Annotated in this window: 41 protein-coding genes (1 of these 41 cut by a window edge); 24 read left to right on the forward strand and 17 right to left on the reverse strand. The window is 54.9% G+C overall.

What is annotated here, in order from left to right; all coding sequences use genetic code 11:
• The 11 genes from KK078_RS09885 to uvrB form a co-directional block, all read left to right on the forward strand.
• Nucleotides 1-435 carry the final stretch of a glycosyltransferase family 4 protein gene (locus tag KK078_RS09885; RefSeq protein WP_254090101.1) on the forward strand. Its footprint begins 678 nt before the window's first position, so 435 of the gene's 1,113 nt are visible here — the last part of the coding sequence; its start codon lies beyond the left edge, outside the window; it ends in the stop codon at nt 433-435.
• A gap of 17 nt (nt 436-452) precedes the next feature.
• On the forward strand, nt 453-1,007 hold the full coding sequence (gene rfbC / locus KK078_RS09890; protein WP_254090102.1) for a dTDP-4-dehydrorhamnose 3,5-epimerase: 555 nt from the start codon (nt 453-455) through the stop codon (nt 1,005-1,007).
• Nucleotides 1,008-1,031: 24 nt separating this feature from the next.
• A complete protein-coding gene (locus KK078_RS09895) occupies nt 1,032-1,811 on the forward strand; it encodes a polysaccharide biosynthesis/export family protein (protein WP_254090103.1) in 780 nt (259 codons plus the stop codon).
• Nucleotides 1,812-1,820: 9 nt separating this feature from the next.
• Nucleotides 1,821-4,163 (forward strand): GumC family protein, encoded by a 2,343-nt coding sequence (locus KK078_RS09900; protein WP_254090104.1) that lies wholly within the window; start codon nt 1,821-1,823, stop codon nt 4,161-4,163.
• A gap of 23 nt (nt 4,164-4,186) precedes the next feature.
• Nucleotides 4,187-4,915: a tyrosine-protein phosphatase gene (locus KK078_RS09905; RefSeq protein ID WP_254090105.1), complete on the forward strand. Its 729-nt coding sequence runs from the start codon at nt 4,187-4,189 to the stop codon at nt 4,913-4,915.
• 15 nt (nt 4,916-4,930) lie between these two features.
• Nucleotides 4,931-5,917 (forward strand): NAD-dependent epimerase/dehydratase family protein, encoded by a 987-nt coding sequence (locus KK078_RS09910; protein WP_254090106.1) that lies wholly within the window; start codon nt 4,931-4,933, stop codon nt 5,915-5,917.
• A 58-nt stretch (nt 5,918-5,975) separates the two neighbouring features.
• Entirely contained in the window at nt 5,976-7,385 is a 1,410-nt protein-coding gene (locus tag KK078_RS09915) for a tetratricopeptide repeat protein (RefSeq protein WP_254090107.1), read from the forward strand.
• Complete coding sequence (locus KK078_RS09920; RefSeq protein WP_254090108.1) at nt 7,385-8,188, forward strand: phosphosulfolactate synthase; 804 nt, start codon at nt 7,385-7,387, stop codon at nt 8,186-8,188. Before KK078_RS09915 ends, KK078_RS09920 begins: the two co-directional genes overlap by 1 nt.
• 10 nt (nt 8,189-8,198) lie before the next feature.
• On the forward strand, nt 8,199-9,137 hold the full coding sequence (locus KK078_RS09925) for a DUF368 domain-containing protein (RefSeq protein WP_254090109.1): 939 nt from the start codon (nt 8,199-8,201) through the stop codon (nt 9,135-9,137).
• 2 nt (nt 9,138-9,139) lie between these two features.
• The gene (locus tag KK078_RS09930) at nt 9,140-9,883 is read left to right on the forward strand and encodes a shikimate dehydrogenase family protein (RefSeq protein WP_254090110.1); all 744 of its coding nucleotides are present in this window, start codon (nt 9,140-9,142) and stop codon (nt 9,881-9,883) included.
• Between the two features lie 135 nt (nt 9,884-10,018).
• A complete protein-coding gene (gene uvrB / locus KK078_RS09935; RefSeq protein WP_254090111.1) occupies nt 10,019-12,046 on the forward strand; it encodes an excinuclease ABC subunit UvrB in 2,028 nt (675 codons plus the stop codon).
• A gap of 195 nt (nt 12,047-12,241) precedes the next feature.
• Here uvrB and nadB read toward each other — a convergent pair whose 3' ends face one another.
• From nadB to KK078_RS09950, 3 genes are read right to left on the reverse strand one after another with little or no spacing between them, the layout of a single operon-like run.
• Nucleotides 12,242-13,810 (reverse strand): L-aspartate oxidase, encoded by a 1,569-nt coding sequence (gene nadB / locus KK078_RS09940; RefSeq protein ID WP_254090112.1) that lies wholly within the window; start codon nt 13,808-13,810, stop codon nt 12,242-12,244.
• A gap of 2 nt (nt 13,811-13,812) precedes the next feature.
• Entirely contained in the window at nt 13,813-14,823 is a 1,011-nt protein-coding gene (gene nadA, locus KK078_RS09945; RefSeq protein WP_254090113.1) for a quinolinate synthase NadA, read from the reverse strand.
• Between the two features lie 60 nt (nt 14,824-14,883).
• Nucleotides 14,884-16,023: a CaiB/BaiF CoA transferase family protein gene (locus KK078_RS09950; protein ID WP_254090114.1), complete on the reverse strand. Its 1,140-nt coding sequence runs from the start codon at nt 16,021-16,023 to the stop codon at nt 14,884-14,886.
• Between the two features lie 100 nt (nt 16,024-16,123).
• On the opposite strand from KK078_RS09950, the gene KK078_RS09955 reads away from it, so the two are divergent.
• From KK078_RS09955 to KK078_RS09965, 3 genes are all read left to right on the forward strand, one after another.
• Nucleotides 16,124-17,368, forward strand: coding sequence for a peroxiredoxin family protein (locus KK078_RS09955; protein ID WP_254090115.1), 1,245 nt, complete (start codon nt 16,124-16,126; stop codon nt 17,366-17,368).
• A 29-nt stretch (nt 17,369-17,397) separates the two neighbouring features.
• Nucleotides 17,398-18,582 carry a tRNA 2-thiouridine(34) synthase MnmA gene (gene mnmA, locus KK078_RS09960; RefSeq protein WP_254090141.1) on the forward strand — a complete coding sequence of 395 codons (1,185 nt, stop codon included), beginning with the start codon at nt 17,398-17,400 and terminating at the stop codon, nt 18,580-18,582.
• Nucleotides 18,583-18,803: 221 nt separating this feature from the next.
• Nucleotides 18,804-19,352, forward strand: coding sequence for an outer membrane beta-barrel protein (locus tag KK078_RS09965; protein WP_254090116.1), 549 nt, complete (start codon nt 18,804-18,806; stop codon nt 19,350-19,352).
• 82 nt (nt 19,353-19,434) lie between these two features.
• Here KK078_RS09965 and KK078_RS09970 read toward each other — a convergent pair whose 3' ends face one another.
• From KK078_RS09970 to KK078_RS30430, 3 genes are all read right to left on the reverse strand, one after another.
• The gene (locus KK078_RS09970; RefSeq protein WP_254090117.1) at nt 19,435-19,998 is read right to left on the reverse strand and encodes a DUF502 domain-containing protein; all 564 of its coding nucleotides are present in this window, start codon (nt 19,996-19,998) and stop codon (nt 19,435-19,437) included.
• A gap of 63 nt (nt 19,999-20,061) precedes the next feature.
• A complete protein-coding gene (gene cmk, locus KK078_RS09975; RefSeq protein WP_254090118.1) occupies nt 20,062-20,781 on the reverse strand; it encodes a (d)CMP kinase in 720 nt (239 codons plus the stop codon).
• Entirely contained in the window at nt 20,781-20,915 is a 135-nt protein-coding gene (locus KK078_RS30430; protein ID WP_262898638.1) for a hypothetical protein, read from the reverse strand. Before KK078_RS30430 ends, cmk begins: the two co-directional genes overlap by 1 nt.
• 130 nt (nt 20,916-21,045) lie before the next feature.
• On the opposite strand from KK078_RS30430, the gene KK078_RS09980 reads away from it, so the two are divergent.
• The gene (locus tag KK078_RS09980; RefSeq protein ID WP_254090119.1) at nt 21,046-21,318 is read left to right on the forward strand and encodes a hypothetical protein; all 273 of its coding nucleotides are present in this window, start codon (nt 21,046-21,048) and stop codon (nt 21,316-21,318) included.
• Between the two features lie 45 nt (nt 21,319-21,363).
• Here KK078_RS09980 and KK078_RS09985 read toward each other — a convergent pair whose 3' ends face one another.
• The 3 genes from KK078_RS09985 to KK078_RS09995 form a co-directional block, all read right to left on the reverse strand.
• Nucleotides 21,364-22,770: an MATE family efflux transporter gene (locus tag KK078_RS09985; protein ID WP_254090120.1), complete on the reverse strand. Its 1,407-nt coding sequence runs from the start codon at nt 22,768-22,770 to the stop codon at nt 21,364-21,366.
• Between the two features lie 273 nt (nt 22,771-23,043).
• Entirely contained in the window at nt 23,044-23,760 is a 717-nt protein-coding gene (locus KK078_RS09990; RefSeq protein ID WP_254090121.1) for a head GIN domain-containing protein, read from the reverse strand.
• Between the two features lie 79 nt (nt 23,761-23,839).
• On the reverse strand, nt 23,840-25,192 hold the full coding sequence (locus KK078_RS09995) for an NAD-dependent succinate-semialdehyde dehydrogenase (protein WP_254090122.1): 1,353 nt from the start codon (nt 25,190-25,192) through the stop codon (nt 23,840-23,842).
• A gap of 122 nt (nt 25,193-25,314) precedes the next feature.
• Between KK078_RS09995 and KK078_RS10000 the strand changes: the two genes are divergently transcribed.
• The gene (locus KK078_RS10000) at nt 25,315-26,172 is read left to right on the forward strand and encodes a hypothetical protein (RefSeq protein ID WP_254090123.1); all 858 of its coding nucleotides are present in this window, start codon (nt 25,315-25,317) and stop codon (nt 26,170-26,172) included.
• Between the two features lie 2 nt (nt 26,173-26,174).
• Here the strand turns inward: KK078_RS10000 and KK078_RS10005 are convergent, their stop codons facing one another.
• Entirely contained in the window at nt 26,175-26,684 is a 510-nt protein-coding gene (locus KK078_RS10005; protein ID WP_254090124.1) for a C40 family peptidase, read from the reverse strand.
• Between the two features lie 36 nt (nt 26,685-26,720).
• On the opposite strand from KK078_RS10005, the gene KK078_RS10010 reads away from it, so the two are divergent.
• From KK078_RS10010 to KK078_RS10020, 3 genes are all read left to right on the forward strand, one after another.
• Nucleotides 26,721-28,136 carry an FAD-binding oxidoreductase gene (locus tag KK078_RS10010; RefSeq protein ID WP_254090125.1) on the forward strand — a complete coding sequence of 472 codons (1,416 nt, stop codon included), beginning with the start codon at nt 26,721-26,723 and terminating at the stop codon, nt 28,134-28,136.
• Between the two features lie 88 nt (nt 28,137-28,224).
• Nucleotides 28,225-28,548, forward strand: a complete 324-nt coding sequence (locus tag KK078_RS10015; RefSeq protein ID WP_254090126.1) for a hypothetical protein — start codon at nt 28,225-28,227, stop codon at nt 28,546-28,548.
• 79 nt (nt 28,549-28,627) lie between these two features.
• On the forward strand, nt 28,628-29,404 hold the full coding sequence (locus KK078_RS10020; protein ID WP_254090127.1) for a 3-keto-disaccharide hydrolase: 777 nt from the start codon (nt 28,628-28,630) through the stop codon (nt 29,402-29,404).
• A gap of 38 nt (nt 29,405-29,442) precedes the next feature.
• Here the strand turns inward: KK078_RS10020 and KK078_RS10025 are convergent, their stop codons facing one another.
• Complete coding sequence (locus KK078_RS10025; protein WP_254090128.1) at nt 29,443-30,588, reverse strand: carboxylate-amine ligase; 1,146 nt, start codon at nt 30,586-30,588, stop codon at nt 29,443-29,445.
• A 65-nt stretch (nt 30,589-30,653) separates the two neighbouring features.
• Between KK078_RS10025 and asnB the strand changes: the two genes are divergently transcribed.
• The 5 genes from asnB (at nt 30,654) to KK078_RS10050 (ending at nt 38,597) form a co-directional block, all read left to right on the forward strand.
• Nucleotides 30,654-32,555, forward strand: coding sequence for an asparagine synthase (glutamine-hydrolyzing) (gene asnB, locus KK078_RS10030; RefSeq protein ID WP_254090129.1), 1,902 nt, complete (start codon nt 30,654-30,656; stop codon nt 32,553-32,555).
• A 63-nt stretch (nt 32,556-32,618) separates the two neighbouring features.
• Nucleotides 32,619-34,046, forward strand: coding sequence for a DUF4403 family protein (locus KK078_RS10035; protein ID WP_254090130.1), 1,428 nt, complete (start codon nt 32,619-32,621; stop codon nt 34,044-34,046).
• Nucleotides 34,047-34,635: 589 nt separating this feature from the next.
• Entirely contained in the window at nt 34,636-35,988 is a 1,353-nt protein-coding gene (locus KK078_RS10040; protein ID WP_254090131.1) for an ammonium transporter, read from the forward strand.
• 312 nt (nt 35,989-36,300) lie between these two features.
• Nucleotides 36,301-37,476 (forward strand): outer membrane beta-barrel protein, encoded by a 1,176-nt coding sequence (locus KK078_RS10045; RefSeq protein ID WP_254090132.1) that lies wholly within the window; start codon nt 36,301-36,303, stop codon nt 37,474-37,476.
• Nucleotides 37,477-37,562: 86 nt separating this feature from the next.
• Nucleotides 37,563-38,597, forward strand: coding sequence for a glutamine synthetase beta-grasp domain-containing protein (locus tag KK078_RS10050; protein WP_254090133.1), 1,035 nt, complete (start codon nt 37,563-37,565; stop codon nt 38,595-38,597).
• Nucleotides 38,598-38,658: 61 nt separating this feature from the next.
• Here KK078_RS10050 and KK078_RS10055 read toward each other — a convergent pair whose 3' ends face one another.
• The 6 genes from KK078_RS10055 to KK078_RS10080 all read right to left on the reverse strand — a co-directional run bounded on the left by KK078_RS10055 (nt 38,659) and on the right by KK078_RS10080 (nt 48,793).
• Nucleotides 38,659-39,486, reverse strand: coding sequence for an SDR family oxidoreductase (locus tag KK078_RS10055; protein WP_254090134.1), 828 nt, complete (start codon nt 39,484-39,486; stop codon nt 38,659-38,661).
• Nucleotides 39,487-39,527: 41 nt separating this feature from the next.
• Nucleotides 39,528-40,577 (reverse strand): DUF6807 domain-containing protein, encoded by a 1,050-nt coding sequence (locus KK078_RS10060; protein ID WP_254090135.1) that lies wholly within the window; start codon nt 40,575-40,577, stop codon nt 39,528-39,530.
• A 156-nt stretch (nt 40,578-40,733) separates the two neighbouring features.
• Nucleotides 40,734-42,098, reverse strand: coding sequence for a hypothetical protein (locus KK078_RS10065; RefSeq protein ID WP_254090136.1), 1,365 nt, complete (start codon nt 42,096-42,098; stop codon nt 40,734-40,736).
• Between the two features lie 24 nt (nt 42,099-42,122).
• Nucleotides 42,123-43,718, reverse strand: coding sequence for a RagB/SusD family nutrient uptake outer membrane protein (locus KK078_RS10070; protein ID WP_254090137.1), 1,596 nt, complete (start codon nt 43,716-43,718; stop codon nt 42,123-42,125).
• A 12-nt stretch (nt 43,719-43,730) separates the two neighbouring features.
• Nucleotides 43,731-46,862, reverse strand: a complete 3,132-nt coding sequence (locus KK078_RS10075) for a SusC/RagA family TonB-linked outer membrane protein (protein WP_254090138.1) — start codon at nt 46,860-46,862, stop codon at nt 43,731-43,733.
• Between the two features lie 77 nt (nt 46,863-46,939).
• Nucleotides 46,940-48,793, reverse strand: coding sequence for a glycoside hydrolase family 31 protein (locus KK078_RS10080; RefSeq protein WP_254090139.1), 1,854 nt, complete (start codon nt 48,791-48,793; stop codon nt 46,940-46,942).
• Nucleotides 48,794-48,845 lie beyond the last annotated feature (52 nt).

A 48,845-nucleotide genomic window follows, 5' to 3' on the forward strand; every position in this document is an offset into this window, starting at 1 on the left:
ATGGACCCGCTGCACAAGCGCGGCATCAAGACCGAGGTGATCCAGGAATGGATCGACCAGGGCATAATCGAATACCTGGGCACGACCAACGACGTGCGTCAGTTCATCCAGGCAGCGGATTGCATCGTGCTGCCCTCCTACCGCGAAGGTACGCCGCGCACATTGCTGGAAGCGGCGAGCTCGTCGAAGCCCATCATCGCCACGGATGTACCGGGCTGCAACCATGTTGTGAAAAACAATTTTAATGGCCTTCTTTGCAGGCTGAAAGATGCAGACGACCTGGCAGAAAAGATGAAGGAGATGGCCGGCATGGAAAACGCCACCCTGAAGCTTTTCGGTGAGAACGGTCGGGTGAAGATGGAAACGGAGTACAGCGAGTCCGTTGTCATCAACAAATACCTGCAGACGATCAGCGAGTTCAAAAAGGCATCGTAACAGGCCATTCATTTTTCATGGAAGTAAAGCAAACCGGCATAGAAGGGTTGTTGGAGATTTTTCCTTCTGTTCTAGAAGACAGTCGCGGATGGTTCTACGAGTTCTACCGCGAGGACCTCTTCGCCCAACACGGCATAACCGATAAGTTCGTTCAGGAGAACAAGTCGTTCTCCAGGAAGGGCGTTGTGCGGGGGCTGCACATGCAGCTGGCGCCACACGCCCAGACCAAGCTGGTGTCGGTCTTTCAGGGTACGATCCTGGATGTGGCCGCCGACCTGCGCGCGGGCTCTCCTACCTTTGGCAAGGTATATTATTGCTTGCTGGAGGCCCGCCGGAACAACATGCTGCTGGTGCCCGAAGGTTTCGCCCATGGCTTCTCGGCGCTGGAAGACTCTGTTTTCTTCTACAAATGCACGCATCATTACCATCGGGACGCCGAGGTCGGCGTACGTTGGAACGACCCCCAGCTGAATATCAACTGGCAAATAAACGACCCTATTTTGTCGGAAAAGGACCAGCATCTGCCGACCCTGGAAGAGTTATTAAGAAAATCCGTAATTTCACGATATTAGGCGGAAATTAACGCACTTTTTATCTTGAAACGATCCTCATTTTTTCGTTCAGCGTGCTTCCTGGCGGTCCTGACAATGCTCGCCTCTTCCTGCGCCTCGTACCGGCAGAACATCATGTTCCAGACCGATCAAAAGGACGCTGTGAAGGCGCAAGCCAACGCTGCGGAAAAGAACTACACCATTCAGCGGAACGACCTGCTGGCCATTGAGTTCTACACAAAGAACGGCGAGCGCCTGGTAGATCCCGACCGCTTTCTTTCAAAAGGTCTTCCCGTACAAAATCCTACTTCCATCATCACTACCGGCGAAGAGGTGCGCAGCTATCTCGTCAACCAGGAGGGCCTGGTGAAGTTTCCGATGATCGATACCATCCGGCTGGAGGGGTTGACGCTGCTACAGGCGGAGGGCGTCTTACAGCAGACGTATACTAAATTTTACACGGACATGTTTATCCGGTTGAAGTTCCTGAACAAACGCGTGGTCGTGCTCGGCGCACCGGGAGGGCAGGTTATCCCGCTGGCGAATGAGAACATGCGGTTAACCGAGGTGCTGGCGTTGGCAAAAGGCATCCACAACGACGCCAAGGCGTATAACATTCGCGTGTTGCGCGGCGACACGGTCATGATCGCCGACCTGAGCACCTTTGCGGGCTATCTGGAGAATAATATCGTGATCCATTCCAACGATATTGTGTATGTCGAGCCGATCCGGCGACCTCTGCTGGAAGGCCTTCGCGACTATGGACCTATCCTGACCGTCTTAACAAGCGTTACTACCCTGGTGGTGGTGATCATCGGATTATAACCATCACCTGTGGAACCGGCCAAACCCCATATTGCCACTGCTACCGCCCCTCCGGAAGGTATAGACTTGCACAAGCTGCGTGTTATTATACAGACCAACCTGTGGTGGCTGTTGCTGATCTTTGTCGTCATCAATGCGGCGGCCTATATCGTGATCCGCTATACCAAAGACCTGTACGAGTCGTCGTCGGAGATCAAGCTCGACATCAAGAACGAAGCAAATGCCCTGGGCATCGAAACCTTTGTGGCCGACGATCCGCTGGCCACCGACCCGATCTCGGGCGAGATCGAGCTGATCCGCTCGAAGCTCTTTCTGAGCCAGGTGCTGGATTCCCTCAACCTGGACGTAAGCTACTTCAGCAAGGGTGAAGTCCTCAACCACGAGCTCTTTACCGGCACGCCGGTGAACGTGGACTATACCCCGGAACGTACCACGGCCTATAACCAACCGATCTTCTTCGAAAAGATCAACGACGACGAGTTCTACTTGTATGTAGGCGAAGAAGGCAACAAGGTAAAAGGCACATACAATACGCCGGTAAGGGCGACCAACTTTGAGCTGGTGCTGACAAAAAATGCCAGCTTCAGCACGACGGACGAAATAGACCTGTTCTTTATCATCAACAGCCGCGATGTGTTGTTGAACTATATCTCCGGCAACCTGGTCGTCGAGCCTTTGAACTATTCGGCCAAAACGATCCGCGTCGCCTTTAAGGATAATCAGCCGAACAAGGCCCAGGCGATCGTGCACACCATCGACGCCCTGTATCTGCGCTACAGCTACGATCAAAAGAACCTGACCAACACGCAGAAGATCGACTGGCTGAACAAGGAGCTGCAACAGATCGAGCTGAAAATGGAAGGCTTTGAAGATTACTTCAAGAAGTTCACGTTACAGAACAAGACCAACAACCTGGACCAGGACCTGGCCAAAACGATACAGGCCATCAACAAAGTGGACTCTCAACGCTACGACCTGACCACCCGCATTCGCGACGTAAGCCGGCTGTTGGACGGCATTCCGGCGCAGGAGGTATTTTTATCGCCCACGCTCAAACAGGCGCTGCCCGACTATCTGTATCGGGATCTCGACCGCATCCAGGAGCTTACGCAGGAGATGGAGCGCATGAAGCTGTCGTACAACGAAAAGACATTCGCCTACCGCGAGCAGCAGCAAGAGGTCGACACACGCAGCCGCAAGGCGTCACAACAGCTGCAGGAGCTGAAGAACCACTGGGTAACACGGCTGCAAGAGCTCAACCGGCGCAAGAACACGCTGGAGGATGACTTTGCCAACCTGCCTGACAAGAGTACGCAGTTCTCGAAGAACCAACGTTTCTACAAACTATACGAAGAGTTCTACTTGTCGCTGATGCAGTCGAAGGCTGGCTTTGAAATCGCCCAGGCCGGCACGACACCTGACTTTAAGATCCTTTCGCCCGCGTCGCTTCCCTCCACGCCCATCTCTCCCAACCGCGGCATGATTGCCGGCGTGGGCCTGGTGGCCAGTTTGATGCTGATCTTTTTTTCAGTAGGTGTATTATACCTGGTCAACAACAAGATCACGGCGGTGCACGAGCTGGAAAAAATGTCGGGCTTGCCGGTGCTGGGGGTGATCCCCGCGTCGCGCCATACGGGCATTCAAAACCTGCACGTGGTGAATAACCCGAGGTCGGTGGTAAGCGAAGCGATCCGTACGCTGCGCACCAACCTGGATTTCTTCCGGGCCGATTCGCCGCAGCGTGTCGTGGCATTGTCGTCTACGATCTCGGGCGAGGGCAAGTCGTTTGTGGCGTTGAACCTGGGCGCCGCGATCGCCGTCTCACGCAAGAAGGTTGTGCTGATCGACCTCGATATGCGCAAGACGAAGGCAAATCTGCCGATCGATATACCGGACCCCTCGAAAGGTATGAGCACGGTGCTGATCCGCAAGGACCGGTGGCAGGACTGTGTGTTGCGCACGAACCTGGAGTACTTCGACTATCTGCCTTCCGGGCCGATCCCGCCGAACCCGTCGGAGCTGTTGCTGAACGGCGAGTTTGCATCCGTGCTGGAAGACCTCCGGAAGCACTACGACATCGTTCTGCTCGACACCCCCCCGGTGGGGCTGGTAACAGACGGCATTCAGGCGATGAAGCGGGCGGACCTGTCGATCTATATCTTCCGGGCGGATTATTCGAAGCGCGATTTCATCAAGAACCTGCAACGCATCGTTACCATCAACCGTATTACCAACGTCACGACCCTGCTCAACGCGTTGCCGACGCTCAGCGGGAAGACGTACGGTTATGGCTACTACGAAGAAGAACGTGACAGCAAGGTGGAGATGCTCCGTGCATTCTTCAAACGCTAACTCATTTATTTTCCCCTACTACTGTGCTTCGCTGGTTTAAAAAAAAGGACTCTCCCACCGCAACGCCGCTCACGACCGACTTGCATTCGCACTTGCTGCCGGCATTGGACGACGGGGTGCAAACCTTTGAGCAAGCCGAGGAGATCATCCGCGAGTTTCAACGCCTGGGGTATACCCGGTTGATCACCTCGCCACACGTCATGAGCGACAGCTACCGCAACACCACCGAGGGCATCCTGGCCCGGCTGGGCGAGCTGCGCCACTACCTGCAGGAGCGCGGCATTGCCATGGAGCTGCACAGCGCGGCGGAGTACTACCTCGACGAGAACCTGATGCACATGCTGGAGAACAACATGCCGCTGCTGACGCTGGGGAAAAATTACCTGCTTTTCGAAACCAATTTCCTGACCGAGCCCTTCAACATGAAGGAGTTTATCTTCCTGGCTGCGGTAAAGGGCTACCGACCGGTGCTGGCGCACCCCGAAAGGTACATGTACCTGCTGCGCGACGAGGCCAAATTACAGGATTACCTGGACCGGGGCATTTTGTTCCAGGTCAACATCGGATCGATCGTGGGCCATTACTCCCGCGACGTGCAACAGGCGGCCCACCGCCTGATCGACAAGGGGTGGGTACACTTTCTGGGCAGCGATTGTCACCATCTGCAGCACGCCCAATTGATTGCGCGCGCGCAGGGCATGAAGTACTTTCAAAAAGCTTTATCTTTGCCACTGCTCAATCATACACTTTAGCCAATTCGAAAAATCATGATCGCTGTTACCGGGGCAAACGGACTGCTGGGTAGTTTCCTTGTGCGGAAGCTCCTGGCCCAACAGGAACCATTTGTAGCCATCGCCCGCCAGGATAGCGACAGGTCGCTGCTCGCCGACGTGGCCGACAGGATCACCTGGCGCGAAGCCGATGTGCGCGACGAGGTGGCCCTGGCCGAAGCCCTGCAGGGTGTAACACACGTGATCCACGCCGCCGCGATCGTGTCGTTCAGCCCACGCTTTGCCAGGGACATGATGGACATCAACATCGAAGGCACGCGCAACGTAGTGAATACATGCCTCGACCAGGGCATCCGCCGCCTGGTACACATCAGCTCGGTGGCGGCACTGGGCCGGCAGAAGGGCCAGGCCCTCATCGACGAAACAAACAAGTGGGTAAGCGATACGACCTCTTCCCGTTATGCAGCATCAAAGTACTATGCCGAGCTGGAAATTTTTCGCGGCCAGGAAGAAGGCCTCAGCACGGTGATCGTCAACCCTTCGGTCATACTCGCGCCGGCCGACTGGCGCAAAAGCAGCGCGAAGGTGTTTAAGTATATTTGGGATCAAAAGCCATTCTATACCGACGGGTATATAAATTATGTCGACGTACGCGATGTCGCAGACATCGCCGTACAACTGTTGCATCAGCCCGTCGAGGGCGAGCGGTTTATCGCCAGCGCGGGGAACATTTCTTTTGAAGACCTGTTTCAAAAAATTGCGGCTAATTTTAACAAAAAGGCACCCTCTGTCAAACTGAACAAAACCTTGTTAAACGTTGTTGCGTTAGTGGAAGGTTTCCGGTCGTCGCTGACGGGCTCCGAGCCCCTCATCACCCGTGAAACGGCCCGTAAAGCAGGCACAAAATTTTTATTTGAGAACCACAAGATCCGCAAGACTTTGTCGTTCGAATTTCAACCGATTGATGCCAGTCTGCAATGGTGCTGCCAATATTACATGGCCAAAACGGCGGGCAAAAAATAGGTCGAAAGGTCGTAGCTTTACCGCATAAATTATCTACTTTAGGACAAACCTTTAGTCCATGCCGAGAGAATACCGCAAACGAGAAGAAGAAGGAAATGAGCTCATCAGGCGATTTGAAGAACACCTCCGGAAGAAAAAGGCAGCATTTTTCGATTTGGACGCCTATGAACAGATCATTGATTTCTACATGTTCAGAGGCAAGCATAACAAGGCACTGCAGGCTGTAAACCAGGCCATTAGTCAATATCCGTTTTCCACCGAGCTGATCACGATCAAAGCACAGATCCTCTCGAATTTAGAAGAGTACGACGCGGCGCTTGAGCTGCTGGAAGAAGCACGCTCACTGCAGCCCAACGACGCCGAAATATTTCTGACGATCGGCTCTGTACTTTCGCTGCAAGGAAAACACAACGAGGCGATCGAGCACTACGAGCAGGCGCTGTTGTTTGCCGACGACAAAGACGAAGTATACTATAACATCGGTCTTGCCTACCAGAGTATGGAAAATTATACCCTGGCGATCGAAGTCTATAAAAAAGCCATCGAGATCAACATCAACCACGATGGCGCGTTATATGAGCTGGCCTTCTGCCTGGATGTAACCGGACAGCTGGAGAGCAGCATTGAATACTACCAGAAGTTTATCGACGAAGACCCGTACTCGGCACCTGCCTGGTATAACCTGGGGATCGTATATAACAAGCTGGAAAAATACCAGGAGGCGATGCATGCGTACGACTACGCCATCACCATAGACGACTCCTTTGCCTCGGCCTATTTCAACATGGGTAACACCCATATGAATCTGGGCGAGTACACCAAGGCCCTCGATGCCTTTCGCAAGACTATCGAGCTGGAAGGCCCGAGCCCGGAAGTATATTGCTGCCTGGCGGCCGCGTATGAAAGCCTGGAGCAATACGACCTGGGCCTGAAGTACTTCCAGAAAGCTGCCAAGCTGGACCCGTTGTACGACGAGGCCTGGTTCGGTGCCGGTGCCTGCCTGGAAAAACAGGAGAAGTGGTACCAGGCCCTGCATTTCTACAACAAAGCACTCAAGATCCACCCGGAAAATCCCGAATACTGGAAATCTGTTGCCCATGCCGAATTTAAGATCGGCAATACCGTTTCGAGCATCGACGCTTACGAAGAAGCGGCCAAGCTCGATCCGCAGGACAAGGAGATCTGGCTGAACTGGTCATTTATTTACTTTGAGCAGGGCGACCTGAACAAGGCAATAGACACGTTATTGGTCGGTTTTAGCGACATTCCGGACGATGCCGAACTTTTCTACCGCATGACGGTGTACCTCATCGAAGCAGGCCGTTTTAAGGAAGCCTTTAATTATTTGGAAAATGCCTTAATTTTGGACTTCGATGGTCACACTGCGCTGTTTGACTTCTTCCCTAAGCTGGAGACTCAAAAGGCGCTGTACAAGATCGTCGAGCAGTTTAGAAAAGATAATAATTAATGAATTACGACCTTAAAAACCTGCCTGAGCGTACTACAAAGCCCAGGCAATACGGCTTTACTATGGCCATGGACAAGGGCCTGAGTATCCGTGAAGCCGAAGATTTTGTCAGTATGTGTGCCGACCACGTAGATATCGTGAAACTCGGTTGGGCTACTTCCTTCGTCACACCTCGCCTGAAAGACAAACTTAAAGTTTTTAAGGAAGCCGGTCTCCCCACCTATTTCGGTGGCACTCTGTTTGAAGCCTTTGTGATCCGCGACCAGTTTGACGACTATCGCCGCCTGCTGGATAAATTTGACATGTCATTTGCCGAGGTTTCCGACGGTTCTATCGACCTGGACCACGACAAAAAATGCGACTACATTGCCAAGCTGTCCGAGCAAGTGACGGTCTTGTCTGAAGTAGGTTCGAAAGACGCCGACAAGATCATTCCGCCGTATATGTGGATCGACCTCATGCAGAAAGAGCTCGATGCCGGCGCCTGGAAGGTGATCGGCGAAGCCCGCGAGGGTGGTAACGTAGGCCTTTTCCGTTCTACAGGCGAAGTTCGCTCGGGCCTTGTACAAGAGATCCTCACCAAGATCCCCTTTGAAAAGATCATCTGGGAAGCCCCCCAGAAAGCGCAGCAGGTCTGGTTCATCAAGTTGCTGGGTGCCAATGTAAACCTGGGCAACATCGCGCCAGAAGAGGTAATACCGCTGGAAACCATTCGCCTCGGTCTGCGCGGAGACACCTTCCTCCATTTCCTCGGCATCGAGAAAAAGAATACCAACACGGCGCCGCCGTTCGAAATCGACTAAGCGGAGAGTATTGAAGAAACCCCTGGATTATATTATCCTGTTTGGTAAGGGATTAATCATGGCGGCTGTCGACATTCTTCCGGGAGTATCCGGGGGGACGGTGGCGTTCATGAGCGGCATACACGAGCGTCTTGTGCGCGCGCTGCGGGCCATTGACCGCGAAGCGTTCGAGCTGCTCGGCCATAAACGCTTTGCCGACTGTTGGGCCAAGATCGACGGTAATTTCCTGGCTACGTGGGCTGCCGCGGTGTTCCTGGGCCTGTTGATCCTGTCGCGCGGCATGATCCACTTGCTGGGCCACTACCCTATCCCTCTATTTTCGTTCTTTTTTGGCGTTATGCTGGTGGCCGCCCCGCTGGCCCTGCGCCGCATCCGGAAGTGGAGCCTCGCCACGGTGCTTTTCTTTCTGCTGGGTGTGGCCACGACGTACGGCCTCACGCTGTTGCCGCCTCTTCACACCTCCAATACGTTCTTGTGGGCCTTTGCGGCCGGCCTGGCCGGTGCGCTGGGCATGCTTCTGCCCGGACTCTCGGGTGGCTTCTTTCTGGTGCTGATCGGCAAATACCAGCTTATGGTGTGGGCTTTCGGCCAGATGAGCCTGCCTGTATTGGGTCTTTTTGCCGCGGGCAGCGCCATCAGCCTGGTGGCCGTGGCAAGATTTTTAAGCTGGATAATAGACAATTATCACAGCACTACCGTAGCTTTACTTGCCGGCTTCATGCTGGGATCGCTCATGAAAGTGTGGCCCTGGCGCGATGTGCAGGAATACGTTATCACTGGTAAAGGTGAACAAATACCCGTTGCAGACGAAAGTATCTTACCATGGAATTATCTGGTAACAACCGGTAAAGACCCTCAGGTGTTCCAGGCTATGCTCATGATGGCCCTGGGAGTGTTTATCATGGTTTTAATTGAAAGAATTGCAGCAGGACTAAAAACAACAATCTGAACATGGAAAAAGTATTCGGACTAATCGGAGCCACCGTTAGCCACTCATTCTCAAAGTCTTATTTTGACGAGAAATTCTTTCGCGAAGGTCTCCGCGATTACCACTATGAACTGTTTCCGCTCGAAAACATCAACGCCCTCGAAGCGCTTTTAAAAGATACCCGCGGCCTGACCGGCCTGAACGTAACCATTCCGTACAAAGAGCAAGTCATGAAATTCCTCGACGAGGTAGACGGCTTTGCTAAACAGATCGGCGCCGTAAACGTGATCAAGATCCAGGACGGCAAGCTGAAAGGCTTCAACACCGACTCAGACGCGTTCTTTGAAACCATTGAAAAATGGCTGCCCGCCGACAAACAATTTAAAGCGGTGATCCTCGGCACCGGTGGCTCTTCCAAAGCTGTGCAAGAGGCCCTGAAGAAACTGAAGATCGCCTTCCAGGTCGTCTCGCGCGAGCCGCGGAAGGGTGTCATCACGTATGAAGACCTGCAAAAAGATCCGTCGATCCTGCACGACTCCAAGCTGCTCATCAACACCACGCCGCTGGGCATGAGCCCGAAGACGGAGGCTGTACCCGGCGTTGATTTTGAACAGATCGGTGCCGACCACTATGTGTACGACCTGATCTACAACCCGGCGCGCACACTCTTTTTACAGAAGGCCGAGATGCGCGGCGCGACCATTAAGAACGGTTTGGAAATGCTGCACGTGCAGGCCGAGAAGTCCTGGACGATCTGGAATAACTAATTCAGTGTTTTGCTGAATGGGAAAGCCCTTGCCTTACCGGCAGGGGCTTTTCTTTTATGCCCCCGTGCCGTGAAACTATTTTGATGCCGTTGCGATTAACAACAAAGGGATTTTCAGAAAACATTAACTTCCGGCATGGATTTCAAACTCACCAGTCAATACGTGCCTACCGGCGACCAGCCGGGGGCTATCAAGCAGTTGGTTAAAGGCGTGAACGAAGGCGAGGCTCACCAGACCCTGTTGGGTGTGACGGGGTCTGGTAAGACGTTTACGATGGCGAACGTTATCGCGCAGACGAACCGGCCCACGCTGGTGCTCAGCCACAACAAAACACTGGCGGCACAGTTGTACGGCGAGTTCAAGCAGTTCTTCCCCGAAAACGCCGTGGAGTACTTCATCTCCTACTATGATTATTACCAGCCGGAGGCGTTCATTCCTTCGTCCAACCTCTATATCGAAAAAGATCTTTCCATCAACGAAGAGATCGAGAAGCTGCGCCTGAGCGCAACCTCCGCGCTCCTCACCGGGCGGCGCGACGTGATCGTGGTCGCCTCGGTGTCGTGCATCTACGGTATCGGCAACCCCGAGGAGTTTGGCAAGAACGTGATCAAGCTGAAAGCGGGCGAAGTGATTGCGCGCAATAAGCTGCTGTTCGGCCTGGTGGACATTTTATACCACCGCACCGAGGCCGAGTTTAAACGCGGCACCTTCCGCGTGAAAGGCGACACCGTGGATGTGTTCCTGGCATACGCCGATTACGCGATCCGCATTTATTTCTGGGGCGACGAGATCGAATCGATCCAACGCATCGACCCGCATACCGGCAAAAAGATCTCGGACGAGTCTGTCATCACCATCTTTCCCGCCAACCTGTTCGTTACCGGCAAGTCGGTTCTGCACCAGGCCATGCGCGAGATACAGGACGATATGGTGGCACAGGTAAAGATGTTTGAAACCGACCTGCGCTTCCTGGAGTCCAAGCGATTAAAAGAGCGCACCGAATTCGACCTGGAAATGATGCGTGAGTTGGGCTACTGCTCGGGCATCGAGAACTATTCGCGTTATTTCGACCGCCGTGCGGCCGGGGCACGCCCCTTCTGTCTCATCGACTACTTCCCCGATGATTTCCTGCTCGTGATCGACGAAAGCCACGTAACGGTGCCGCAGGTCCGCGCCATGTGGGGCGGCGACCGCTCGCGCAAGGTGAACCTCGTGGACTACGGCTTCCGGTTGCCTTCGGCGCTCGACAACCGGCCGCTGACCTTTAACGAGTTCGAGGCGTTGCCCAACCAGGTGGTATATGTCAGCGCGACGCCGGCCGAATACGAGCTGCGCAAGTCCGAAGGCGTGGTGGTGGAACAGATCATTCGCCCAACGGGCCTGCTCGACCCGGAGATCGACGTGCGCCCGAGCAAGAACCAGATCGACGACCTCCTCGAAGAGATCGACGAGCGCGTTAAGAAACACGAGCGCGTGCTGGTCACGACGCTGACCAAACGCATGGCGGAAGAGCTGACGAAGTATATGGACCGCGTCGGCATCAAATGCCGGTATATACACTCCGAGGTACATACGCTCGAGCGCGTGGAGCTGCTGCGCGAATTGCGCTTAGGGGTATACGATGTGCTGGTCGGTGTCAACCTGCTGCGGGAGGGTCTCGACCTGCCGGAGGTATCGCTGGTCGCGATCCTGGATGCCGACAAGGAAGGCTTCCTGCGCAACCAGCGCTCGCTGGTACAGACCATCGGCCGCGCCGCGCGGAATGCGGGCGGCCGCGTGATCATGTATGCGGATAGCGTTACCGAGTCGATGCAACTGGCGATCGACGAGACTAATCGCCGGCGCTTGAAGCAGATGGAGTATAATAAGGCCAACGGCATCGTGCCGAAGACGGTACTGAAGTCGAAAGAGGCTATCCTTGGGCAAACCAAGGTGGCGGATTCGAAGAAGTCTACCCGGAATTATTATGTGGAGGAAGAAGAGGCTACGCTGGCAGCGGATCCTGTCGTGGCCTATCTCAGCAAGGAGGAGCTGACAAAGATGGCCGACCGTACCAGAAAGGCCATGGAGAAGGCGGCGAAGGAGCTGGAGTTTATCGAGGCTGCGAAGCTGCGTGACGAGTATATGGCCATTCAGAAGATGTTGGAAGAGAAGCATGCCTGACGGCACACGTACACCGGGCCAAAGCCAGGGTTAAAGCATAAATAAAGCATACTTAGAGCACAGTTAAAGCATCGATAAAGCACTATATAGGGAGTTGCTTTATCTATGCTTTAACTATGTTACGGGAGTGGCCGAAGGGTTCCATCACTGTGCCTGGTCCTGCTTTTACGTTACGCCGCGGGCGGTGGGAAATGGTTACGCCTCCAAATCCATATTATAAAATCCGCCCCGGTTCTCCTTACGCTCCTGCGACTGCTTCGTAATCAAAAAGCCAATCGTGATCAGGTTCCGCAACTCGCACAACTGCGGTGACAGCACGGCCTTCTCATACAGCAGCTCCGTTTCGTGATAGAGTATATCGAGGCGCTTGCGCGCACGCTCCAGGCGCTCGTTAGAGCGTACTATGGCCACGTAATCACTCATCAAATCACGAAGCTCTTTGCGCGTGTGCGTAATCAATATTTGCTCGCGGGGGACGATCGTGCCTTCCGCATTCCACTCGGGAATGCTTTCGTTCACGGGTATGTCGTTCAGCTTCTCCGACACATCCAGAAAACAACGATGTGCATACACCAGTGCCTCCAGCAGCGAGTTGGAAGCCAGGCGGTTGGCGCCGTGCAGGCCGGTGCACGAGCACTCGCCGCAGGCGTACAGGTTGGTGATCGACGTACGGCCGAAGAGATCTACTTCTATGCCTCCACACAGGTAGTGCGCCGCGGGTACGACCGGTATCATTTGTCGCGTGATGTCGATGCCCTTTGCCAGGCACTTTTCGTAAATGTTCGGAAAGTGTGTGATAAAGTCTTCCTTGGGAAAATGGGTGCAGTCGAGGTATACACATTCGTCGCCGCGGGTGATGAGCTCATGGTCGATGGCTTTGGCGACAATATCGCGTGAGGCCATTTCGCCCCGGTCGTCGTATTTGAACATAAACCGCTCGCCGTCTTTGGTGCGCAGGTATGCGCCGTGCCCGCGCGTTGCTTCCGTGATGAGGAAGGAAGGGTTTTCGTCCTGTGCGTAAAACGCCGTGGGGTGGAACTGTACAAACTCCATGTCTTTTACGCGGGCCATGGACCGATAGGCCATCGCGATGCCATCGCCGGTGGCGATGATCGGGTTGGTGGTCGTGCGGTATATCTGGCCGGCGCCGCCCGTGGCCAGCAGCGTGACCTTTGATACATATTTCTCAATGCGGCCGGTGCGCTGGTCCATGACGTACGCTCCGTAACAAGAGATGCCCGGCTCGGGCTCTGAGATCTTGTGGCTGAAATGGTGTTCGGTGATCAGGTCGATCGAAAAATGGTGCGGCAGTAGTGTGATGTTGGGTTGCTTCGCCACCGCGCGTAAAAGTCCTTGTTCGATCTGCCAGCCGGTGATGTCCTTGAAATGGATGATGCGGTTGACGGTGTGCCCGCCTTCGCGGCCCAGGGCCAGGTTGCCCGAGGCATCCTGGTCGAACTCGATGCCCCACTGCATGATCTCTTCCAGGCGGTCGGGGCCTTCTTTGACCACCATCTCTACCACTTCGCGGTTGCTGAGGCCGTCGCCGGCACGCATGGTATCTTCAATGTGTTTTTCGAACGAGTCTGTGAGCTCGTCGAGCACCACGGCGATGCCGCCCTGGGCGTACTTGGTGTTCGACTCGCTGTCGTCGGCTTTGGTAATGACGGTGATGGTTTGCCGGGGGAAACGCTTGGCGGTTTTGATAGCAAACGACAGTCCGGCAATGCCGGAGCCGATAATGAGTACGTCCGTTTTAGGCATGGTTAGCTTTTAGAGATTTCGAGCATGCGCTGGATGGGCACCAGCGCCTTGCGCCGGATATCTTCCGGCACCTGTATTTCGGGCAGCTCGTATTTCAGGCAGAGGTAAAGTTTCTCCAGGGTATTCATGCGCATAAACGCGCACTCGCTGCAGGCGCAGGTGTTATCCTCATGGCTAGGCGCAGGGATCAGGTCCTTGCCCGGCACTTCCTTCGCCATCTGGTGCAGGATGCCCGCTTCAGTGGCGATAATAAATTCCTGCGCGGGGTCGTTCTTCACGAAGTTGATCATGCCCGTGGTGGAACCGATGTAGTGGGCCACTTTCAGGATATGATCTTCCGACTCGGGGTGCGCCACGATGCGCGCGTGGGGATGTTGCTTGGCAAGGTCCAGCAGCTTGTCGATGGCGAACGCTTCGTGCACGATGCAGGCTCCTTCCCACAACAGCATATCGCGGCCCGTCTTCTTGATCAGGTAGCGGCCCAGGTTCTTATCGGGGGCGAAGATGATGGGTTTATCTTTCGGTATGGAGTTGACGATCTTCTCGGCGTTGGCCGAGGTACAGATAATATCGCTCATGGCCTTGATCTCGGCCGAGCAGTTGATATACGTTACCACGATGTGGTCGGGGTGTTGCTCTTTGAAGGCGCGAAAGGCATTGGGTTCCGCGGATTCGGCAAGCGAGCAGCCGGCCTTCAGGTCGGGTAACACCACTTTCTTGTCGGGGTTCAGGATCTTGGCGGTCTCGCCCATAAAATGCACACCGGCAAAGACGATCAGGTCGGCCTGTGTGGCCGCCGCCTGTTGCGAGAGGCCGAGGCTGTCGCCTACATAGTCGGCGATATCCTGGATAGCGCCCTCCTGGTAGTAGTGGGCCAGGATCACGGCGTTCTTTTCCTTGCGCAGGCGGTTGATCTCCGCTACGACGTCCACATCCTTTCCTACGGGAATATTCAGGAATCCCTTCTTCGGAAGCGCCTCAACCACGGCCGCGGGTAGTGTCTCTGTTACCATTTCGATTGTGTGAATTGTACGCGAAATTAATGTTTAAAGAATAATTGCGGGAATAATCCGTCACGAGCGGTTTGAATTTAATCGTTCCAACACCTCTTGGGTGTGCTCGCCCAGCGCCGGAGGAGCCGTTATGCGGATGGCGCTGCGGTCTACAAACGATAGCGTGGCGGCTACATTCCGCACACCGGCCAGCGTTCCCTCCCGCAGGAGCAATTCCTGTGCCGCCGGCACTTCAAAGACCTGCCGCAGGGTATGAATAAAGCCGGCAGGGATCTTCCATTGGTTTATCTGCATCATCAGTGTCTGCGCTGTACGCAGGCCTATCTGTGCCTGCAAAACAGAATTTAGCGTTAAACGGTTCTGCACGCGCGCGGTATTGTCGCGGTAGCGCGGGTCGTCTGCCAGCGCGGCAATGTCCAGCACCTGGCAGAGGTCGCGAAACTGCCGGTCGCTGCCCACGGCTACCAGGATCTCTTCGCCGTCGGCCGTCTTATACACATCGCCGTAGGGCGCAATGTTGGGATGTGCCGAGCCTTGCTTCTGCGGCAGCTTGCCGGCCACCAGCCAGTTGGTGGCCTGATTGACGAGCGACGATACGGCCGCGTGCCACAACGATACTTCCACGCGCGCGCCCTGCCCGGTGCGGTACCGGTTCAACAATGCCAGCAGCAATCCTTCCTTCAGGTGGTGCGCGGCCAGCACGTCGACGAGCGCCACGGGCATTTTGAGCGACGGCCCGCCGGGCTCGCCATTCATATACATAAAGCCTGCTTCGGCCTGCAGCACGGCATCGTAGCCCACGCGCGGGTCGGTGGGACCATAGCCGGTGATCTGGCCATAGATCAGGCGCGGATAACGTTGCGACAAGGTCCCGTAGTCCATGCCGAACTTTTCGGCGTCGCCGGGTTTGTAGCTGGCGATGACCATGTCGGCTTCGCGCAGCAGCGTGTCTGCCGCCTGGCGGTCGTGGGCTTGTGTCAGGTCGAGCGCAATGGATTGTTTGCCCCAGTTGGCCGAGCAGAAGTATGCCGAGCGGTCGTCGGTCTGTTCGCCCGCGGCCTTCCAGGTGCGGGTCACGTCGCCGCCCTGGCGGGGATTTTCGACTTTCACGACGGCGGCGCCCAGCTCGGCAAAGAACTGACCCACGCTGGGGCCTGCCAGCACAGAGGCCAGCTCAACGATCTTCAGATCTGAAAACATACGTTTGAGTGCTGCATTTTGAATCCAAAAGTCCCACTTCTTGGCGAATTCTAAATCATTTGTAGCATTTTTGTGTTTTCCCCAGCATGACCACACGTCCATGAAAAAGCTCTTTGCCGTCGCTCCCTTGCTCGTTGCCCTGGCCGCCTGCTCGCCGTCACACCCGCCCGCTACGCTCAAGACCGGCGCCTGGCGCGCTGCCCTTGCCCTGCAGGGCCAACAGCTCCCCTTCAACTTCGAGGTGGTCAACGATCCGAACGGTGGTTTCGATGCCTACCTGCGCAACGCCGGCGAACGCCTGCTCCTGGACGAGGTCACCGTCGCAAACGACTCCGTCAACATCGCCCTCCACATCTTCGACGCGAACATCCAGGCGCACATCGAGGGCGATACCCTGCGCGGCGAATTCGTCAAGAACTATGACAAGGATTTTCACGTGCCATTCGTCGCCGTGTACGGCCAGACGCACCGTTTCGAAAAAGGCAAAGATCCCAACAACGTACCGGACTTCAACGGCAAGTATCGTGTCACCTTCATACACGATGCAGACACGACATCCGCGGTCGGTATATTTCACCAGCAGGGTGACAGCGCCACGGGCACGTTCCTGACGCCCACCGGCGACTACCGATACCTGGAAGGCAACGTAGCCGACGGCCAGCTCCAGCTCAGCACCTTTGACGGGAACCATGCCTATATCTTCCGTGCCACGAAGAACGAAGACGGTACGCTGGCCGGCGAGCACATTTCCGGCAAGACCTGGAAGGAGTCCTGGATCGCCCGGAAGGACGATCAGGCCGCACTGCCCGACCCCGAGTCGCTCACATTCCTGAAGCCCGGCTACGAAAAAATCGAGTTCAGCTTCCCCGACGTGAATGGCAAAAAGATCAGTCTTACCGACGAGAAGTATAAGAACAAGGTGGTGATCCTCCAGATGTTCGGCACGTGGTGTCCCAACTGTATGGACGAGACGAAATTCCTGGTGCCGTGGTATAACGAAAACCACGCGCGCGGCGTGGAGATCATCGGCCTGGCCTACGAGCGCAAGCCTGAATTTGAGTATGCCAGTGAACGCGTGAAAAAGATGATCAAAAAGTACGACGTGCAGTACGACTTTGTCATTGCGGGTACGAACGACAAGGCCAAGGCGGCGGAAACACTGCCGATGCTGAACAAAGTCGTGGCGTTTCCGACGACGATCTTCATCGGCCGCGACGGCAAGGTAAAGAAGATCCACACCGGCTACGCGGGCCCCGGCACGGGCGTTTATTACGAGCAGGGCATTCAGAAGTTTAATGAAACGGTGAATGAACTTTTGCGTGAAAATTTGACTTCTTCCAGGTAACAGTCCGTCGGAGAGGGACGTATCTCTTTATTTCCATGAAAAAGCGTGTTGTTGTCGGTTTGTCAGGTGGTGTCGATTCCAGTGTTGCGGCGTATTTGCTCAAGCAGCAGGGATACGAGGTGATCGGCATGTTTATGAAGAACTGGCACGACGACTCCGTCACCATCAGTGACGAGTGCCCCTGGATCGACGACAGCAACGACGCCATGATCGTGGCACAGCACCTCGGCATTCCGTTCCAGGCCATCGACCTGAGCGAACAATACAAGGCCCGCATCGTGGACTACATGTTCAACGAATACCAGCGTGGCCGCACACCCAACCCGGATGTTCTCTGCAACCGCGAGATCAAGTTCGACGTGTTCCTGCACGCGGCCCTCAAGCTGGGTGCGGACTTTGTTGCGACCGGCCACTATTGCCGCCGGGCGGTGACCGAAGTGAATGGCCGCACAACGTACCAATTACTGGCCGGCAAAGATCCGAACAAAGACCAGAGCTATTTCCTGTGTCAGCTGACCCAGGAGCAGCTGTCGCGTTCGCTCTTCCCGATCGGTGAGCTGCTGAAGCCTGAAGTACGGGCTCTGGCAAAAGAAGCCGGCCTGGTAACGGCCGATAAGAAAGACTCGCAAGGTCTGTGTTTTGTCGGCAAGGTACATCTGCCCGAGTTTTTGCAACAACGCCTGGGCCCCAAGAAGGGCAAGGTAGTGAATATACCGGCAGAGGCTGTGTCTTTCGGGAACGGCTATGCGCACGACGATCTCGCGGCGCTGACGATGCCGTACACCCTGGCACCCGAGGCCGGCAAGGTCGTGGGCGATCACAACGGTGCGCATTATTATACCATCGGTCAGCGCAAGGGCCTTAACATCGGCGGTTTTCCCGAGCCGTTGTTTGTGATCGGCACCGATACCGACCGGAATATTATTTATACCGGCATGGGTGAAGAGCACCCCGGCCTATACCGCAGAGGCCTCTTTGTGCCCAACGCAGACGAGCACTGGATCCGTCCCGACCTGCAACTGGCCGTGGGCGAATCGCGTGACTATATGGCGCGGATCCGCTACCGCCAGCCCCTGGCGAAGTGTACCCTGCACAAGCGTCCGGAAGGATTGTATGTTATTTTCGAAAAACCTACAAAAAGCATTACACCCGGTCAGTTTGTAGCCTGGTATGAAGACGAAGAGCTTATCGGCTCGGGTGTTATCAATGCATGATCACTCGTGCGTTTAGTAGAAAGAGTATCGATTAGGCAACAAAAAACGCCTAAACGCAAAGGTGCTATAGAGGGTTTCAACATTGACCGATCTACTGGAAAACCGTGAGAGCGGCCTCCCCCATTCAGGTAATATTTCAACAGAATTGCTACATTTTCGTGTAGCGGGCAGCTCTTTATTGGCACCTTTTTCTAATTTCGCGAAGAAACAAAACTCACTTTATGAAAAAAGAAACTCGTTTACTGGCACTACTGGCCATATTGGTGGCTTCCTTCTCATACCAGGGAGCCAGCGCGCAAGCAGAACTTGACAAAGGCAATCTCCTCCTCAACGCGGGCGTTGGGTTCGGCTACTACTATGCCGGTGGTGTATCAATAAATCTGAATGCTGAGTACTCTATTACACCTGAGGTCGGCGTGGGCGGTTACTTCGCTTATACGCACTGGGAGAACGACTGGCGCTATGGTGTGAACCGCTACGAAATTTCTTATAATTTTATTGATATCGGCGTACGGGGCTCGTATCACTTCGCGAAGCTCTTTGGCGTGAACAATCCCAATTTCGACCCTTATGCCGGCGCATTTCTGGGTATTGTAACGTCCAGCAACGACTACGATGGCGATGGCTATGACGATGACGACTACGATGGCGGTCTCCGCACCGGTATCCACGCGGGTGCCCGTTACTACTTTGCCCCCAACTTCGCCGGTTACGGCGAGCTCGGCATCGGTCTGTCGCCCCTCGTACTGGGCGTAACGCTGAAGCTGTAATACAACGGCTGAAGTACACGACACAAAAAAGGCCATCCCGGAAAGGGCGGCCTTTTTTGTTTTATGCTTGCCGACGCGGAATCTAATTTTCCTTAAACCCGCTCACCCCGCCCGACACAATGAACTTCATCGCTACCGGCCCGGGTATATTCAAAGGTTTGATGTTACTCTTCGGCACAAAATAATGAAATCCCGAGAACGCATAGGAATGTGGAAAATAGACCACTACCATATCATCCAACCCCAGCTCGCTCAAATCATTCTGTGTGATAAATCCGATCTGGTATAAACTGTTATCCTGGTTGATCCGTACGAGCACGGGTTTATTAAATTTCTTCTTATCTCCCACGAACGCGCCCAGCAGGTCTTTCACCGCCGAATAGATCAGCTTCACCAGCGGGATCTTGTTCATGCCGTGGTCCAGCCAGTCCGTCAGGGTCTTAAAGGCAAAGTTGGTCGTGAGATAACCAAAGCCGGTAATGGCAACGAGAATGATGGCAAAGCCCAGACCGGGGTACGGCAGCATGAGCAGGCTGTCGAGCCAACTAAAGGAAATAAAAATAAAATAAGCCGTGGCTACTAGCGGGACAATAAAGACCGTCCCACTGAAAAAGTAGCGGATGATGCGTCGAAAAGTATTATCCATGGATACAGTATTACGAGGCCATTGAGCCCCGGGGGGTCTATTTATGAAGGCGCGCGCGGCAGGCTACACTAGTTGCTTCGCATGCACGGCGGTGGGTACCGGCGTCAGGATCTTGGTAACCGCCAGTCGCACCGCTTCGTCTACCTGCTCGTCGATGCTGACGAACGTGGTGTCGATCACGGTAGCGTCGTCTGCTTTTCGCAACGGGCTTTCGGCGCGGGTGGTATCCAACAGGTCGCGTTGCTCGATGTTCTCGATCACTTTGTCCAGCTCCACCAATTGTCCTTTCTCCATCAGCTCCTGCTGGCGGCGTGTGGCGCGCACCATCATGTCGGCCGTCATGAACAATTTGAGCTCGGCGTTCGGAAACACCACGGTGCCGATATCGCGTCCGTCCATCACGACGCCCCGTTCCTTGCCCATGCGGCGTTGCTGCTCCACCATGGCCGTGCGTACTTCCTTGAGGGCGCTGACCTGGCTCACATGGTTGGAAATCTTCATCTTACGGATCTCTTTCTCAACGTTCAGTCCGTTGAGGTAGGTCTCCGACACGTTGTGCGTGTTGACCTTGAACGATACGTGTATCTGCTCCAGCGCCCGGGCGATCTCCTTCGGGTTGGTGAGCGAAATATGGTGCTCGAGAAAATAGAGCGTTACGGCCCGGTACATGGCGCCGGTATCGATGTACTTATAGCCCAGGATCGAAGCCACCAGCTTGGCCGTAGTGCTTTTACCACAGGCAGAATATCCGTCTATAGCAATGACTATTTTTCGTAAGTTCATCAGCAGTCTTTGTGAGGACAAGGAATGGGTTTACCAGGCTTCAATTTCTTGTTCTTATGCGACGAGGCGCAGCCGTCGGCCAGCAAAACCACGGCCGATACGAGGAACGCTACTTTCAATAGTCTGATGCTCAAAATGAATCCTTTTGATTGACATGTAAAAATAGAAAATTCGTCGGGTTATTCCGAAAATCAACCGCAATCTCCGTCCAAACGCCCCTCGTTTTCGTTAATGTTTAGTAAGTTGGACAAAATTGCTACCTGTATGACGGAAAATAAGGACGAAGGCCAAAACGAAAAGGCGTTCAAGAATTTTGGCAAGCGTGTGGATGAATTCCTGGTCGAATTTGAAGAGGCCGGCGAACGACTCAAAAAAGAATTCGAAGGCAAGTTTGAAGAGCTGCGGGTGTCGGCCGAAAAGCTCAAGAAAGAAGCCGAGAACAAAGACCGCTGGAAGGACGTGGAGCAAAGCCTGAAGCGCGCCGGCGACGAGCTGGGCAACGCCTTTAAGGCCGCTTTCAACAACAAGAAGAATTAAAAAGGCCGCCCCGGCGTATCGGGGCGGCCTCGTTATGTAACAGCATTATATCTGTACCGTCTTCCATTTGCCGCGCCGGAAAATGATGATCGCCGCAATGGCCATCAGCGACTCTGCCACGGAAATCGCGGAATATACCCCTACGGGCCCCACCTTCAGCACGTTGGCCATCAGGTAGGCAAACGGTATCTGAAACAACCAGAATCCTACCAGGTTGATGAACGTCGGCGTACGGGTGTCGCCCGCCCCGTTGAAGGACTGTGCGATGACCATCCCGTATGCATAGAAGATATACCCGAGCGATACGACCTTCAGACATACTATACCGTTCTCCAGCGCGACCGGATCGGTCGTGAAGATGCTGACAATTTTGTCGGCCAGGCCGAAGAAGACGATGGTTACAAACGCCAGAAAGACCATGTTTAGAAACGCCGCCCGCCAGGCGGATTGTTCCGCACGGTCCGGATGGCCCGCCCCCAGGTTCTGACCGACCAGCGTCGCTGCCGCATTGGCCATGCCCCACGCAGGCAGAATGGCGAAGATGATGACACGCATGGCAACGGTATAACCTGCCACGGTTGCACTGCCGAACGATGCAACGATGCGCGACAGGAACATCCAGCTGGCGGAAGCGATCAGGAATTGCCCGACACTGCCAGCCGATACTTTCAGCAGCCGTCCGATGATGTCCGTACGCACGGCCATGTTGGCCCGGTGTAACGTCAGCGTACGTTTACCGCTCGTCAGATGGTACACCTGAAACAGTACACCGCAGCCGCGGCCGAGGGTCGTCGCGATGGCCGCGCCCGTGACACCCATGGCCGGAATCGGCCCGAGTCCGAAGATAAACAGGGGGGCCAGGATGATGTTCAACCCGATGGCCAGCCACAACGACCGCATCGCCAGCGAGGCGCTGCCCGCACCGCGAAAGACACCGTTGATGAGGAACAGCATGACGATCGTGAGGTTACCGCACAGCATCCACCGTGTGTAGCCTACGTTGCGCCGGATCAGTTCTTCCGATCCGCCCATCATGCGGAGAACATCGTCGGCAAAGAAGGCGCCGATGATCGTGACCAGTACGGAAAAACCGAGACCGATATAGATCGCCTGCGCACCGGCGACTTCCGCGGCCGGAATGTCTTTCTCTCCCACCCGGCGGGCAACCATCGCGGTCGCGCCCATGCTCAGTCCCATGGCCATCGAATAGATGACGGCCAATACGGATTCTGTCAGGCCGATGGTGGCCAGCGCGTCGTTGTCGCCCAGACGGCTGACGAAATAAATATCGACTACCGCAAAGAGTGATTCCATCCCCATCTCGACGATCATCGGGATCGACAGCAGGAAAATGGCGCGGTTGATATTGAGCGATGTATAGTCCTGGTCTTCGCCATGCAAAGCCTGGCCCAAAAGTTTGAAAAAGGATTTTATCCTTGTTGTTAATGACATTGTGAAGGTGTTAAACGATTAAACGTATGGTATAGCAGATCAAGCGCCTCAGACAGGAAGCGTTGCTACGAGGAAGGCTGTCTCTTGGACAGTGTTACGCGAGGATGTACATCGGCGGTTACGTTTAAAGTTTTAGCCCTGATGAGAGCCAAAGTACACGAAAAAGAATGAGAATAGGTTGCCCTGGACTTGAATTTTCCATCGTGTATAAAAAAATAAAACTACCCCGGGGTTGAGGTAGTCTTTTTTATAAGCCTGATGTTGCAACAACTATCAATCCTTTTCAACCGAGCTGTTGCCCGAGGTATCGGCATTCACTTCCGGTTCACCCCGGTATAATATCGAGCTGGAACCACTGGCGACGGCATTTAATTCTTCTGATACACGCACCTGGCCCGAGCTTGCACCCGTTACGTTCACGTTCGCCGTACGGACGGGAAAATTAAAGGCCTTGAGGATAGAGGCACCGGAAAGCTCCGTGTCCAGGGCGTCGCCGTCGCCGGTCATGATCAGCTCCGACGCGCCCGAAAGTACAGCCTTTACGCTGTTATAGGTGGCGTCGAGCTGGGCCCTGGTAGCGCCCGACAGAAAGAGGTCTAAAGCATCTTCGGGTTCGTTAAATCCTTTGATGATCGGCACGGAAGCGCCCGAGAAATTAGCAGCCCGCAGCTTCGGCATGGTGATATCTATATAGGTGTCGTGCTTCCGGTTGCCGTCTTTGTCAAAGCGAATGACCAGTGTCGAGCCGCTCTTGTGTACATCGAGGTCGTCCAGGTTGCGGCGGTCGCCGCGCACGTGGATGCTATAGATGCTGGATTCTTCTACCGTCACCCGAAATGCGTTACCCATTTCCAAACGGTCAAAGTCAGTTTCGTTATAATCGCGGTCGGTCTCTTGCAGCGGTCCCGGGTCTTCGCGTTCACAGGAACTGATGATACCGGCCAGCGCCAGGATAAGAGCCGGCACGCATAGGTGTGCATATTTCGACATGGTCCTCTTTGTTTGATGCCAGGACAACTATCTCACGGGCATCCCCTATGCGTGCCTTTAAAAATAATCGTGCCCCCTATCAGGCGATCGATATACTCTTGGCGTTGACAAATTCGTGTATGCCGAGCTCCGACAGCTCACGGCCGTAGCCGGATTTCTTCACGCCGCCGAACGGCAGGCGCGGGTCGGACTTCATCAGGGCGTTGATGAACACCGATCCGGACTCCACTTCGCGTGCCAGGCGTTCGCCTTTTTCGAGGTCGCGCGTCCAAATGGAGGCGCCCAGTCCATAGCGGCTGCTGTTCGCCAGGGTGATGGCCTCCTCTTCGGTCCTGGCGGTAATGACCGCGGCCAGCGGCCCGAAGGTCTCCTCGTCAAAGGCCGGCATCCCGGGTTTTACATTATCGAGCAAGGCCGGCTGGAAGCTGGCGCCGGAATGGGTGCCGCCGGTCAGCAGGCGTGCCCCTTTCTTCACAGAGCCCTCCAGCTGCCGGGCCAGCTCTTCGGCCAGGTCTACGCGCGCGAGCGGCCCGGTCGTCATGTGCGCATGGAACGGGTTGCCTTGTTTCAAGGCGGCGATGCTCTTTTGAAAGCGGTCTAAAAATTCATCCTTGATCGATTCCAGCACGATAAAGCGTTTGGCCGAAATGCACGACTGGCCGGCATTTTGCATCCGCGATTGGGTCGCGATCCTGACCGTCAGGTCGAGATCGGCATCGGGCAATACAATAAAGGGGTCGCTGCCGCCCAGCTCCAACACCGACTTTTTGATGTTCGCTCCGGCAATGGCGGCCACTTTCGCGCCGGCCTTTTCACTGCCCGTCAGGGCCACGCCCTGCACGATGTCTGATTCCAGCACGGTGCGCACCATGTCGCTATCGATCAACAGCGACTGGAATACTCCTTCGGGAAAGCCCGCTTCCCGGAAGATGCCTTCGATAATGATGGCGCACTTGGTGACGTTGGAAGCGTGTTTCAGCACCCCCACATTGCCGGCCAGCAGGGCTGGAATGGCGAACCGGAACACCTGCCAGAACGGGAAGTTCCACGGCATCACGGCCAGCACGGTGCCGATGGGCTGGTAGGCTACCAGCGCACGGCGCGACTCGGTTTGTATGATCTCGTCGGCCAGGAATTTGCCTGCGTTGGCGGCGTAATATTCACATCCCTTGGCGGACTTTTCAACTTCGATCAGCGACTCGGACAGGATCTTACCCATCTCCCAGGTAATGGCACTGGCATATTCTTCCTTGTTCTGGCGCAACAGGGCCGCCACCTTCAACATTAATTCGCACCGGTACTCGACAGACGTTTTTTTCCAATGCCTAAAAGCCTGGGAAGAACGGTCGAGCTTCTCTTGCAATGCGGCAGCCGATAGTAGCGGAAATTCCCCAATAACGGCTTGATCGTAAGGATGAATGGATTTTAACATAGCGTTAGGTCAATAAAACAAATGCGAACATACTCCATTTGAAGCATACGAATAGCACGGTGCCGGGTTTTCAAAATGTGACGGCGCGGTTTTTGAACTTTCCCTCGCAAACACAGGCGGTTATGAAAGCGACTTTGAAAATATCGATCCTGTTGCTGACGTCTATACAAGCGGCCTATAGCCAGCAGCAACCCGGCCGGTCTGCATCGGCCGCTTCGGAGAAACTAAAAATTGCCAGCATATCCAACCGGGAGAACTTCCTGGAAAATCGCATTGCCTCACTGGAGTATGACACCAGCCGCACGACCGACCTGTGGGTGAGCCTCTATACCCTGACGCAGGAAGGCACGCTCCATGATACCGTCCGCATGACGCTCGCCGGCCGAACGGTAGCGGTACCCGCCCGCGTGGTGACCGAGCAGCGCTCGCTTCGGGTAGAGAACGACCCCGATCCGTCGTCACTGGATTATGCCACGGCACAACGCGCCCACAGCGCTACCAGCACATCGTCGCCCGCCCTGCAGGTAAATCCCGACGGCACATACTCGACTATACATTATCAGGGCGATAAGAAGCTGGTGGTAAATCCCAACGGCTCGCAGACGGTTTTGCCGAACAACGAGGCTTCTTCCGTGGTCAGCCCCGATGGCAAGAAGCAGATGCGAAACATGAATACCACCACGACCTGGGTCATGAACCCCGATGGATCGCACTCCACGATCTATCACAGCGCACCCCTTACGACCACAGCCGGCACAGCGGATGGGAAGAAAGAGAACGCCGTGCGCCTGGTGCCGGTGAACTATAGCCGCCTGCATCTGCAGGTAACGCCCGCGTTATTGAAACAACTGAAGGAGACGACGACGCTGGCGCTGGAAGTACAGCTCTCCAGCCAGACGATCGGGCTCGAAATGTATACCCGCCCGCTGCAGCGCTACCAGCAGAAGCTGGCTGCGGTGCATGCCGGCACGAAAAAGTAAGTCTACTGGCTGATGACGCGACGGCCTCCGCGAAAACGTTTCTGGTAATACTCCGCAAAGAGGTTGGTCTCTACCACGCCCAGGGTGCTGGAGGCGTGAATGAACTTGATGTTGTCCTTGCCCTTGCGCTCTGTCACCAGGCCCACGTGTGTCACTTTGCGTTTCCGATTGCCGGTAGCGAAGAACACGAGGTCGCCGGGTTGCAGGTCTTTCATGTCCACTTCCTCGCCGATCTTGCTTTGCCCCTCGGAGCTGCGCGGCAGGCTGATGTCGATCACACGAAAAGAGTTGATCAGCAAGCCTGAGCAGTCCATACCGGCGCGCGTCGTGCCGCCATACTTGTACGGTGTGCCGATAAAGCTGCGTGCTGCACCGATCACCTGGTCGGCCCGCTCATCCCTAACGCGCGATTGTTTGTGCGCGCTGCAGGAGAATAGTAGAAAAAGTGTTGCCGTCAGGACGACCGGAAGCAGATGCTTTTGATTAATTTTGAGTTCAAAAAATTGCTTCATACCGAGTTTAAAAAGTACAACAAATATACCTAATTCATGCCATTTGCAGAAGTATCTACCGACATCATCGGCCTGTTTGAAGAGATTGTAGGCGCAGAACATGTGATCGTGGACCCTGAGAAGCGCTATAACTACTCCCACGACGAGACAGAGGACTATTCGTTCCTGCCCGACGTGGTGCTGCGGCCCGCCACGACCGATGAGGTAAGCCGCATCATGCGTCTCTGCAACGAGCATTCGCTGCCCGTCACCCCGCGCGGCGGTGGTACCGGCCTGGCGGGTGCGGCCCTGCCCATCGAAAAGGGCGTCGTGCTGTCTATGGAGCGCTTTAACAAGATCCTCGAGATCGACGAGCTCAACCTGCAAGCCACCGTAGAGCCCGGCGTGATCACCGAAGTATTTCAAAATGCCGTCAAGGCCAAGGGCCTCTTCTACCCGCCCGATCCCGCCAGCCGCGGCACCTGCTTCATTGGCGGCAACGTGTCGCAGAACAGCGGCGGCCCCAAGGCCGTGAAATACGGCGTGACACGCGACTACGTCCTCAACCTGGAGGTGGTCCTGCCAAACGGCGAGGTCATCTGGACCGGCGCCAACGTGCTGAAGAACTCCACCGGCTATAACCTCACGCAGCTCATGTGCGGCAGCGAGGGTACGCTCGGCATCATCACCAAGATCGTATTCAAGCTCCGCGGCTTTCCGCAAAAGTCCGTATTGTTGCTTCTGCCCTTCATTACCAACGCCGAAGCCTGCCGCGCCATCGCCGAAATATTCCGCGCCGGCGTACAACCGTCGGGCATGGAGTTCTTCGAACGCGAAGCGGCCATGAAGACCATCGACTACTGTGAAAAAATCTATGCCGCCAAGGTCACGACGTCGTTCCCCGAGAACATGGACGCTTACCTGCTGTGCGAGCTGGACGGCAACGACGACGAAGTGTTGATGCGCGATGCCGAACGTGTCATGAACGTAGCCGAGCAATTCCAGGTAGGCGAAATCCTCTTTGCCGACACTGCCGCGCAGAAGGAAGAGCTGTGGAAGATCCGGAAGAACATCTCGCCCGCGGTGAACGCATACTCGCTCACCAAGTCGGAAGACGTGGTGGTGCCCCGCGCCAACCTGCCCAAGCTGATCGTCGGCATCAAAGAGATCGGCAAGCAGTATGGCTTCAACTCGGTGTGCTTCGGCCACCTCGGCGACGGCAACCTGCACGTGAACGTATTGAAAGAAAACATCTCCGACGAAGACTGGAACACCAAGATCGTCGACGGCATCGGCGAGATCTTCAAGCTCACGGTAAGCCTGGGCGGCACCCTGTCAGGCGAGCACGGCATCGGCATCGCCAAAAAACCCTATATGTCCATCGCCATGCGCGAAGCCAACCTGGCGGTCATGCGCGGCATCAAGCAGGCGTTCGATCCGAAGGGCATACTCAATCCGGGCAAGATTTTCTAGAAACAGTGGAGTGTGAGCGCGAAGAAAAAAAGAGGACACCTCTATTCGCGCTCACACTCACTCTCACACTGTTTTCGTACCTTTCCTCATGGAATTCATCGTCACCATCCTCGCCATCGCGGCGCTCGCCATTGTCTTTTACCTCCTCTTCAAGGTATTTAAGTTCATTACCCGCCTCATCCTCGTCATCATCTTCCTGGCCATTGCCTACTTCACCAACCCCTCCCTCGTGCGCCACGAAGCCGCCGTGCGAACAAAGTCAGAAGAGAACGGTACCTCGCTGGAAGGTTGGACCGTAACGGTCATGGACCTGAAGGTAGCCTCTATCACACGTCTTACCCAGGAGGGCAGCACCAAAGCCGTTGGCGTGGGTGCTTTCACCAACGTATGGATCTTCCGCGCCGTGCCGTAGCCGCGGCCTGCCACTGGCGGAAAAAAGAACGTGCGTCTGGTCATTCCTTGCTATATTTCATAAAATCAATTCCACAACCATGATCCAGAGAATGACCTATGCCTGTCTGTTCGCCTCGTTGCTGGCTTGCAGTACCAAAAAAACCGAAACCCCCGCGGCCGACACAGACACTACCGCTGCCCAACCGGAAGCAGTGGCGCCGGCACCTTCGCCTGCAGCACAACTGTCGGAAGCTGACGCCGCGGCCGGCTATAAGCTTTTGTTCGATGGCCAGACGCTGAACGGCTGGAAATATTTCAAGGGCCAACCCAGCGACAGCTGGGACGTAGTGGACGGTACACTGCACTGCAAACCGTTTGCCGACGGGCGCGAGAATCAGCGCGCCGACATCATGACAGTAGATAAGTATGCCAACTTCGAGCTGGCCTTTGAGTGGAAAATCTCCGCGCAAGGCAACAGCGGTGTGATGTTCCGAGTGACCGAGGAAAACGACCAACCGTACCTGTCCGGCCCCGAATACCAGCTCATCGACAACGAAGGCTACCCGGGCGATCTGAAGCCCGAGCAGTTTGCCGGTGCCAACTACGACATGCATACCGCGCCCGACGCCAAGACCAAACCGGTGGGTGAGTGGAACGAGTCGCGCCTGGTGGTGAACGGCAACCACGTAGAGCATTGGCTGAACGGCACCAAGGTAGTGGAATACGAGCTAGGTTCGGCCGACTGGAAAAAGCGCAAAGCCAAAAGCAAGTGGAACGACGCCAAGAACTACGGCATGGCCAAGACCGGCCACATCGACTTCCAGGATCACAACCACGAAGCCTGGTTCCGCAACATCCGCATCAAAACATTGTAATGTATAAAAACCGGCGGCGTAATGCCGCCGGTTTTGTTTTACGACCACTGCGGCACACCGCTGACGAATTCCTCCACGTTGTGCCGGATCACAGCGCCCAGGTCGTTGCTTTTCATAAACACGTTGTGCTGACGACTGGAGCTGGTGCCGTGCTTCAAAATGCTGTCGATCACGGTCAGGTATTTTTCATAGCCCATGCGGGCCGCATACGGCCGGAGCGTTTTCAACCACTCGGCAATATCCTTCCGCAATAGCTTAGTCTTACCGTTGCGTGTCACGACCACTTCCGCATCGAGGCCGTAGCGGATGGCGCGCCACTTATTCTCGCGAAAGATCCAGTGCTTCAGGGGCGTGCGTGTGCTGACCCACTCTTCTTCATGCTCGTGAAACCACTGTGCCAGCAGGTGTATAAAGGCGACGATGCCGAGCGCTTCCGCCAGCGAAGCGGGCTCATCGCAAAAACGCAGCTCCAGGGTGCCCAGCGTGGGATTGGGGCGTACGTCCCACCACAGGTCTTTCATGCTTTGTATGGCTTTTGAGCGGAGCAGGAAATTATAGAGCTTCTCGAACTCCGGCCAATCCTTGACGAGGTACGGCATGCCCGCCGTGGGCATGGCCTCATACGTTGTCGGACGACACGACGAGAGACCGGTATACATGCCTTGCCAGAACGGCGAGCTGGCGGACAGCGCCAGGATGTGCGGCAGAAAGCTCATGAAAAAATAATTGTAGCGGATACATTCTTCACCCGAGGTCATGCCCAGGTGTACGTGCATGCCGTATACCGCCATGCGGCGGATAAGCCACTGGTTGCGGTCGGTCAGCTCGTTGTAGCGCGGCGACGGCGTGATGAGACGATCGCGGTAGTCGGCCAGCGGGTGCGTGCCCGTAGACGATAAGGCAAGGCCCAGGCCGGCGCTGGTCTGGCGTGCTTGCGCCAGCGCCGTGGTCAGGTCGTGCTCCACCGCTTGTACGTCGGCACAGACACCGGTGACAATTTCCAGCGTACTTTGAAAGAACTCTTCTTTGAATGTTTCGGGATTGACCTGTGCGAGCATTTCAGCAGCACGCGGCGTCAGTAGCAACGTTTGCTGATCGAGCACCTGCAGCTCCAACTCCACTCCCAGCGACAGCGCCCGCTGGCTGCTGGTGAACGGCAATTCGATAAGACGGCTATCCTGCATGATAAAAAAGTAAGGAAGATACCGGGCAATCTACTAACTTTCCGACAACAATCAGCATCAACTCCATGTGTGGCATCACCGGCATCTTTGCCTTTAATCTGGTCGGCAAATTCAACAAGATACACGTTACGAATGCCACGATGTCGCTCAGCCGACGCGGTCCGGACTTTCAGGATATTTATCTCGATGATTGGGTTGCGCTCGGCCATCGTCGCCTTTCGATCATCGACACCGCATCGATCGCGCACCAGCCCATGTGGGACGAAAGCAAACGCTACGGAATTGTTTTCAACGGCGAGATCTTTAATTACCAGGAGCTTCGCGACGAGCTTATCGCCAAAGGCTATACGTTCTTTTCGCACTCCGATACCGAGGTCCTGCTGAAGCTGTATATCGACCAACGGGAGAAATGCCTGTCGCGCCTCAACGGGTTCTTCTCGTTCTGCGTGTACGACAAAGAACAGCAAAGCTTTTTTGTTGCGCGCGACCGGTACGGCGTCAAGCCGCTGCTCTATGTCTTCGACGAGGACAAGTTCATCTTTGCCTCTGAGATGAAAGCCGTGCTGCAATACGGCATTGAAAAAAATATAGACCACAGTTCGCTGTATACATTCTTACAGCTGAATTATATACCGGCGCCGGACACGATCTTCACACCGGTCAAGAAGCTGATGCCCGGCCACTACATGACGGTGCGCCGGCAGCAGTTGGACATTCAACCGTACTATCAGATCCCGTACGAACGCGGACAGGAAAATGCGAGCGGCCTGTCGTACGACCAGGCGAAAGAGAAATTAAAAACGTTGCTCGAAGCGGCGGTACAACGCCGGCTGGTGTCGGATGTGCCGCTGGGGTCTTTCCTCAGCGGGGGCATAGACTCTTCGGTCATCTCCGCGCTTGCGGCGCGGCACAAGCCCGACCTGCACACATTCTCCATCGGCTTCCGCGACGAGAAGTTCTTTGACGAGACCGACTATGCCCGTGCCGTAGCGAAGAAGCTGAACACGCAGCATACGGTCTTTTCGCTGACCAACGACGATCTCTTCGCGCACGTCCACACCGTGCTGGACTATACCGACGAGCCTTTTGCCGACTCATCGGCCCTGGCGGTATATATCCTCAGCAAGGAAACACGCAAGCATGTCACCGTGGCCCTTTCGGGCGACGGCGCCGATGAGCTGCTGGCCGGTTATAACAAACATGCCGCCGCATACCGCATGCAGCACCCGGGCTGGAAGGAAACGGCCGTCACCAGTCTGCAGGGACTATGGAAAATTTTACCCAAATCGCGCAATAGCGCGCTGACCAATAAAATACGACAGCTGGCGCGGTATAGCGAGGGGGCATCGTTGTCGGCACAGGACCGGTATTGGCGATGGGCATCGTTTGCCGATCAGGACGAAGCCCTGGCGTTGTTGCATCCCAACCTGCGCGCAGAGGCCGGTTTACAGGAATTTATGCCGCGCCGTAATGCATTGCTGCGCACGCTCCCCGACCGCGAGAACATCAACGATATCCTGCTGACAGATATGAACGTGGTGTTGCCCAACGATATGCTCACCAAGGTAGACCTCATGAGTATGGCCAACGGGCTTGAAGTACGTGTACCGTTCCTCGATTATCAGGTGGTGAATTTCCTTTTCAGCCTGCCTGAATCGTATAAGATCGATCACGACCTGCGCAAGCGCATCTTACAGGATGCCTTCCGCGATGTGTTGCCCGAGCAGCTGTATAACCGGCCCAAGAAAGGATTTGAAGTGCCGCTGCTGAAATGGTTCCGGCGTGAGATGCGGTCATTGATAACAGACGATCTGCTGTCGGAGGCGTTTATCACCCAGCAAGGCATCTTTCACTACCCGGAGATCGACAAGCTCAAAAAGCAGCTTTTCTCCCGCAATCCCGGCGACGTACATGCCCGCATCTGGGGCCTGATCGTCTTCCAGTCGTGGTGGAAAAAGTATCATTGATAAGCGCAGCAGCGGGGCGGCACACATCTTTACTACATCGTTGTAAAGCCTCATCCCGCTTGCATGAAAAAAGCCTTCTTCCTTCTATTACTATCGGCGTGGTGCCTGGCGGGATGCGAACGCATTAAACCCGAGCCGCCGCCTGCCACGGCGCGCGACACCGAGCTGCTGTTGCCGCTCTCGACCGTCAACCTGCCCGTGTATTATCACCTCGACAGCCTCGCGGCCACGCTCAACAACAAGATGCAGGGCACGTTCATCCGCCAGTGGGTACGCCTGAACGAACGCGGCGACAGCCTGTACATCGAGATTGCCCGTACGCGGCCCGTGACCATCCGATGGAAAAGAGATAAGCTTGCCTTTGCGTTTCCGGTCCGGGTACAGGGTAAGTTTATCAAACATGTGGCGGGCATCAAAGTACGGAATGCTACGCCCGTCGCCATGGAGATGGTCTTACACCTCGCCACCAACGTACTGATCAACAAGGATTGGAATTTACTGACGCAGACGGAGCTTCAACGGATCGTCTGGATCAAGGATCCCTTTCTAAAGATCGCGATGGTGCGGATCAATATGCGGAAGATCGTCGAGCAAACGATCCTGTCCAACCGGGAGGCGCTTTCGGGAAAAATGGATCAGGTACTGCACGACCGGTTGGCTACACGTAACGTGATCGAGAAACTGTGGAACGATATTCAGAAGCCGATCCGCATCAACAAGAAGGGCACCGAAGTATGGCTGAAGCCCACGGCCCAGGACCTGCAGGCGCGCCTGGCACGACGCGGCGACTTCATCGCGCTGGAGGCGGAACTGAAGGCCTACGTGCGCACCGTGCTCGAAACGCAGGAGATGCCCGCTACCAACACGGTGCTGCCTCCCTACAAGGCCAAGACCACCGACAGCGATAGCCTGACGTTGTACATCCTGGCGCGCGTGCCCTTTCGGAACATCAACAGCTTGCTCAACAAAGAATTGGGCAACCATACCTTTTCCGCCAAGGGCTATACCGCCACGCTGAAAGATCTGGACGTGTACGGCACCGACGAAGGCATCGCCATACGGTTACAGCTGCGCGGCGACGTAGACGGCCGGGTATACCTGCGCGGTGTATTGGCGTACGATACCGTAAAGGCGGTCTTCTTTGTGCAGAAGTTCAATTTCGACGTCGACTCGGAAAACAGCCTGGTGACCTCCGCCGATTGGCTGCTGCACAACAACGTGCTGGAGGTCGTCAACGAAAAACTCAGGATCCATACCCAACCGTGGATTGACCAGCTCCCCGGCCTCATTGAAAAGGGTGTCGAAAATGGCCGCTCAGGCGATAAGATCGATTTACAGGTGGCCGCCCTGGATGTAAAGCCCCAACAGATCATCGTAACCAAAAACGACGTGCAGGTGGTCCTCAAAGCAACAGGTCAGGCCGCTATTGGCCTTCAACAGAAGGTCTTTACAGGCAAGAAAAAGAAAAAACGTTCTAAAATTCCGGTGTAAGGCTCTAAAAACACCCATAGACAAGAAAAAACACTCGATTTATTAATAAATAGGTTGTTATTTTAACACAACTACAACGATTTCTGACATTTTTATTAAAAAACAGTTCTATTTTTAACGAATAAGTGAGAGAATTGCTTCTACAAACGCGCGTCATTCGGCATTTGGATGAAGGAATGGAGGATAAATGAGCATTAGCATTCATTCAATCCCCTTGCACCAGCGGAGGGATTAAAGCGACATTCAAGAGCTGCCATGCACGCCGGGTTTAACGGACTATTTTGGCGTCTGGTTGTTTAGTAGGGTCAGGTGGAAACACCTGGCCTTTTTTTGTGCCGATATATCTGAACAGAAACGCAAACACAAAATAAAAACAGACCATTCCACAAAATAACACTACAAGATTCTGCACAAGCGTCATTATTGAAAATATTATAATTTTCCAGGCGAGTTAATTTAAACAAGACCCTACCTACAACGTTTTCGGCAATTTTTTACGAAAATAGGTTGTTTTTTTACCCTATTGTTAAAAAATTTATACCAATAAGGCGCCACAATGCCTTGTATCAAACCCTAAAACTAAACAACTATGAAAAAGTCCGTTATTTTCCTGGTCTTGCTGATCGCGGTGAGCATTCTGGCTGTTTTTCAGCCATCGGTGCCTGGCACCATCGTCACGGAAGGCATTGACACTGGCGACACCGCCTGGATGCTGGCCGCCGCGGCCATGGTACTTCTGATGACCCCGGGCCTCGCCTATTTCTATGGCGGTATGATCGATACCAAAAACATCATTTCGACGATGTTGCAAAGCTTCATCGCCATGGGCGTGATCAGCGTGCTGTGGATCCTCGTAGGCTTCAGCCTTGCCTTTGGTGAAGATATCAATGGCTTCATCGGCAGCCCGTCTACCTTCTTTATGTTCCAGCACGTGCTGGACGGCAAGCCCTGGTCGCTGGCTCCCACGATTCCCCTGGTGCTTTTTGCCTTCTTCCAGCTGAAGTTCGCCATCATCACCCCTGCGCTGGTGACGGGTACTTTCGCCGAACGTATCAAATTCAAGTCTTACCTGGTGTTCCTCGTATTGTTCTCCCTGGTGATCTATGCACCGCTGGCACACTGGACATGGCACCCGGACGGCTTCCTCTTTCAATGGGGTGTGCTGGATTTCGCCGGTGGTACCGTCGTACACATGTCCGCTGGTTTCGCCGCGTTGGCAGCGTCTATCTATCTCCGGAATAAAGGAGAAGCAAAAGCACACGTTACTCCGGCAAACATTCCTTTCGTATTGCTGGGTACCGGTTTGCTGTGGTTCGGTTGGTTCGGCTTCAATGCGGGTAGCGCTGTAGGCGCCAACGCCCTGGCGGCTTCGGCTTTCGCCACCACCAACACCGCTTCGGCTGCTGCCGGTCTTGCCTGGATCCTCTTTGACGCTGTGCGTGGCAAAAAGCCTTCGGCACTCGGTTTCTGTATCGGTGCTGTTGTAGGCCTTGTCGCGATCACGCCGGCGGCCGGTTTCGTCACCATTCCCTCGAGCTTGTTCATCGGTACATTCGCCGCGATCATCAGCAACATCGTTGTATCGTGGAAATCTAAAACTTCCCTGGAAGATACACTCGACGTATTCCCTTGCCACGGTGTGGGTGGTGCAGTAGGCATGGTCATGACCGCCCTGCTGGCCAACACCGCTGTGAACGGCGCCAACACGACCGGCAACGGTCTGTTCTTCGGCGAAACGGCTCTCTTCATTGTACACATGAAAGCCCTGGTCGTTGTCGTAGGCTATACGTTCGTCGGCTCGCTCGCGCTGCTGAAGATCACCGACCTGATCATGGGTCTGACCGTCAGCGCAGAAGACAAGAAAGTGGGTCAGGATTACAGCCAGCACGGCGAGAATCTATACCCGATGGACTTCAGCTCGCTGAAAGAGAAAGTCATTTAATCGCGCCCTGGAATACAAGAAGGCCGGAGTAACCACCCGGCCTTCTATAAAACTCATTAACCTTTAGCTGCTAGCCTTTTATTACAAACCAAACCAAATCCTCTATGCAACAGTACGCCACATCTCGTATTGCCAGCCCTTAGTGCGCCCAGGCACTGACTGATGTTCCGCGCCGGAAGGCTTTATACCGGCGCATCCGGAAATCGGTCGGATATACACTTCTTCATCACTAAAGCTCCCCGGGGAGATGTACGAGATCTCCCGCAGGGATCACTCTAGCTTATTGTTTACTAAAAAACACATTGCAAAAATATGAAATCTATAAAAGTAGCCCTTTTAATAGCGACAACTTTATTTACCTTCTCTTTCAACAGCTATAGCCAGACAACAGAGACCGACACGACGAAAACGTTTACGTTTTCGGGTTCCGTCGATGCCTATTTTCACTCGTCCCTCGGCACGACAAACCCCTTCTCTTCCACCGAGTATAATCCCTCCACGTCGTTTGCCAACATGCGCGGCTTCGGCATCGGCATGGTGAACTTCATTGCCAGCTACGAAACTTCCAAGGCGGGCTTTGTGGCCGACGTCGTGTTCGGTCCGCGGGGTAAAGATGCCGTGTTTGCAAACATGTATAGCGAACAGGGCATCGTCAACCAGCTGTATGCATTCTATAAGATCAACGACAAGGTAAAGATCAACATCGGACAGTTCAACACGTTTGTCGGATACGAAGTGATCTCTCCCACGCTCAACTTCCATTACTCTACTTCCTATCTCTTTTCGTGGGGTCCTTTCAGCCACACCGGCGCACGGTTGGATTTCGATCTGGGTAACGGGTACGTTGCAAAGCTCGCCGTCATGAACCCGACGGACCTGGTGGAGTATAATGCCTTCAACTCCTATACCTTCGGCGGTCAGGTCGGTTATGTCAACGACAACGGCGGCGTATGGTTGAACCTGCTCTATGGCGATCAGGACGGCAAGCTGGAAGACTTTAACCTGGACCGCGACGGCGACGGCGATCTGGACGATGTTTCGGATGGCGGTACATTCCAGGCCGACCTGAGCGGTGGCTTTAGTCTGACGGACAATTTCTACCTCGGCTGGAACGCTTCCTACCGCACCGTAAAACAAAATGAGGCGATCGTCGGCGGCGACATTGTCGACGCAGAAGATGCCGACGCGCGTGGTTTCATGGGGGTAGCTTTATATCCTAAACTTACGCTGTCGGATGCCTTCTCGCTCGGCCTACGCGCAGAATACTTTAGCGTAAAATCCGGCTATATAGCGCCGTTCTCACTCGACGACGATGGCGACGGAAACGTGATCGACCTGACGCTGTCGGCGAACTATAAAGTGGGTGACCTGACGATCATTCCCGAGATCCGTATCGACAAGACTTCCGAAGATTCCTTCCTCGATAAGGATAACGAAGCCAAGGATATGATGACGTCGATCAACCTGGCAGCTGTCTATAAATTTTAATCCGGTACCTCCCGGCAATTGCCCTGTTGCCGGGAGTACTTAAACTACAACTAAAACCACTTGTAACATTTCAAAATAATACGCCCATGTCAAAAACTAAATTAGAGTACATCTGGCTTGACGGATATGTTCCCACCCAAAGCCTGCGCAGCAAAACCAAGATCGTTCGCGATTTCGACGGCAAGCTGGAGAGCTGCCCCATGTGGTGTTTCGACGGTAGCTCTACCGAGCAGGCACCCGGAGGCTCTTCCGACTGTCTGCTCAAGCCTGTGGCGATCTTCCCCGACCCGGCACGCAAAAATGCATACCTGGTCATGAACGAGGTGTTGAGCCCCGATGGCACACCGCACCCTTCCAACGGCCGTGCACTGATCGATGACGACGATAACGACTTCTGGTTTGGCTTCGAGCAGGAATACTTCCTGTGGAATCCCGAAACCAATAAGCCGCTGGGCTTCCCGACCAGCGGATATCCGGCGCCGCAAGGCCCCTACTATTGCTCTGTCGGCGCGAAGAATGCCTTCGGCCGCGACATCGTAGAAGAGCACCTCGACTATTGTATCGATGCGGGCATCAACGTAGAAGGTATAAACTCGGAAGTGGCCACGGGCCAGTGGGAGTTCCAGGTCTTTGCAAAAGGCGCAAAGTCTGCCGGCGACCAGGTGTGGGTAGCGCGCTACCTGCTGGAGCGCACGGCGGAGAAATACGGCGTGTCGATCAACTGGCACTGCAAGCCGCTGGGCGCCACCGACTGGAACGGCTCCGGCATGCATGCAAACTTCTCGAACGGACTGCTGCGCAACGCCGGCTCAAAAGATATATATGATCAGGTGTGCCAGTCGTTTGCCCCGGTGGTAAAAGAGCACATCGCCGTATACGGCGCCGACAACCACCTGCGCCTGACGGGCAAACACGAAACACAATCGATCGACAAGTTCTCGTATGGTGTTTCTGACCGCGGCGCGTCTATCCGCATTCCCATTGCTACCGTAGAGAACGGCTGGAAAGGCTGGCTGGAAGACAGAAGGCCTAACTCTGCCGCAGACCCGTACAAGGTCGCTGCGCGTATTATCAAGACTGTAAAATCCGTTCCGGAGTATGCCACAACGAACGGACACTAAGATCTTTCAGGGCGTCTGGTTGTAGTTTGGAGCCGGGCAGAAATGCCCGGCTTCTTTTTTATTATACACCGCAGAAGGCATTGAAGCCCCCGTCTACCGGCACGTTTACGCCTGTTACAAACGCGGCCGCGTCTGAGCACAGCCACACGAGTGTACCGATCAGCTCTTCGGGGCGGCCGAAGCGGGCAAAGGGCGTCTGGTTGATCGCCGCCTGACCACGGGCGGTATAGCTGCCGTCGGCGTTTGTCAGCAGGGTCCTGTTCTGTTCGGTTATAAAGAAGCCCGGCGAAATGGCATTTACGCGCAGGCCTTCACCAAATTTCTTTGCCATTTCTACCGCCAGCCATTGCGTGAAGTTATCAATACCGGCTTTGGCGGCAGAGTAGCCCACCACGCGGGTAATGGGACGGAACGACGACATCGATGCGATGTTGATCACCACTCCGCTACGGCGTGCAGCCATGTCTTTTGAAAATACCTGCGACGGCAACACGGTACCCAGCAGGTTCAGGTCCACCACTTGCTGAAAAGCATCGATGTCGAGGTCGAAGAAGTTTTTGTCGGGTGCTATTACGGCGCCGGCCATGTTTCCACCGGCCGCGTTGACGAGTATATCGACGGTACCAAATTCTTTTATCACCTGCTCATAGGCGGCTTCGAGCTGGTCGCGTTGCAATACGTCGGCGCCTACACCGAGGGCCTTGCCCCTCGCGGCCCGCAGCTCCTTTGCGATATCGTCGGCAGCATCTTTACGACGCCCGAGAATGACGACCGCCGCGCCCGCCGCGCTCAGCCCTTTTACCATGGCTTGTCCCAGCACACCCGTGCCGCCGGTCACTACGGCGGTTTTGCCCGCCAGTGAGAAAAGTTGATTGGTTTGCAAATTCATTGCTGCTCTGTTTCTGTATGCTGATTATATACCTTGCCTGGCTACCGCTTCGCAAAGTCGCCGGCCAGTGCATCGATCGCTGTCGCCGAAAGCGTGCTGCCTTCATGCACCACCACGCGGTACTTCAGGCTGACGGTCTCGCCTTTCTTCAAGGTGAGGTTCAGTTCTTCCTTGCCTTCGCTAAAGATCTTCTGGCCAAGCGGGTTCGCGGCAAACAGGCCGTAGCCCCGCGCATGCCAGTACGTAGGATACCCTACATTCTTCGGATGATCGATCATGACAATGGAGATCTCTTTTCCCGCTGTCTTTCCGTTCAGCGCCGTCCATACCGAGCGCTTGCCCCAGGCAGCATCGCCGCGTACGCCTTCCTTATTTACATACATGCCGGTAACACCCTCGGAGTCCATTTTCCTGACAGTCGTGACATTACCTTGCGCATCCACAAAACTATCTTCCTGGTTGGAGGGCATTTCAAGCGAGCGGGCCACCCGCAGACCGAGCAAGCCATCTTTTACATCTTTAAACACCACCTGGTCGGCACGGGCCTTGAGCGTACAGGCACGATCGATGACGAGGCTCTTGTTCTCTACGTGGAACGTGTAGGTCGTGATCTCTTCCAGCAATACATTTCCATTGATGTCCACCCAGTGGCTCAGCGTTTCGATCTTCGCTTCGGGTTTTCCCTGGTGCACCTGGGTGTTCGCGCCGAGCAGGCGTTGATGGCGGATGGATCCATACTTCGGTTTCTTATCGGCGGCGATGGCATCGCTGTTGTTCCAGAAATCAAGACCGTTTACACTTTCATAGTTCAGCCACAAGCCTACGTGGTGCGGGTGATCGGTGCGTTCGCCGGCGCGCGGCGCCACGGGGTATCCCCGGGTAATGGTCGTGCCCGATACCGTCCTGATGGGATACAGCACCGGCTTTTCGGTCGAGTCGAAATAACAATAGGCCGTCAGCAATTTGCCGTCGTACCATACTTCCACCTTCTTCTTCGCGTCCTGGCGGACAAGCGAAAAGCCCGGTGTTTGAGCAAACGTATGGGCCATGGCGCACAGCAGCATGGCTCCGAGCAGACATCCTTTTATCATAGAATAACTTGTTTTTGACCTAATCTAACGTTTTCGGCCACCAATTATACTAAAATAATAGCGAGGGGGACACACAGGGGATGAACGGAGCATAAAAAAAAGAAACAGCCCATCCGAATGGATGGGCTGTTGAATGCATTGGGAACGGTACCGGTGTTATTCTGGAATTACATAGTGAAATGCAAACCACTCATCTTTGGCAACGTCATAGCTTGTTCCAAACCAGATGCCCTTTTCAGCGGTCGCATCCGGGAAAGCTTTTACAACCTTGAGCGTCGTAGCAGACGGAGTCATCCAGCTGCCTGGGTTTTGCAGCAACAGGCCATCTGTCAATGTGATCTCGTTTGTTTCTTCGTTGATCGCAAAGGTGCCCTCGGTCAATGCACCGTCCTGGTAACGGCTATACTTCATGCCCAGGCGTTCGAAGCGGATCCACGCGCCGTCTACGGCGGCGTCCCAGCTGTCGTTCCAGCCCCAGTCGCGTGAGCTGGCGTGACCTGTGGTCCAACCGCGGCCTTTACCGATCCAGTCTACCGGGTTGCCGGCGGCATCGAGCACCCACGTCTGCGATTGTCCCGGACCACCGGCCAGCAGCGTCAGCAGCTCGCCCGCGCCAAACTTCGGATCAAAGCCTTCATCGGGCGGTAGCGGACCGCTGGGCACCCAGTTGTCAGAGTATTCCTTCGAAATGAAATTGTACGTAATAAGCGCTGGACCTTCTCCATCGACATCCCGGTCGCGCAGAACGCCGAGCTGCATGGCATCTTCGGTCAACGACAACACTACATAGTTTTGCCAGTCGCTGATACCCGTTAACCCGTTCTTTGCGGGTTTATAGCCGCGCAAAATGGTGGCATCGTTGATCGTCAGCATCATCGTATTTGTATTGAGGGTGTACGTACCCACCTCCTCAATACCACCCTCCATGGGTTTGGTGGCGTGGAAACCCGCACCGTTTTTCAGGTCGAACGTCATGACACCATAGTCACCGTCAAGCATCACGCCCGGGTACACATCGGTTAATCCCGGTGCCCACCACAGTGTGGAATGATTGGCGGGATCGTAGAACGAAATCGGACCGGAAAAGAATTTAGCGTCCGTATCCAACACCCAGGCTTTTTCGTTACCGGCGCCACCGCTCAACAGCGTCCAGGTAGGGTCGTTGACGTAGGTCAGGTTGTCTTCCGTTACCTCGATCGTTGTAGGATCCAGCGTCACAAGACCGCCGGCTGTCATAACCGAAAAGTTGATTGTGTAAGTACCTTTAAAGGGGTAGTGCACCGTATCGACAGCACGTGTCGATTTGCCCGTTCCATAATCCCACATCGAGATCGTGCCGGGCGTCGAGTTGGTCAGGATAACGGTGTTACCACCGGCATCGATGTTCAACGCCTGTGTTACATCAAACGTGATCTGCGATTTATCCAGCTTGCTGCCCAGATTGTGATCGTCGTCCTGGCATGACGTGGCCAGGAACAAGATGCCTAGTAGCGCATAAAGTATGGTTTGTATCTTTTTCATATCGAATGCTTGTTTAGGCGGGCCTTACCAGCCTTCGTTTTGTTTCAATACATTGTTCGACAGGGTGATCTGCGTGTACGGTATCTGTTGCAGTCCCTTGGTCAGCTGAATATTCGCCGCCAGGATCTTTTTGTCGGCCGCAACGCCGCCGTTCAATACCGATACCGATGTAGCGATAGCGTTGGCCGCTACGTCAACGCCCTGGCGCAGCAGGTCCCAGTAACGAATGCCTTCTCCCGCAAACTCCAGGCGGCGTTCGTTCATGATGTTGGTCTGGGTAACCGCCAGCGGCGTAAAGTTGTCTTTATAAGCCCGGCGGCGCACGTCGTCAAAATACGTTTGCGCATTGGCACTGCCCAGCTCGGCCGCCATCAGCAGCACGTCCGCATACCGTATCGAAGTATAATCCTGGTATTGGCCGATCATGAAGTTAAAGCCACCCTTCTCTACAGCAATGCTGTTTCCGTCTTCATCTACCATAGGTGAATACTTCTTATTGTAGTAGCCGGTGTATTCGCGCTGGCCTTCCTGGTTGGTGAAGTCCAGTTCTTCGTCTGCAATCGAGATGATCGTGGCAAAGCGGCGGGTATCGTTCTCGTCGTAGGCATCCCACAGCGACTTTGTTACCGTGGCACCGCCCCAGCCGTTCCCATACGGATAGATAAATTGCTCGCGCATGCCGGTCATGACCATCCAGTGGTTACCATCGGTGTTCCCGGAGTAGTCGCTGGTATAGGTATATTTTATCGCAAACACGGTCTCGATGTTGTCTTCACCCGCGTAGTTCAGCAGCGAAGCCGCCGGCCAGAGGTTGGCAAAGTCCGATACGAGGGCATGGCCACTGTTCGTGATCAGGTCTTCCAGGTAGGCCAGGGCTTCCGCCTTGCTCACAACGCCCGCCAGATCGTTTTGGCCGTAGTAGCCGGTGTAGTACAGGTATACACGCGCCAGCAATGCTTCCGCCGCCCACTTGGTAACACGGCCTCGCTCGGCAGCAGGCTGCGCGGCGTAGGTTACGGTTTCCATATTGTCGGCCGCGAATTTCAGGTCTTCGGCAATGACTTTATAGACCTCGGTGGGATCTGCCTGTTGCAGGTTCTCTTCCGACGGCGCGGTCAACAGCGGAATGCTGCCCCAAAGACGCACCATGTCAAAATACAGGTACGCGCGCAGGAAGCGAGCTTCCGACTCGTAGGTCGCACGCAGCCCGTCCGGATCGGTGCCCCACTCTATCTGATCCATCTTGCCGATCAGCATGTTGCAGCGGTAAATGGCTTTGTAGTACGCGATCCAGTTGAGGTTGAACATGTTCTGGTCGGCCGGCGAGCGCAGCTTGTCAAACTCGTCGATCATCTGGTAGCCAAACTGGTCGGATGCACCGGTGCCGCCGAAACTGTTGTCGGAAAATATTTCCGAACCTACCGGCAGGCTGACACCCTCGGCCCACACGGTTTGCAGACCGTCGTAGCAACCCACGAGCGCGGTATACGCGTCCTTCGGTGTCTTGTAAAAGTTCGATTCCGTGGCGACGGTAACCGGCTCGCTGTCCAGGAAGTCGCTGCAGGCACTGATGGTTGCCGCCGCGATGAACATTAATAGATATACACTAAATTTCTTCATAATTCGCAAGCATTAGAATTTAACATTCAAACCGAGCAGGAATGTGCGCGGGCGCGGATAGTAGCCCAGGTCGATGCCCGACGAGAATTTGTCGCGCTCGCCGTTGTCGATTCCGTAGCCGATCTCGGGATCCATACCCGTATACTTCGTGAACGTATACACGTTCAGGACGGAAGCATACAGACGCACCTGGCTGAGGTATTTTTTCTTCATCAGGTTACTAAGATCATACCCCAACGTAACGTTGTTGAGACGCAGGTAGTCGCCGTTTTGTATGTACAGGTCGGAGAAGTTGGTCCAGTTACGGTTGTCGTCCGTTACACGCGGAATGGTGTTGGACGAACCCGGTCCGTGCCAACGGTCCAGGATGGCCGTGGTATAATTTGCATACTGGCTGGACTGGTTACGATACGACTGCACGATCTGGTTGCCGGCTACGCCACTGGCCTGCACCGACAAGTCAAAGCCCTTGTAGTTTGCCGACACCGCAAAGCCGAACGTATAATCGGGGAGCGGGTTGCCGATCTCGTGTCTGTCGCCGTTGTCGATCACACCGTTGTCGTCGCGGTCCACGTAACGCACGTCCCCCGGGCGTGCATTAGGCTGAATAACGCTGCCTTCTGAATTCCGGTAAGACTGTACCTCTTCTTCTGTTTGGAATATGCCCGCCGTAGACAGCCCCCAGAAGTAACCGATGGGATGCCCGTTCTCAGCCCGGTAGAATTCGAGCGCGTTATTGTAGAGCTGGTTGTCAGAACCGTGAATGATGCCGTCGGCCGTCGGGATCTGGCCCACGCGGTTACGGTTATAGGCACCGTTGGCGCTGACGGTATACCGCAGCTCGCCCACGCTGTTGTTATACGCCACCGCCAGCTCGACTCCCGTGTTCTTCACATTACCACCGTTGATCACGGGCGGCAGCGCACCGGCCGTTGCGAGTACGGGCGCGGTGATCAGCCAGTCTTTGGTCGTTTTCTTATACCAGTCAAACGTTACGTTCAGCTTGCCGGTCAGGAACTGTGCATCAAAGCCGATGTCTGTCTGCTCAGATGTTTCCCATTTCAGATCAGGGTTACCCAGCCGGCTGGGATATCCTCCTGGAACCAGCGCGCCTTTGCCCTCTTCCGGGCCAAAGATATAGTTTACGTTCAGGAAAGTGATCGGTGTGAGATACTGGTACGCCATGGCATTCTGGTTACCCACCTGTCCCCAGCTGGCACGCAGCTTCAGGTTGTTAACCCAGGTCTGGTCTTGCATGAACGTTTCATTGCTCAGTACCCAGCCTGCAGACACCGACGGGAAATATCCCCAGCGGTTTGCCGCGTCGAACTTCGAGGAGCCGTCCACGCGAAATGTCGCATTTAGCAGGTATGTCTCTTTGAAATTATAGTTCAAACGGCCAAAGTACGACAGACGCTGCTCATCAAAGATCAGCGGGCCTTCCGCATTGCCCCGGTCCGTCGGACCGCCACCGAGTGTCAGGACCGTAGAGGCATTTGACAACCAACCATACTTCAGCCCATCCAGGGCACTGCCGGTCTTGATGCCCCAGATACCGGAGCGATCGTATTGATAGGCCGAGGTACCCACCATCACATCGAAGCGATGTTCTGTATTGATGTCAAAACCATAGCTGATCAGGTTATCCCAGATAAGCGTGCGACCCTTGCCCATATATTGGTCGACCTTGCTCACGTTGTTGAACGAATAGATGGAGAGCTTAAACTCCGGTGTATAGGCGCGGGTCTCTTCACCGAAATAATCCAGGCCCAGGCTGGTACGGAACTTCAGGCCCTTCAGAGGCTCTACTTGCAGGTATACATCACCGAGGACCCGCTGGTTATTTTTACGATTCTGGTTGTTGTACACCATTTCCGCATAGGGGTTGGCTTCCGAGCCGCCCGTCCAGCTGGCATCGCTGTTGTCAAAGAAATTGCCCTGGTCGTCGTACATCGGCACGAAGGGGCTGGTATTAAATGCTCCGCGAAGCGTGTTATTATATTGGTTCCCTACACCCACGCCGTTGTTGTTTATGTACGCGAAGGTCAGGTGCTGGCCCAATGTGATGAGGTCTTTGTAGAGCTTGTGCTCGGTGTTAATGCGGAAGTTGTATCGTTCATAATACGACAGACCGCGGCCACCCATGATACCTTCTTGCGACTGGTATGCCAGTGAGGCCGAGTATATCGAGCTTTCGGTGCCGCCGGTTGCGCCCAACGCATAGTTCTGGGTAACGGCATCCTCCACAAACATTTCGTCCAGCCAGTCGGTTCCATTGCCCAGGGCAGCGATCTCCTCGTCGGTGAAGACGATGGACTTGCCTGAATTCACCGCCGACTCGTTCATGATCGACGCATATTCGCGTGCGTTGAGCATATCTACCTGGCGTGCCACTTTCTGTACACCGTAGAACGCATCGAACGTCAACTGCGCGCGTGCGCCGGCTTTCCCGCGTTTGGTGGTGATCAGCACTACGCCGTTGGCGGCTTGCGAACCATAGATCGCAGCCGAAGCAGCGTCTTTCAATACGTCGATGGATTCGATGTCGGCGTTGTTGAGATAGGTGATATCCGTTGTTAATACACCGTCTACTACGTAAAGAGGATTACCGTTGCCTACCGTTCCCAAACCGCGGATGGTGACCTTGAGCGGCTCGCCGGGCTGCCCCGACGTAGAGGCTATTTGCACCCCAGGCGCCTGGCCTTGTAGTGCCTGCAGGGCATTGGTGGTACTCATCTTTTGCAGGTCGTCGCCTTTTACGCGCAGGTTGGCGCCCGTATTCAGGGCTTTTTTCTGCTCGCCGTAGCCCACCACGACGATCTCGTCGAGGGTCGCCATGTCTTCTGCCAGTGTCACGGCTATCTTCGTCTGGTTGCCAACGGGCACTTCAGTCGTTTTATAGCCGATAAAGGATATCACCAGCACGTCGGTCGGCGCTGCCTCCAATGTAAAAGCACCGTCTACACCGGCCGTGGTGCCGTAGGCGGTTCCTTTTACCAGGATATTCACCCCCGGCAGCGGCGTACCGGTTTCATCTGTGATCGTTCCTGTAATCACCTGCTTCTGCGCGTACGCCGTGGTAAGGCCCGCCAGAAGAAAGCATACAGAAGCAAACCACAGGCTTCGGTAGATTTGTTTCATCATAGGTTAATTTGGTTTATGGTTATTTCGATTGAGTATATCTCCAATTCCCCTGCGGGAAGTGAATTCAGCTTCCCGGGTTATTTGACTTCCAGCGCGCTGCCGGTATATTCCACCACCTGGTCGGGGCGGACATCGAGCCCGACCCCGGCAGCATGGTCTTTTTTAACCCAAACTATTTGTATCGTCCGTTTCTCCGGCATGCCCTTGTACGTGCCTTTGCGTGCACCGATCGTGAGCGTACCCGTCGACTCGCTATAGGCCAGCGGTATGGTGGCATACGCGCCTTCTTCATAATTGTAATTGATACCCTCGTCTTCGTACAGGGTAAAGGTGGCGTCTTTGCCGGTGAAGACATACAGTGTCAGCGGGTCGGCGACTTTCTCGCCGGTATACTGCAATGCGGGACCTGCCGGCACGATCGACCCTTCTTTTACATACAGGGGCATGCGTTCCAGCGGTGCTTCGGCCTTCAGGGTGCGGCCGCCGGCATAGTAGGTGCCGGTATAAAAATCATACCATCCGTCTGTCGCCGGTAAGTATACGTCGCGCGATCGTTCTTTATACGTATATACCGGGTTCACCAGCAGGGAGGGACCGAACATGTATTGACTGCCGATGTTGTGCACTTTGCTGTCGGCATGGAAGTCCATGACCAGGCCGCGCATGATGGTATAATCGTTCCAGTAGCTTTGGCCCGCCAGTGAATAAATATAAGGCAGCAGGTGGTAGCGCAGCTTGTCGTAATAGACCATGCTGGTATACTCCGGTGTGCCGGCGGGGGCGATGTTGTAGATCTCGCGGAAGGGGAACTGGCCGTGTGAGCGGAACAGCGGGCAGAACGCACCGAACTGGAACCACCGCGTGTTGAGCTCACGCCATTCGTTCAGGGTCTCGCCCGTGGCGTGCTCGTAGCGTTTTTCGACGGAGAAACCACCGATGTCCATCGTCCAGTACGGAAGGCCGCTCAGGCCGAAGTTTATACCGGCCGCGATCTGATCCGCAAAGTCGCTCCAGCGCGATACGATATCACCGCTCCAGGTAGCCGCACCGTAGCGTTGCTGCCCGGCAAAAGCGGAACGGGTGAGGATAAAGACGCGTTTGTCGGGGCTGGATTTGCGTTGCCCCTCGTATACACCCTTGGCATTCATCAGCGAATAGGCATTGAAATATTTCGCGCCGGGGCCGAGGGCCGTGGGGCTCATGTTCACTTTGCGCTCTTCGATCGAAAGGTTCGAATGCATGTCAGGCTCGGTGGCATCCAGCCACCAGGCATCGACACCCAGGCTGTTGAGACGTGTGTCGATCTGGTGCCAGAACAGTTTGCCCGCCTCCGCATTGAACGGATCGTAGAACGTAGACTCGTAGCCTACTCCTACCCAATCCTTGCGTTTCTTCTCGGCATTGCGTACGAAGAGGAAGCCCTTGCTGTTCATCTCTTCATAGTTGGCCGTACCGGTATTGAACTTGGGCCATACCGAGATCATCAACTGGGCATGCAGATCGTCGTGCAGCTCCTTTACCATGCCCGCCGGATCCGGAAAACGCTTCAGGTCGAACTCGTGCGAGCCCCACTTCGGGTCTTCCCAGTATTGCCAGTCGAGCACGATGTTGTCGATCGGAATGCCGCGCTTGCGGTATTCTTTTACCACGTTCATCATTTCCTGGGCATTCCTATACCGCTCCCGGCTTTGCCAGAAGCCCATGGCCCACTTCGGCGCGATCGGGGCCTTGCCCGTGAGGTACCGGTAGCCTGCAATGACATCGTCGGCGTTCTTCCCCTTGATAAAGTAATAGTTGATCTCGTCGCCCACCTCCGACGACAACGTGAGCCGCTCCTGGTCTTCCTGCGGGTAGGGGTCGAGATGCTTCACGGCGATATACGCGCCACCGTCGGGCGTCCACTCGATCTTTATCCTGTATCTTATACCCATCTCCGAGCCCACGAGGCGTCTTCTAAGCTAGTATGGCGGCGTGGGGGTGAAA

The sequence above is a fragment of the Dawidia soli genome, assembly GCF_018598185.1.
Lineage (GTDB): Bacteria > Bacteroidota > Bacteroidia > Cytophagales > Cyclobacteriaceae > Ohtaekwangia > Ohtaekwangia soli.

Bases quoted from the DNA above. Each gene is read 5' to 3' on its own strand.
- KK078_RS10055 (WP_254090134.1), bottom strand. From the start codon at position 39,486: ATGAATTTGCAAACCAATCAACTTTTCTCACTGGCGGGCAAAACCGCC.
- KK078_RS09990 (WP_254090121.1), bottom strand. From the start codon at position 23,760: ATGTCGAAATATGCACACCTATGCGTGCCGGCTCTTATCCTGGCGCTG.
- KK078_RS10045 (WP_254090132.1), top strand. From the start codon at position 36,301: ATGAAATCTATAAAAGTAGCCCTTTTAATAGCGACAACTTTATTTACC.
- KK078_RS10050 (WP_254090133.1), top strand. From the start codon at position 37,563: ATGTCAAAAACTAAATTAGAGTACATCTGGCTTGACGGATATGTTCCC.
- nadA (WP_254090113.1), bottom strand. From the start codon at position 14,823: ATGGTAACAGAGACACTACCCGCGGCCGTGGTTGAGGCGCTTCCGAAG.
- rfbC (WP_254090102.1), top strand. From the start codon at position 453: ATGGAAGTAAAGCAAACCGGCATAGAAGGGTTGTTGGAGATTTTTCCT.
- KK078_RS09950 (WP_254090114.1), bottom strand. From the start codon at position 16,023: ATGTTTTCAGATCTGAAGATCGTTGAGCTGGCCTCTGTGCTGGCAGGC.
- KK078_RS09985 (WP_254090120.1), bottom strand. From the start codon at position 22,770: ATGTCATTAACAACAAGGATAAAATCCTTTTTCAAACTTTTGGGCCAG.
- KK078_RS10005 (WP_254090124.1), bottom strand. From the start codon at position 26,684: ATGAAGCAATTTTTTGAACTCAAAATTAATCAAAAGCATCTGCTTCCG.
- KK078_RS09955 (WP_254090115.1), top strand. From the start codon at position 16,124: ATGAAAAAGCTCTTTGCCGTCGCTCCCTTGCTCGTTGCCCTGGCCGCC.
- KK078_RS09980 (WP_254090119.1), top strand. From the start codon at position 21,046: ATGACGGAAAATAAGGACGAAGGCCAAAACGAAAAGGCGTTCAAGAAT.
- KK078_RS10020 (WP_254090127.1), top strand. From the start codon at position 28,628: ATGATCCAGAGAATGACCTATGCCTGTCTGTTCGCCTCGTTGCTGGCT.
- KK078_RS09920 (WP_254090108.1), top strand. From the start codon at position 7,385: ATGAATTACGACCTTAAAAACCTGCCTGAGCGTACTACAAAGCCCAGG.
- KK078_RS09915 (WP_254090107.1), top strand. From the start codon at position 5,976: ATGCCGAGAGAATACCGCAAACGAGAAGAAGAAGGAAATGAGCTCATC.
- KK078_RS09970 (WP_254090117.1), bottom strand. From the start codon at position 19,998: ATGGATAATACTTTTCGACGCATCATCCGCTACTTTTTCAGTGGGACG.
- cmk (WP_254090118.1), bottom strand. From the start codon at position 20,781: ATGAACTTACGAAAAATAGTCATTGCTATAGACGGATATTCTGCCTGT.
- KK078_RS10010 (WP_254090125.1), top strand. From the start codon at position 26,721: ATGCCATTTGCAGAAGTATCTACCGACATCATCGGCCTGTTTGAAGAG.
- KK078_RS10070 (WP_254090137.1), bottom strand. From the start codon at position 43,718: ATGAAGAAATTTAGTGTATATCTATTAATGTTCATCGCGGCGGCAACC.
- KK078_RS09965 (WP_254090116.1), top strand. From the start codon at position 18,804: ATGAAAAAAGAAACTCGTTTACTGGCACTACTGGCCATATTGGTGGCT.
- asnB (WP_254090129.1), top strand. From the start codon at position 30,654: ATGTGTGGCATCACCGGCATCTTTGCCTTTAATCTGGTCGGCAAATTC.
- KK078_RS10075 (WP_254090138.1), bottom strand. From the start codon at position 46,862: ATGATGAAACAAATCTACCGAAGCCTGTGGTTTGCTTCTGTATGCTTT.
- KK078_RS09910 (WP_254090106.1), top strand. From the start codon at position 4,931: ATGATCGCTGTTACCGGGGCAAACGGACTGCTGGGTAGTTTCCTTGTG.
- KK078_RS10080 (WP_254090139.1), bottom strand. From the start codon at position 48,793: ATGGGTATAAGATACAGGATAAAGATCGAGTGGACGCCCGACGGTGGC.
- KK078_RS09995 (WP_254090122.1), bottom strand. From the start codon at position 25,192: ATGTTAAAATCCATTCATCCTTACGATCAAGCCGTTATTGGGGAATTT.
- KK078_RS10065 (WP_254090136.1), bottom strand. From the start codon at position 42,098: ATGAAAAAGATACAAACCATACTTTATGCGCTACTAGGCATCTTGTTC.
- nadB (WP_254090112.1), bottom strand. From the start codon at position 13,810: ATGCCTAAAACGGACGTACTCATTATCGGCTCCGGCATTGCCGGACTG.
- KK078_RS10060 (WP_254090135.1), bottom strand. From the start codon at position 40,577: ATGATAAAAGGATGTCTGCTCGGAGCCATGCTGCTGTGCGCCATGGCC.
- KK078_RS10035 (WP_254090130.1), top strand. From the start codon at position 32,619: ATGAAAAAAGCCTTCTTCCTTCTATTACTATCGGCGTGGTGCCTGGCG.
- KK078_RS10000 (WP_254090123.1), top strand. From the start codon at position 25,315: ATGAAAGCGACTTTGAAAATATCGATCCTGTTGCTGACGTCTATACAA.
- KK078_RS10025 (WP_254090128.1), bottom strand. From the start codon at position 30,588: ATGCAGGATAGCCGTCTTATCGAATTGCCGTTCACCAGCAGCCAGCGG.
- KK078_RS10040 (WP_254090131.1), top strand. From the start codon at position 34,636: ATGAAAAAGTCCGTTATTTTCCTGGTCTTGCTGATCGCGGTGAGCATT.
- uvrB (WP_254090111.1), top strand. From the start codon at position 10,019: ATGGATTTCAAACTCACCAGTCAATACGTGCCTACCGGCGACCAGCCG.
- KK078_RS10015 (WP_254090126.1), top strand. From the start codon at position 28,225: ATGGAATTCATCGTCACCATCCTCGCCATCGCGGCGCTCGCCATTGTC.
- KK078_RS09930 (WP_254090110.1), top strand. From the start codon at position 9,140: ATGGAAAAAGTATTCGGACTAATCGGAGCCACCGTTAGCCACTCATTC.